At 48.7% G+C, this 57,671-nt stretch carries 60 protein-coding genes (1 of these 60 cut by a window edge); 8 read left to right on the forward strand and 52 right to left on the reverse strand.

Annotated elements, in window-relative coordinates; genetic code table 11:
* Positions 1-749 carry the 5' portion of an LCP family glycopolymer transferase gene (locus AM231_RS19515; RefSeq protein ID WP_054404100.1) on the reverse strand. Its footprint begins 178 nt before the window's first position, so only the first 749 of its 927 coding nucleotides appear in the window; its start codon is at positions 747-749; the stop codon falls past the left edge of the window.
* Positions 750-1,200: 451 nt separating this feature from the next.
* Positions 1,201-1,563: a hypothetical protein gene (locus AM231_RS19520; protein WP_082341749.1), complete on the reverse strand. Its 363-nt coding sequence runs from the start codon at positions 1,561-1,563 to the stop codon at positions 1,201-1,203.
* Between the two features lie 257 nt (positions 1,564-1,820).
* Between AM231_RS19520 and AM231_RS19525 the strand changes: the two genes are divergently transcribed.
* Positions 1,821-2,189, forward strand: a complete 369-nt coding sequence (locus AM231_RS19525) for a helix-turn-helix domain-containing protein (protein ID WP_053491656.1) — start codon at positions 1,821-1,823, stop codon at positions 2,187-2,189.
* A 518-nt stretch (positions 2,190-2,707) separates the two neighbouring features.
* Here AM231_RS19525 and gltB read toward each other — a convergent pair.
* From gltB to AM231_RS19540, 3 genes are all read right to left on the reverse strand, one after another.
* Entirely contained in the window at positions 2,708-7,303 is a 4,596-nt protein-coding gene (gene gltB, locus AM231_RS19530) for a glutamate synthase large subunit (RefSeq protein ID WP_054404101.1), read from the reverse strand.
* Between the two features lie 407 nt (positions 7,304-7,710).
* Positions 7,711-9,975, reverse strand: a complete 2,265-nt coding sequence (locus tag AM231_RS19535; RefSeq protein ID WP_054404102.1) for a YhgE/Pip domain-containing protein — start codon at positions 9,973-9,975, stop codon at positions 7,711-7,713.
* 213 nt (positions 9,976-10,188) lie between these two features.
* Entirely contained in the window at positions 10,189-10,770 is a 582-nt protein-coding gene (locus tag AM231_RS19540) for a TetR/AcrR family transcriptional regulator (protein WP_053491653.1), read from the reverse strand.
* A gap of 336 nt (positions 10,771-11,106) precedes the next feature.
* Between AM231_RS19540 and AM231_RS19545 the strand changes: the two genes are divergently transcribed.
* Positions 11,107-12,282: an MGDG synthase family glycosyltransferase gene (locus AM231_RS19545; protein WP_054404103.1), complete on the forward strand. Its 1,176-nt coding sequence runs from the start codon at positions 11,107-11,109 to the stop codon at positions 12,280-12,282.
* Between the two features lie 96 nt (positions 12,283-12,378).
* Here AM231_RS19545 and AM231_RS19550 read toward each other — a convergent pair whose 3' ends face one another.
* From AM231_RS19550 to thpR, 3 genes are all read right to left on the reverse strand, one after another.
* Entirely contained in the window at positions 12,379-13,062 is a 684-nt protein-coding gene (locus AM231_RS19550; RefSeq protein ID WP_054404104.1) for a metal-dependent hydrolase, read from the reverse strand.
* A 42-nt stretch (positions 13,063-13,104) separates the two neighbouring features.
* Positions 13,105-14,004, reverse strand: coding sequence for a cell wall hydrolase (locus AM231_RS19555; RefSeq protein WP_054404105.1), 900 nt, complete (start codon positions 14,002-14,004; stop codon positions 13,105-13,107).
* 106 nt (positions 14,005-14,110) lie between these two features.
* Positions 14,111-14,683 carry an RNA 2',3'-cyclic phosphodiesterase gene (gene thpR / locus AM231_RS19560; RefSeq protein WP_054404106.1) on the reverse strand — a complete coding sequence of 191 codons (573 nt, stop codon included), beginning with the start codon at positions 14,681-14,683 and terminating at the stop codon, positions 14,111-14,113.
* A gap of 300 nt (positions 14,684-14,983) precedes the next feature.
* On the opposite strand from thpR, the gene AM231_RS19565 reads away from it, so the two are divergent.
* On the forward strand, positions 14,984-15,937 hold the full coding sequence (locus tag AM231_RS19565; RefSeq protein WP_054404107.1) for a D-2-hydroxyacid dehydrogenase: 954 nt from the start codon (positions 14,984-14,986) through the stop codon (positions 15,935-15,937).
* 301 nt (positions 15,938-16,238) lie between these two features.
* Entirely contained in the window at positions 16,239-16,550 is a 312-nt protein-coding gene (locus AM231_RS19570) for an MGMT family protein (protein WP_054404108.1), read from the forward strand.
* Positions 16,551-16,676: 126 nt separating this feature from the next.
* Here AM231_RS19570 and AM231_RS19575 read toward each other — a convergent pair whose 3' ends face one another.
* The 35 genes from AM231_RS19575 to AM231_RS19730 form a co-directional block, all read right to left on the reverse strand.
* Complete coding sequence (locus AM231_RS19575; protein WP_054404278.1) at positions 16,677-17,654, reverse strand: TRM11 family SAM-dependent methyltransferase; 978 nt, start codon at positions 17,652-17,654, stop codon at positions 16,677-16,679.
* 53 nt (positions 17,655-17,707) lie between these two features.
* Complete coding sequence (locus AM231_RS19580; protein ID WP_054404109.1) at positions 17,708-18,937, reverse strand: MsnO8 family LLM class oxidoreductase; 1,230 nt, start codon at positions 18,935-18,937, stop codon at positions 17,708-17,710.
* 160 nt (positions 18,938-19,097) lie between these two features.
* Positions 19,098-20,513, reverse strand: a complete 1,416-nt coding sequence (locus tag AM231_RS19585) for a deoxyguanosinetriphosphate triphosphohydrolase family protein (RefSeq protein ID WP_054404110.1) — start codon at positions 20,511-20,513, stop codon at positions 19,098-19,100.
* A gap of 678 nt (positions 20,514-21,191) precedes the next feature.
* Entirely contained in the window at positions 21,192-21,974 is a 783-nt protein-coding gene (locus tag AM231_RS19590) for a glycoside hydrolase family 73 protein (protein ID WP_054404111.1), read from the reverse strand.
* Entirely contained in the window at positions 21,961-22,410 is a 450-nt protein-coding gene (locus AM231_RS19595; RefSeq protein WP_053491641.1) for a phage holin family protein, read from the reverse strand. Before AM231_RS19595 ends, AM231_RS19590 begins: the two co-directional genes overlap by 14 nt.
* 283 nt (positions 22,411-22,693) lie before the next feature.
* On the reverse strand, positions 22,694-22,831 hold the full coding sequence (locus AM231_RS28370; RefSeq protein WP_082341751.1) for an XkdX family protein: 138 nt from the start codon (positions 22,829-22,831) through the stop codon (positions 22,694-22,696).
* A 19-nt stretch (positions 22,832-22,850) separates the two neighbouring features.
* Positions 22,851-23,435, reverse strand: coding sequence for a hypothetical protein (locus AM231_RS19600; protein WP_054404112.1), 585 nt, complete (start codon positions 23,433-23,435; stop codon positions 22,851-22,853).
* An 11-nt stretch (positions 23,436-23,446) separates the two neighbouring features.
* A complete protein-coding gene (locus tag AM231_RS19605) occupies positions 23,447-26,083 on the reverse strand; it encodes a hypothetical protein (RefSeq protein WP_054404114.1) in 2,637 nt (878 codons plus the stop codon).
* Positions 26,084-26,629, reverse strand: a complete 546-nt coding sequence (locus tag AM231_RS19610) for a YmfQ family protein (protein WP_054404115.1) — start codon at positions 26,627-26,629, stop codon at positions 26,084-26,086.
* The gene (locus tag AM231_RS19615) at positions 26,626-27,684 is read right to left on the reverse strand and encodes a baseplate J/gp47 family protein (RefSeq protein WP_054404117.1); all 1,059 of its coding nucleotides are present in this window, start codon (positions 27,682-27,684) and stop codon (positions 26,626-26,628) included. The genes AM231_RS19610 and AM231_RS19615 overlap by 4 nt, the downstream gene beginning before the upstream one ends.
* Positions 27,677-28,090: a DUF2634 domain-containing protein gene (locus AM231_RS19620; protein WP_054404118.1), complete on the reverse strand. Its 414-nt coding sequence runs from the start codon at positions 28,088-28,090 to the stop codon at positions 27,677-27,679. The genes AM231_RS19615 and AM231_RS19620 overlap by 8 nt, the downstream gene beginning before the upstream one ends.
* On the reverse strand, positions 28,087-28,383 hold the full coding sequence (locus AM231_RS19625; RefSeq protein ID WP_054404120.1) for a DUF2577 domain-containing protein: 297 nt from the start codon (positions 28,381-28,383) through the stop codon (positions 28,087-28,089). Before AM231_RS19625 ends, AM231_RS19620 begins: the two co-directional genes overlap by 4 nt.
* A 6-nt stretch (positions 28,384-28,389) precedes the next feature.
* A complete protein-coding gene (locus AM231_RS19630; RefSeq protein WP_054404122.1) occupies positions 28,390-29,355 on the reverse strand; it encodes an XkdQ/YqbQ family protein in 966 nt (321 codons plus the stop codon).
* Between the two features lie 12 nt (positions 29,356-29,367).
* Positions 29,368-30,087, reverse strand: a complete 720-nt coding sequence (locus tag AM231_RS19635; protein WP_054404124.1) for a LysM peptidoglycan-binding domain-containing protein — start codon at positions 30,085-30,087, stop codon at positions 29,368-29,370.
* Position 30,088: 1 nt separating this feature from the next.
* A complete protein-coding gene (locus AM231_RS19640; protein ID WP_106406103.1) occupies positions 30,089-31,972 on the reverse strand; it encodes a phage tail family protein in 1,884 nt (627 codons plus the stop codon).
* A 194-nt stretch (positions 31,973-32,166) separates the two neighbouring features.
* Positions 32,167-32,589, reverse strand: a complete 423-nt coding sequence (locus tag AM231_RS19645; protein ID WP_054404126.1) for a phage tail assembly chaperone — start codon at positions 32,587-32,589, stop codon at positions 32,167-32,169.
* A 28-nt stretch (positions 32,590-32,617) separates the two neighbouring features.
* Positions 32,618-33,076, reverse strand: coding sequence for a phage tail tube protein (locus AM231_RS19650; RefSeq protein WP_053491630.1), 459 nt, complete (start codon positions 33,074-33,076; stop codon positions 32,618-32,620).
* Between the two features lies 1 nt (position 33,077).
* Complete coding sequence (locus tag AM231_RS19655; protein WP_054404128.1) at positions 33,078-34,397, reverse strand: phage tail sheath family protein; 1,320 nt, start codon at positions 34,395-34,397, stop codon at positions 33,078-33,080.
* Between the two features lies 1 nt (position 34,398).
* Positions 34,399-34,572, reverse strand: a complete 174-nt coding sequence (locus tag AM231_RS29205; RefSeq protein WP_165593442.1) for a hypothetical protein — start codon at positions 34,570-34,572, stop codon at positions 34,399-34,401.
* Positions 34,569-35,006, reverse strand: a complete 438-nt coding sequence (locus AM231_RS19660) for a phage tail terminator family protein (RefSeq protein WP_054404130.1) — start codon at positions 35,004-35,006, stop codon at positions 34,569-34,571. Before AM231_RS19660 ends, AM231_RS29205 begins: the two co-directional genes overlap by 4 nt.
* A gap of 130 nt (positions 35,007-35,136) precedes the next feature.
* Positions 35,137-36,228, reverse strand: coding sequence for a tail fiber protein (locus AM231_RS19665; protein ID WP_054404132.1), 1,092 nt, complete (start codon positions 36,226-36,228; stop codon positions 35,137-35,139).
* 1 nt (position 36,229) lies between these two features.
* Positions 36,230-36,781 (reverse strand): YmfQ family protein, encoded by a 552-nt coding sequence (locus AM231_RS19670; protein ID WP_082341752.1) that lies wholly within the window; start codon positions 36,779-36,781, stop codon positions 36,230-36,232.
* Between the two features lie 7 nt (positions 36,782-36,788).
* A complete protein-coding gene (locus AM231_RS19675) occupies positions 36,789-37,943 on the reverse strand; it encodes a baseplate J/gp47 family protein (protein ID WP_054404136.1) in 1,155 nt (384 codons plus the stop codon).
* A complete protein-coding gene (locus tag AM231_RS19680; protein WP_054404139.1) occupies positions 37,943-38,401 on the reverse strand; it encodes a DUF2634 domain-containing protein in 459 nt (152 codons plus the stop codon). The genes AM231_RS19675 and AM231_RS19680 overlap by 1 nt, the downstream gene beginning before the upstream one ends.
* Complete coding sequence (locus AM231_RS19685) at positions 38,394-38,783, reverse strand: hypothetical protein (RefSeq protein ID WP_054404140.1); 390 nt, start codon at positions 38,781-38,783, stop codon at positions 38,394-38,396. The genes AM231_RS19680 and AM231_RS19685 overlap by 8 nt, the downstream gene beginning before the upstream one ends.
* Entirely contained in the window at positions 38,776-39,753 is a 978-nt protein-coding gene (locus AM231_RS19690) for an XkdQ/YqbQ family protein (RefSeq protein WP_054404142.1), read from the reverse strand. The genes AM231_RS19685 and AM231_RS19690 overlap by 8 nt, the downstream gene beginning before the upstream one ends.
* Positions 39,750-40,394 (reverse strand): LysM peptidoglycan-binding domain-containing protein, encoded by a 645-nt coding sequence (locus AM231_RS19695; protein ID WP_054404144.1) that lies wholly within the window; start codon positions 40,392-40,394, stop codon positions 39,750-39,752. Before AM231_RS19695 ends, AM231_RS19690 begins: the two co-directional genes overlap by 4 nt.
* Before the next feature lie 66 nt (positions 40,395-40,460).
* Positions 40,461-42,209, reverse strand: a complete 1,749-nt coding sequence (locus AM231_RS19700; RefSeq protein WP_054404145.1) for a hypothetical protein — start codon at positions 42,207-42,209, stop codon at positions 40,461-40,463.
* Between the two features lie 16 nt (positions 42,210-42,225).
* Positions 42,226-42,369 (reverse strand): hypothetical protein, encoded by a 144-nt coding sequence (locus tag AM231_RS29690; protein WP_207383656.1) that lies wholly within the window; start codon positions 42,367-42,369, stop codon positions 42,226-42,228.
* A 14-nt stretch (positions 42,370-42,383) separates the two neighbouring features.
* Positions 42,384-42,818 (reverse strand): phage tail assembly chaperone, encoded by a 435-nt coding sequence (locus AM231_RS19705; protein ID WP_054404147.1) that lies wholly within the window; start codon positions 42,816-42,818, stop codon positions 42,384-42,386.
* Positions 42,819-42,955: 137 nt separating this feature from the next.
* Entirely contained in the window at positions 42,956-43,363 is a 408-nt protein-coding gene (locus tag AM231_RS19710) for a phage tail tube protein (protein ID WP_009594594.1), read from the reverse strand.
* A 71-nt stretch (positions 43,364-43,434) separates the two neighbouring features.
* Positions 43,435-44,901: a phage tail sheath family protein gene (locus AM231_RS19715; RefSeq protein ID WP_054404149.1), complete on the reverse strand. Its 1,467-nt coding sequence runs from the start codon at positions 44,899-44,901 to the stop codon at positions 43,435-43,437.
* 2 nt (positions 44,902-44,903) lie between these two features.
* Complete coding sequence (locus tag AM231_RS19720) at positions 44,904-45,113, reverse strand: YqzN/YkzM domain-containing protein (protein ID WP_054404151.1); 210 nt, start codon at positions 45,111-45,113, stop codon at positions 44,904-44,906.
* 10 nt (positions 45,114-45,123) lie between these two features.
* Positions 45,124-45,966 carry a hypothetical protein gene (locus AM231_RS19725; RefSeq protein WP_054404152.1) on the reverse strand — a complete coding sequence of 281 codons (843 nt, stop codon included), beginning with the start codon at positions 45,964-45,966 and terminating at the stop codon, positions 45,124-45,126.
* Between the two features lie 464 nt (positions 45,967-46,430).
* Positions 46,431-46,901 carry an ArpU family phage packaging/lysis transcriptional regulator gene (locus tag AM231_RS19730; protein WP_054404154.1) on the reverse strand — a complete coding sequence of 157 codons (471 nt, stop codon included), beginning with the start codon at positions 46,899-46,901 and terminating at the stop codon, positions 46,431-46,433.
* A 304-nt stretch (positions 46,902-47,205) separates the two neighbouring features.
* Between AM231_RS19730 and AM231_RS19735 the strand changes: the two genes are divergently transcribed.
* Both AM231_RS19735 and AM231_RS19740 read left to right on the forward strand, forming a co-directional pair.
* Complete coding sequence (locus AM231_RS19735) at positions 47,206-47,625, forward strand: helix-turn-helix domain-containing protein (protein WP_054404156.1); 420 nt, start codon at positions 47,206-47,208, stop codon at positions 47,623-47,625.
* A gap of 88 nt (positions 47,626-47,713) precedes the next feature.
* Complete coding sequence (locus tag AM231_RS19740; RefSeq protein WP_054404158.1) at positions 47,714-48,139, forward strand: ImmA/IrrE family metallo-endopeptidase; 426 nt, start codon at positions 47,714-47,716, stop codon at positions 48,137-48,139.
* A 72-nt stretch (positions 48,140-48,211) separates the two neighbouring features.
* Here AM231_RS19740 and AM231_RS19745 read toward each other — a convergent pair whose 3' ends face one another.
* The gene (locus AM231_RS19745; protein ID WP_242615245.1) at positions 48,212-48,994 is read right to left on the reverse strand and encodes a hypothetical protein; all 783 of its coding nucleotides are present in this window, start codon (positions 48,992-48,994) and stop codon (positions 48,212-48,214) included.
* A 173-nt stretch (positions 48,995-49,167) separates the two neighbouring features.
* On the opposite strand from AM231_RS19745, the gene AM231_RS29210 reads away from it, so the two are divergent.
* Positions 49,168-49,317, forward strand: coding sequence for a putative holin-like toxin (locus AM231_RS29210; protein ID WP_165593432.1), 150 nt, complete (start codon positions 49,168-49,170; stop codon positions 49,315-49,317).
* 239 nt (positions 49,318-49,556) lie between these two features.
* On the opposite strand, the gene AM231_RS19750 is transcribed toward AM231_RS29210, so the two are convergent.
* From AM231_RS19750 to AM231_RS19780, 7 genes are all read right to left on the reverse strand, one after another.
* Complete coding sequence (locus AM231_RS19750; RefSeq protein WP_054404160.1) at positions 49,557-50,336, reverse strand: AraC family transcriptional regulator; 780 nt, start codon at positions 50,334-50,336, stop codon at positions 49,557-49,559.
* Between the two features lie 6 nt (positions 50,337-50,342).
* Complete coding sequence (locus tag AM231_RS19755; protein WP_054404162.1) at positions 50,343-50,939, reverse strand: LysE family translocator; 597 nt, start codon at positions 50,937-50,939, stop codon at positions 50,343-50,345.
* A gap of 137 nt (positions 50,940-51,076) precedes the next feature.
* Positions 51,077-51,436 carry a DMT family transporter gene (locus tag AM231_RS19760; protein WP_054404163.1) on the reverse strand — a complete coding sequence of 120 codons (360 nt, stop codon included), beginning with the start codon at positions 51,434-51,436 and terminating at the stop codon, positions 51,077-51,079.
* 4 nt (positions 51,437-51,440) lie between these two features.
* Positions 51,441-52,010 (reverse strand): TetR/AcrR family transcriptional regulator, encoded by a 570-nt coding sequence (locus tag AM231_RS19765; RefSeq protein WP_054404165.1) that lies wholly within the window; start codon positions 52,008-52,010, stop codon positions 51,441-51,443.
* Positions 52,011-52,236: 226 nt separating this feature from the next.
* Entirely contained in the window at positions 52,237-53,043 is an 807-nt protein-coding gene (locus AM231_RS19770) for an energy-coupling factor transporter transmembrane component T family protein (RefSeq protein ID WP_054404166.1), read from the reverse strand.
* A complete protein-coding gene (locus AM231_RS19775; RefSeq protein WP_054404168.1) occupies positions 53,040-54,725 on the reverse strand; it encodes an ABC transporter ATP-binding protein in 1,686 nt (561 codons plus the stop codon). Before AM231_RS19775 ends, AM231_RS19770 begins: the two co-directional genes overlap by 4 nt.
* Positions 54,718-55,347 carry an ECF transporter S component gene (locus AM231_RS19780; RefSeq protein ID WP_054404281.1) on the reverse strand — a complete coding sequence of 210 codons (630 nt, stop codon included), beginning with the start codon at positions 55,345-55,347 and terminating at the stop codon, positions 54,718-54,720. Before AM231_RS19780 ends, AM231_RS19775 begins: the two co-directional genes overlap by 8 nt.
* 370 nt (positions 55,348-55,717) lie before the next feature.
* Here AM231_RS19780 and asd point away from each other — a divergent pair, with 370 nt between their 5' ends.
* Complete coding sequence (asd, locus tag AM231_RS19785; RefSeq protein WP_054404170.1) at positions 55,718-56,548, forward strand: archaetidylserine decarboxylase; 831 nt, start codon at positions 55,718-55,720, stop codon at positions 56,546-56,548.
* Between the two features lie 93 nt (positions 56,549-56,641).
* Here asd and AM231_RS19790 read toward each other — a convergent pair whose 3' ends face one another.
* On the reverse strand, positions 56,642-57,490 hold the full coding sequence (locus AM231_RS19790; RefSeq protein ID WP_054404171.1) for an SDR family oxidoreductase: 849 nt from the start codon (positions 57,488-57,490) through the stop codon (positions 56,642-56,644).
* Positions 57,491-57,671: the final 181 nt, after the last annotated feature.

The raw sequence follows: 57,671 nt of genomic DNA on the forward strand, positions 1-57,671 counted from the left end.
GTCTTTACGCTGCTTCCAATCTGATTGAGAAGGGTTTCCAGTTTAAACACAGTCGAAACTCTTAATGCTTTATCCAGAATCCCCTCCAGCACTTCTCTTTGTCTAACATTCCTTCCCAAATCGCCCTTTGGATCCTCAAACCGCATTCGTGAGAAGGCAAGTGCTTCGCTGCCATTCAGGTTCAACTGTCCCTGGTCAAAGTTATAACCACCATATTCAAACTTCATACGATTATTTACGGTAACTCCACCTAACGAATCTACAATGCTCGAGAAGCCCTCCATATCCACTTTAATGTAGTAATCGATGGGAAACTGCAGGAAATTCTCCACGGTACTGACTGACATCGGGATGCCTCCAAATGCGTAGGCGTGATTAATTTTATCCACGGTCCCATATCCGACAATATCAGTCCGTGTATCACGGGGAATATTAAACATGAGCACAGCCCCCTTCGTAGGGTTGACTGCCATGAGTATCATCACGTCGGAGCGGCCCCGATCATGGGGCCTTTGGTCTACACCCAAAACCAAAACAGTAAATGCATCTGTATCCTTCGTAATGTTCTCTCCCGTCTTGGTGCGCTCACCGCCATAAGTGAATGTCGGGGTTACAGGCGATGGCTGCCGCTCTTCATACATTTGTTCTGCCGTTGATTTAATAGATTGATACGTATACAACAGATAAGCCGAAGGCAGCAATATAAGAATCGCCAGCGGCCACAGGACCCATTTTAATTTCATCTTCATCCTTAAATGCCTCCATGGCATGGACCATATTCTGTCCGATTGTAGGGATAAGCAAATTTATGAACTGGATGTAACCAGCATAATGTAAGGTTAGAAATGACTAGATCTTTACGGCGGGATCATACGGGATTGCTTTTTATTTTTGACTATAATAAATCAATGATCTGGCTGGGACTCAAGTAATCAAAGGACAGGAGAAAGGTAATTAGCAGAAATAAATATCGAGGATATAGAGTATCGTTAATTAAAATTTGTCGATAAAATTATGGGATGAGAATTCCATATTTGATGAGGATTAACCTAACTTTTCTCTCAGGTATGTCCTACATCTTCTGTATGATTTAAGGTAAAAGAACTAATGACCAAGCAACATAAATATAGTAGAATATCAATTAAACCATTATAATGATTCAGTAAGATTACCTGTTTGGTGCAGGAAATCTATTACAATTTAGTTATAAAGGCTAATTTTCTGGGAATCATTATGACCAAACATCATGCGGTTCAGCATACCTACAATCCGAGTCTTTTTATCGCCATCTGTATGAAATTCCGTATGATACAGTTGACGGCCATAAAAGAGTCCTCTTGATTCAATGCGTCCTGTTACCTGGATATGATCTACATTATCATCAATTTCGTATCCCAAAACAACGTTGGAATGGATCGGTATTTCCCAAGGACACAGGAATACAAGACCACTAGGCAGCAGCTCTAGCGGCGTCACGGAATGACTTTTCCCATGAATGGTTAAATCTCCGATTTTCATGACTTTAATTCTTACCGTGATTTGATGTTGCCGTTCTTGTAACATTTGTGGTAACCCATCCGCTCCTTGTTAGTATTTTGTGGTATGGGACAACTTCGTGCTGGATAAAATGATACCAACCGTCACCAACCATGATTATCCAGATACAATATGTATCTGACTCATGTTAATAATACGATACATAGTGTATCTAGTCAATTAAAAAGTAGCCTTTTTATGTATATAATAAATCGGCAAATTTAACTTATGGATCTATCCAATAACTTCTATAGATACAAGCCACTCGAAAGGGGGATCAATGCGTGAACTACGGAGAACGAATATCAGAATTACGTGAACAGCATGGATGGACTCAGGAAGAACTCGCTACCTCTGTCGGTATTACACGTGCTGCCCTATCCCATTATGAAAAAAATCGCCGCAAGCCTGACTTCGAAACATTGACCCGCTTGGCAGATCTCTTCGATGTATCCATAGACTATCTGATCGGGAGAACGACACAGGAGAAAGTGGTGCTTGACCCGGAGGTACGGGCGTTTGTGGATGGTCTTGAGCTATCCGATGAGGATTTATTGGAGCGCTTTAACCTTACCGTGGATGGTCGTAAATTAACCGAAGATGAAGCTAAACGATTCATTGCATTTGTCCGCATGGAAAGGGCCATGAAATAATACGTCGTAACGATTAACCACAAATCCCCGACATGTGAATGTAAATTGCTGCACTCACGTATCGGGGATTGTTGTCGTTATGGTTGATTTTTATTTTTTCGCAGTGTCTCCATTTGCAGCCATTGATCAGGATGGATTCCTAATTGAGTCATAAGCTTGTTGATATCTAGGTTTGTCTTCTGTTGGTCAAGCCGATGCTCGGTGCTTCCGGAGCTTCTCTCCTTGTCCACACTCATTTCTACAATTACCTCGCTTATCTATAATTTCGTCTCCATCCCAGCTCCTTACAATTGGTGTAAATATAATCTATACAGGAAACTTTTTGAACAAGTTACTTATCAATATTATAACCAATGAATCCATACGATGCTGTCGTCTCATGGAACCATTGTCCAAAACATCCGGTTCTAATTTTGTCGAATTATATTTTGAAAGCGATACCAGAGAATCTATACAAAAAAACCACCTGGCATTCATTATAGAATACCAAGTGGTTACTGATAACCTGAGATCTGCTGCTAATTCCCTGTACGCGCCAATTCTTTCATATTGGCTTCAAATGCAGCGAGGAGCGCAGATTCACCCGCCAAGCCCTGGTCTTGCATCTTCTCAATATGCAGCAGCATGCGCTTATAGTCCCGGGGAATGATTCGTACAAATCGGCCAAGTGCCTGTTCCCAATTTCCTAGAATTTGTTGTGCCGGCACACTGCCGGTATAGTGCTCATGCCGCTCAATAAGCTGCTGCAGCAGTTCAGCTTCTCTTGCATCCTCTACACGTTCCAGCAGGACCATTTCCAAATTGCAGCGTTTCATAAAAGTACCTGCAGGATCATAAATGTATGCAACCCCGCCGGACATTCCGGCTGCAAAGTTTCGCCCGGTCTCCCCCAGAACGACTACACGACCGCCAGTCATATATTCGCAGCCATGATCGCCGACGCCTTCAACAACGATGTTCGCACCTGAATTGCGTACGGCGAAACGCTCTCCGGCAATTCCTCGTACGTAAGCTTCACCGCTTGTAGCACCATAGAATGCCGTATTGCCTGCAATGATATTCTCCTCGGCTTTAAAAGTCGCCATAGGTGAAGGCTTTACGATAATCTTCCCGCCTGAAAGTCCTTTGCCAATGTAATCATTGGCATCGCCTTCGATTCTCAGTGTCAATCCTTTTGGCACGAATGCACCAAAGCTGAGGCCTGATGAGCCCACGAAGTTAAACTGGATGGTATCTCCCGGCAGTCCGGCAGCACCGTAATTCCGTGTCACTTCACTTCCCAAAATGGTTCCGACCGCACGATCCACGTTCGTGATAGGGAAGGTGCCTGTTACCGCAGTTCCTGACTCCAATGCAGGTGCGGCACAGCTGAGGAGTGAACGCATATCCAGTGTTTCTTCCAAGCGATGATTCTGTCTTTGCAAGCGGTAACGTGTGCTGCCTTCCGGCAGTTCCGGCATATATAGCAATGCCGAAATATCCAGGCCTTTCTTTTTCCAATGATCATCGGCTTTAATAGCGTCAAGAACATCCGTCCGGCCAATCATCTCGCGGATGGTCCGGAATCCAAGCTCTGCCATCAGCTCACGCATATCTTGAGCGACAAAACGCATAAAGTTAGCGATATGCTCGGGATCTCCTGTAAAGTTCTTGCGCAGCTCCGGGTTCTGAGTAGCGACACCAACGGGACAGGTATCCATTTGGCAGACACGCATCATAATGCATCCGATGGCAACGAGCGGTGCTGTGGAAAAACCATATTCCTCGGCTCCAAGCATAGCGGCAATAACTACATCGCGTCCATTTAGCATTTTACCATCCGTTTCGAGCACAACGCGGTCACGCAGATTGTTCATGATAAGGGTTTGATGAGTCTCGGCTAGACCAAGCTCCCATGGCATACCCGCATGACGGATCGAGCCTTGCGGAGAAGCCCCCGTACCGCCATCGTAACCACTGATAAGAATAATATCGGCCCGGCCCTTCGCAACGCCTGCGGCGATCGTACCCACCCCTACCTCGGATACCAGCTTCACGTTAATATCGGCTCGTGGATTCGAGCTCTTCAAGTCGTAGATAAGTTCAGCCAGATCTTCAATGGAGTAGATGTCATGGTGCGGCGGCGGCGAGATCAGACCCACGCCAGGTGTCGAACCGCGAACTTCGGCTACCCATGGGTATACTTTACGGCCGGGCAGCTGCCCGCCTTCGCCTGGTTTCGCTCCCTGCGCCATTTTGATCTGAATTTCATCTGCATTCACCAGATAGTGGGAGGTAACACCGAATCGTCCCGAGGCCACCTGCTTGATTGCACTTCTGCGGGAGTCGCCGTTGACTTCGGGGATGTAACGAGCCGGGTCTTCTCCCCCTTCCCCTGTGTTGCTCTTACCCCCGATGCGGTTCATTCCGATTGCAATACTCTCATGCGCTTCCTTGCTGATGGAGCCAAACGACATCGCACCCGTTTTAAAGCGGCGCATAATGGAATCTACGGGCTCCACCTCATCCAGGGGAACCGGTTCGGAGACCGGCTTGAACTTCAACAGTGCGCGCAATGTCAAGTGCTGTTCGTTCTCTCCTTGCACGAGCTCGGTATATTTCTTGTACGCTGCATAGTCATTGGTCCGGACAGCCTGCTGCAGTAAATGGATCGTTCTCGGATTGAATAAATGCTGCTCCCCTTCCGCTCTCCATTGATACTCGCCTGCCGAGTCCAGCGTCTTGTCACTACCATCCTTATCCGAAAAAGCACGTTCGTGATGGGCAAGCGTTTCTTTGGTCACTTCCGCAAGACCGATGCCTCCAATCCGGGAAGGCGTCCATGTGAAATAACGATCCACGAAATCTTCCTTCAATCCAACAGCTTCGAATATTTGAGCGCCGCGGTAAGATTGAATCGTTGAAATCCCCATCTTCGATAAAACCTTCACAACACCCTTGTTCGCCGCCTTCATATAATTCTTAACAGCTTTCTCGTGTGAAATGCCCGGCATCATGCCTTCTTTAATCATGTCGTCCAGTGTTTCGAATGCAAGATATGGATTGATAGCACTCGCTCCGTAACCGAGCAGCAGGGCATAGTGATGGACTTCCCGTGGCTCGCCAGATTCAAGCAGGATCGCTACCTTGGTCCGGGTTTCCTGACGGATCAGATGATGATGAAGTGATGAAACGGCAAGCAGAGAAGGAATCGCGGCATTGTCCTTATCCAGCCCACGGTCGGACAAGATCAATAAATTATGACCCTTAGCAATGACTCGATCCGCAGCCTCACAGAGAGTGTCGATCGCTTTACGCAGTCCTTCAGCCCCCTCTGCTGCCGGGAAGAAGATCGGGATGGTCATGGACTTAAATCCTGGACGGTGAATATGACGCAGCTTCGCAAACTCTTCATTGGACAGGACCGGCGAATCCAGACGGATATGACGGCAGCTCTCCGGTTCCGGCTTCAACAGATTTCGCTCGGGACCGATCGTTGTGCCCATGGAAGTGACGAGCTCTTCCCGGATTGCGTCAATCGGCGGGTTGGTCACCTGGGCGAACATCTGCTTGAAGTAGTTGAATAATCGCTGCGGACGATCGGACAGCACCGCTAGCGGCGCGTCATATCCCATGGATGCGATGGCTTCAGCCCCTGTGAGAGCCATCGGCTCCAGCACTTTGCGCAGCTCCTCGTACGTGTAGCCGAAGGCCAACTGAAGCTGGCGCACATTCTCATGCTTCGGTTCTGGCAGTTCCGGTGCCTCAGGAAGATCATGAAGCTCCACCAGATGCTCTTCCAGCCATTCCTCGTATGGAAGTTCAGCAGCGATGCCAGCTTTGACTTCTTCGTCAGAGATGATTCTCCCTTCCTTTGTGTCGATGAGGAGCATGCGCCCCGGGCGCAAACGGTCCTTATACAGCACATCCTCTGGCGGAACATCCAGCACACCGGCTTCGGAGGACAGGATGATACGATCATCCTTAGTCACATAATAACGGGATGGCCGGAGACCGTTCCGGTCCAGGATAGCTCCGATCTGAATGCCATCTGTGAACGCCATCGCTGCGGGGCCGTCCCACGGCTCCATTAACGTACTATGGTATTCATAGAAAGCCTTCTTGGTCTTATCCATGTCCTCATGGTTATTCCAAGGCTCCGGGACCATCATCATGGCCACATGTGGCAGGGAGCGGCCACTGAGATACAGGAACTCAAACGTATTATCAAACATACCGGTATCGGAGCCATCCGGATTGATGACAGGTTTAATCTTCTCCAGATCGCTTCCAAACCGTTCATGCTCAAGCAGCGACTGGCGGGCATGCATCCAGTTTACATTCCCGCGCAGCGTGTTGATCTCGCCATTGTGAATCATGAAGCGGTAAGGATGCGCACGCTCCCAGCTCGGGAATGTGTTCGTACTGAAACGGGAATGGATCAGCGCGATCGCGGACTCCAGCTTCTCTTCCTGCAAATCCAGATAGAACTCCCCTACTTGCTCCGTAGTCAACATGCCCTTGTATACGATTTTCCGGCAGGATAGGCTGGATACATAGAAGCTGTCGCCTTCCGGATTTCCGCTGTAGCGAATAACCCGCTCTGCGCGGCGACGGATGACATACAGCTTGCGTTCGAACGAGAGTTCATCCAAAATGTCGCTACTTCGCTGGATAAACACTTGGCGAACATACGGTTTAGCCGCTCTTGCGGTTTGACCCAGCATTTCATCATGGGTCGGCACATCCCGAAAACCAAGCAGGGTTTGGCCTTCTTCCGCAATGATTGAGGCCAGCTCTGCTTCATGTTCCGCCCGGGTTACAGGATCATGTGAAAGAAACAGCATGCCGACACCATAATGTCCCTCTTTCGGAAGCTCAAAGCCCTGCTTTTCCGCCTCAGCGGTGAAGAATGCATGAGGAATCTGCAGCATGATCCCGGCACCGTCGCCGGAATTCGGCTCACTGCCCTGACCGCCACGATGCTCCATATTGGCAAGCATTCTCAAGGCACTGCTGACAATGTCATGTGATGGCTTACCCTTGATATGGGCGACAAATCCCATACCGCAAGCATCTTTTTCAAACCGCGGGTCATATAGGCCCTGTTTCTGGGGATAATCAGTATGTTTCATAAGATGCAACCTTTCTAACTTAGGATATAATGCGGCAGATCAAGGAAGAACGACATAAACAAAAATCTAGTATTCGTCCTCAAGCGGCAGAAGCGAGCCATCATCTGTATGATGCGTTTTAGTGCAAGTTAATGATCGAACATATTTTCTGTTTTTATACGGTAGGTTAATTGGTTTTTATATTTTATCACCGCCATATAAACGCATCCAATTCAAAGTTTTTATGAAATTGATAAGAATTGTTTTTATATGTAATTTGTATAAATAAACTTCCTGTCCATATTAATTTTATGTATTATAGTACAAATAATCATACAAATAGAACATTCCGAACAAGAAAAAAAGGACATTCCCCGAAGATCTCATTGATCTTTGGGAGAATGTCCTTTTGCTTAGCTATCCATCGTTTATGCAGTCACCGCTGTATCCACATCTGCTGACTTCTTATTTTTCGTAGTCAGGAAGTATACGGCAGTCAAAGCCAGGAACACGAGGCCGAATCCTGCCAATATACCCGCACTGGACCACATGCCATCGAAGCTTCCTGTGGAGATAACGTCCTTGTAACCTTTTACGCTGTATGTCATCGGTAATAGCGGGTTCAAGGCTTTCATCCAGTTCGGAATGAGTTCGAGTGGGAACGTACCTGCGCTTGTTGTCAATTGGAAGATCAGAATAACGATCACGACGAAGCGTCCCGGCTGATCCAGCCATGTGACAAACATTTGCACCAGGAACATAAACGACAAACTTGTGATGAAGGTGAAGAGATAGAAGAGCGGAACGCTCTGTACCTCAAGCTTCAATCCATACAACATAACCACTGCTGCCAGCAGAGATTGAATCAATCCCATGCCTGCAAAAGAAAGCGCACGACTGACAAACCGGTTCCATCCGGATGCATTCGGTACCGATGAATTGCGGATCGGTAAAATAATCGTAGTGATTAACGCGCCTACAAACAAACCAAGTGACAGGAAGTAAGGAGCGAAGCCTGTACCGTAGTTCGGCACCTCGTTCACTTTATGTTCTTCAACCTGTACCGGACCAGCGAACATACTGACCGTCTCGTCAGTTGTCTTAATATCGCCTGTCTTGCCGGCAGCCTCATTCAGCTTGCCTGCAAGCTCCCCGCTGCCTTCTTTCAATTCGCTCATTCCGTTTACCAGTTCGCCTGCACCGGAATCCAGCTGTTTGGAACCATCAGCAAGGGTCGTTACACCGCTACCCAACTTACCTGCTCCGCCTGCAAGCTGCTGTGTGCCCTGTGAAAGGGTTGCCGCACCGCTTGCCAGCTCCTTGCCGCCAGCTGCCGCTTCGCTCAGCTTTGTACCAAACAGCTTCATGCCGTCTGCTAATTGGCTTTGTCCTGCGTTCAGCTGTTTCGCACCGGCGAGCAGCTCTTGACCGCCTCCGGCAAGCTGTTTGCCGCCTTCAGCGAGCTGGCTAGCTCCCGCGCTCAGCTTGCCAGCACCTTCCTGCAGCTGCTGTGTGCCTTGATTCAGCTGAGCCGCGCCTTGGGCCAGCTGCTGCTGGCCAGCTTTCAACTCACTTGTGCCAGAGGCCACGGATTGGCTTGCCGCCAATAGCTTCTGCAGGTCCGGACTCTGTGCAAGTTCTGGATTGCTTTCAGCCAGCTGCTTCAATCCATCGGCAACTGCTTCGGCGCCTTGCTCCAGAGACGCGGTCGCTTCCAGCGATTGATTCAGCCCGGCTTTCAGGCTGCTGCTGCCTTCATGTGCGCTTTTCGCACCTTCGGCAAGCTGGGATGCTCCTGTCTGGTTCGCTTGCAAACCTTCATTGAGAGTGGTGCTGCCCGCTACCGCAGATTCAATCCCTGCTTGCAGCTTGGCACCGCCCTTGCTTGCTTCCTCAGCTCCTGCCTGCAGCTTGCTGTGACCTGCCTTAAGCTGATCCAAACCGGAAGCAAGGGTGCTGGCACCGGTGTTCAACTTGCCGGCACCATTATTCAAGTCCTGCACCCCTTGCGTCAAAGGAGCGAGTCCATCTTGCAGTGCTTGTGTGCCGCTGACCATTTTAGCCAGATTCTCTTTCAGTTTCACTGCACCATCGTCCAATTTCACGGCTCCTTCGGATAACTTCGTGGCGCCGTCCCCCGCTTCACTTAAGCCGTCGGACACTTTAGCTACTTGATCAAACAACGTTTCCGTATAGGCTTCCGTCACTTTGGCGGATACCTTGGATTGAATCTCCTTCACGGCGGTTCCACCGATCTGGGCGGCCAGGAAGTTATAACCTTCATTCGGCTCAAATATAATCTGTGCCGGTGCGGGATGTTCATCCATCAAGGTTGTTGCCTGCTGCGAGAAATTCTCGGGAATGCTGATCGTCATGTAATACTCATTATCTTTCATGCCTTGCTCTGCTTCATTTCGATCAACGAATTGCCAATTAAAATCCTTCCCTTTCTTCAACTCGGCGACCAAATCCTCGCCAGCCTGAAGCGTCTTGCCTTCAAAAACAGCGCCCTGGTCGTTATTAACGACCGCTACGGGCAAATCCTGCATCTTTCCATAGGGGTCCCAAAAGGCCCCGAGGAACATACCGCTGTACATGACCGGTATGAACAGCACCGCGATGATCGGAATCAATATTTTTTTGTTCCGAACGGCAGCGCCAAGATCTTTTGTAAATACTGATAATGACTTCATCCAGTCTCTCTCCTTTTATTCTCTAGATACAGCAGCTATTTAGCCGACATGCGTCTGCAGCAAAGGCAGAACACATTTTTTCCAACACAGTACATAATGACCATTCTGCTCATTCGGTCAGTTCAGACCAAAAAAAAGATCGCTGGCAAGGAAGACGATCCCTCAAGCCATGAGAGTACGTCTTCCTCAACACGAAGGAGGATAATGCATCACTTACGAAGAGGCCTTCAACCCGTCAGCCAAGAACACCATCATGTATTCCTTGATCTGTTCCTTGCTCAGCGGCTTGTGAAGCTGATTGAAGTCGGTCGTGAGCGCAACGTACAGCTTCAGCATCACAAATGATACCACTTGAGCGTCCAGCGGCTTGATCTCACCGGTCGATTTGGCTTGCTCCACAATTCCCTGGAGATACCCAACGATTCCGTTCTCCACTTTCGTCAATCCTTCGTGCGCCTTAGGTGTGCCAATATCCCGTACCTCCTGAGACAGCTTAATGAACAGCTCATGCTCACTACGGAATTCAAGCAGCGCGTCCAGCACCCGATAGAGATTGTCGAAGAAATCCCTGTCCGACCGGAGCTCCTGCTCCGCAAGACGCTTCATCTCCATAATGGCCGATAACAGAATCTCATCAAACAGTTCATCCTTATTGGTAAAGAACGTGTAGATCGTGCCTTTTCCAACATTCGCAATCTTCGCCACCTGTTCCATCGTCGTCGCTTTATATCCGAACAAAGCAAACGACTTGGAGGCAGCATCCAGCACCTGCTTCCGACGGTCCACAGCTGACATGCTTACCCCTCCTTCTATAATCTTCTTAAGATGGGCTATCCTTCACGAAACTGACCAAAATACAATTATGGTCATTCGGTCAAAAATTACTTTATCAGATTATCGAAAGCATTGCAATATTTTTCATTAAAAATTTTATATAAATTTCACTACAGGGTTCAAACGTTATGATAACGTCTAATGTAGAAAAGAGTCCTTCGCTTTTCGTCCGTAAAATAATTGAAATGCTTTTCCCTTTCGCGCGTATACTTATGATGCAAACTCTTTTTTTCGCGCCGCTCTTCAAAAAATGATTCCTGTTTTGTAAGATAGAGGGAGAAAGAAGTAGGTGAAACCATGCGATATACAAGAGTGCTCCTCTTCTCAGAGGGTTTCGGTACAGGGCATACGCAAGCAGCGTATGCCCTGGCTGAAGGTATACAGCGGATAAGTCCCGGCATCCATTGCCGCGTGATTGAGCTTGGCAATTTTTTAAACCCAACTGTGGGACCGTTAATCTTATCCGCCTATCGAAAAACCGTCAGCACCAGGCCGCGTCTTGTCGGCATGCTGTACCGTTCGCAATATAAGAAATCGTTAAACCGTCTAACACGGCTCGCGCTGCACCGTATTTTTTATGCGCAGGCCCAGCGAGTCATCGAACAGCTTAAACCGGATCTTATCATATGTACCCATCCTTTCCCAAACGCCGTGGTCTCCCGTCTGAAGCGTCAGGGACTCAATGTTCCGCTTTATACGCTTATCACGGATTATGATGCACATGGCACCTGGGTCAATCCGGAGGTTGATGAATATCTTGTCTCCACACCTCATGTGAAGAACATGCTAATGCTGCGGGACATCCCGCCGGAGTATATCCATGTAACCGGCATCCCGGTGCACCCTAAATTCTGGGAACGGGGCAGCCGTGAGGCGCTGCAGGCCGAGCTTCAGTTAAATAACATGCCGACGGTGCTAATCATGGGCGGCGGTTGGGGGCTCGTATTCAGTAAAGACCTGCTCAGCAAGCTGGCAGTAAGAGCCGGGGATATCCAATTGGTTTTCTGTATGGGACAGAATGAGAAGCTGGTTGCCAGCATGCGTGAAGACCCGGTCTTCCAGCATCCCAACATTCATGTTCTCGGTTATCGTGACGATATACATAAACTTATGGACGTATCGGATCTGCTCATTACGAAGCCTGGCGGAATGACATGCACGGAAGGAGCAGCAAAGGGAATCCCCATGCTGTTCTATGAACCTATTCCGGGACAGGAAGAAGTAAATTCTCATTTCTTTGTCAGTGAAGGTTATGCAGAAATCCTGGATTCGCCTTCCGTGATCGACAAATGGCTAAGCCTGCTGTCTGATCATTATGATCAGGTATTGAACAAGCGTGAACAACTCAGCAGCAGACGCTCCCCGCATCTGGATCCCAATCACTGTGCCAGCAAGGTGATGGAATTGCTGAGCCAAGGCCGCTTGCCTGAATACCACGAAGACCATATCAAGATTTTAGCGGACCAGCCCTAATATTCATTATGCGCCCATTCTTCAGCTATTGAACTTTAACCCAAAAAAGCTTCCCTGTCGTTTGTAACAGGGAAGCTTTTTCTTACCTTAAGTTCACTAGATTTCCAGACTTTCTCCTGCTTTCAACGGATGGCCCTGAACACCCATCTTGGACAATTCGTCACAGAAGGCCCCAGCATCCTGTTTAATGCCCGGGAAGGTGTCATAGTGCACAGGAATGACATGTTTCGTCCGAATCCACTGTGCGGCCAGCAGGGCGTCCTGCGGGCCCATCGTTAATGCATCACCAATCGGCAGCGCAGCCACATCGATGTTGTTCATCTCTCCGATCAGGCGCATATCACCGAACAAACCTGTATCACCTGCATGATAGAAGGTTTTGCCGCCCATTGTTAGAATGACGCCTCCAGGCTCTCCTGCGTAGATCCAAGTGTCTCCAACTGATATGGATGAGGAGTGGAACGCCGGGGTAAACTTCACCTTAAAACCATCAAACTGTGCGCTTCCCCCGATATTCATGCCATGCGATTTGACCCCTTGACTGCCGCAATAGACCGCCAGTTCATAAACCGCGATGATGGGACAATCATTCTGCCTGGCAATCTCGATGCAATCACCAAAGTGGTCGGAGTGCCCGTGCGTCAGCACCACAGCATCTACCTTTACGTCTTTGGGATCGATGCCAGAGTCCGGGTTCCCTGATAGCAACGGATCGATAATGACGCGAACGCCGCCTTCCTCCACCAATATGCTGGAATGGCCGTAATACGTTATATTCATGGTTAAACACACCTCCTACATACTAGTTTACCCACATGGGCACTACTTGTAAAAAGAGTGGTTCCCTATTTTTTTGACAAACGTTCTGGAATGATGAACTGTCAGATCCTGCGCAAGCTTAAGAGAAAGGAAGAAGTACGTATCGTCCTTTACCTCTTTTTGGCCATGAAGTGCCGCATTCACGGACTTGATCGTCTCTTCGTTCGGCTGGACACGTTTAAGACGCCCGTTCGCTACAGGACTAAATTGGTGCTTTTGATAAATAACATCGGTAATCGTATCGGGAAAATTAGCTGACCGTAGCCGGTTTATGACAACGTTAGCAACTGCTACTTTGCCTTCGTACGGTTCGCCTTCCGCCTCTGCCATGACAATCTTCTGGAGCAGAAGCAGCTCTTCAGCTGACAAATCATAAGTCCAGGTTGCCTTATCTTTCTGATCCTGGGTTAACGTATTTGTTCTCGTGAAGAATAGAGTTGTGGGGGGTGTTAGGCTCTTGGCCTGTGATTTTACGACATGTTTCCCCTTTTGTTTTGCCGGTTTCCCGTCTGCAGTTTGAGATTTGGCTTTTTTCTTTTTCTCTTCTGCAGCCTTCATTGTTTGCTGGGAGTATAATTTATGGGGATCAGCCAAACCGATGCCTTGATCGTTTGTGAACGCCCCATTCTTGCCGCCTGTCTTATTCCACTCCTGGAAAACAATTGAAGACAAATTGCTGACAGGTTCCCTATCCTGTGATGTACTTGCTTCTGTTTTGAACTGATCAGGAATCTGTTCAGGAGCTTGGGCAGCCATTACAAACTTCGGCATCTCCTGTTGTCCTTCTTCACCATTTGTTGTCTTTGCCTGCATCCCAAGCAAGCTTATAAGAGACAAACTCACAAAGAGCGCACCAATAAGCAGCGCAACCCAGCGATTTTGCCGTAGCACTTTCATAACCATATTTTTCCTCCTATGATGTCGAAACATTCCTACACTATGTAACCACATTTTTAGGCTTTGAAAACATGGTAATTTTATGAACATTTTATTTTTACTTTCAGAAAATCTAAGAAAGCCGCGCCACACCTACTTTTTCGTACATGGGGCTTGCATGTAAATTTGTTCGAAATAGAACAATCTCCTGCACTTTCCATTGGATAGGTTCGGGTCCACTTCCGATAACATCCAAAGAAAATTTTTGAATACCTTGAAATTTACGGCTAACGGTGATATGCGGACGATAAGGCCGCTCCTCTGGCACGAATCCGCAGGACTCCATCTTCCGGACTACCGATCGCTGAAGCTGTTCTAGTGCAGACAGTTCCCCGCCGACTCCTGCCCACAAAATTCTGGGTGAGGCCATTGCGCCGAATACACCCGCATCATGAAGACGGAGTTGGAATGGTTGATGCCTCTTCGCAACCTCCTGAAGCGCTGCTGTCAGCTCCTCTATGCGATGTGTGGGCGTATCGCCCAGAAACTGCACGGTAATATGATAATCCTGAGGATGAACCCATTTTCTGAAAGACACTTGCTCTGCCCACGCAGCCGTCCACTCCTGAATCCGTGAAGACACGTCGGCAGGCAAATGTACGGCAACAAATAAACGATCCATAGCTTCCTTCTCTGAAAGGCTCACTAAGACACTTCCTTCCCTTCCTAATTACCCAAGCAGCCCATTTACGGCTCCTATAAGCACCATGTTTTCGAGATCGTCTATAGTTTGAGCAAATTAACCTGAATTTACTATTCAGGGTGCATCTGTTCGCCTAAAAATATGATGAAGCTCCAATTTACCATAAATCAGACAAAAAAACATGTATAATTTTACCAAATGGTCATGTCACCTGTGCGCAAAGTTTTGATTTCTGATAATATGTTTCAAGAAGAATAACGCTTTTATTATGGCTGATGATCATATTTCTTAGGAGGTAGCACCATGCCGAAAATCGTTGCGATCCACGAATTAACTACCGAACAACAGCAAAAAATCAAGGAAATCGCCCCTGACTACGAGCTGTTGGTTTCAAAAGCCAAAGAGCTTACGCCCCAATCCATTCGAGAGGCCGAAATTCTGATCGGCTGGTCACGTTCCTTACAGGAGGACGTCTTGTCCAATGACAGTCAATTAAAGTGGATTCAAGCATGGTCCGCCGGTGTGGATAAAATGCCGCTGAACGAACTTGAAAATAAGGGAATCCAGCTTACCAACGCCAGTGGCGTACATAGCATTCCGATTACGGAGCATATTTTTGCAATGATTCTGGCCTTCACACGCAACCTGCATCTCGCCATTCGCCAGCAATCGAATAACAAATGGGATACTTCCGGTACCTTCACGGAACTGGCAGGAAAAACGATCGTCATTGTCGGCGTTGGTCAGATCGGCAGTCATGCTGTGAAGGTGGCCCAAGCATTCGGCATGCGAACCGTCGGCGCTCGCCATTCCGGTAAATCGGATCCTCATGTCGAAGTCATGTATAAAGTCGACCAGCTTGAAGAGGCCCTGTCAGAAGGCGATTATGTCGTGAACATACTACCCCTGACCAACGAGACCCGCGGCTTGTTTGACAAGGCAAAATTTGCAGCAATGAAGAACTCTGCTTTCTTCGTTAATGTGGGTCGGGGGCCGTCTGTGGTCACGGACGATCTGATTGAAGCGCTTCAATCAGGGGCTCTGGCAGGGGCCGGAATGGATGTGTTTGAAGAAGAACCGCTTCCATCGGACCACCCGCTATGGTCTATGGACAACGTCATCATGACCCCTCATATGGCCGGAGATACAGATCGTTACAGCGAACGTGTCATGGACATCTTCCTTGAGAATTTACAACATTATGTAAACCATGAGCCCCTGTCTCGAAATGTGATCGACTATAGTAAATCCTATTGATTAAGGAGTTGGGACCTGGTGCTAAGACTAAGTGTTAACACCTTGTTTCCGGGAGTTTGCGCAAAATAATTTTCAGTAGTCCTAACAGTTTAAAAAAATATGTCTATTGCATCGACGTACCTTATATAAGAAGAGAGACTGCAGTTAGGTGGCTGTGGCTGTCATTCACCGTATGTCGATTTCGAGGAAATCTTATGCTTGGATGTTTATATGCACTTTTAAAAAAAGGAACGTCCCGAGGCTTCCTGCCATCCGGGACGTTCCGATTTCTTTATTAATATTGAAGGAGGTTTAGAGAGCGATGCAGCCGTATACGAAACGAGTCATTGAAGTAATCCAGAGCATCCCGGAAGGATATGTAATGACGTATGGACAGGTGGCCGGATTAGCTGGCAGTCCCCGAGGTGCCCGGCAGGTGGTTAGAATACTTCACACTCTCAGTCACATTCACAAGCTGCCCTGGCACCGGGTTGTCAATGCCAAAGGAGAGATTGCCATCAAGGATGATGAATCCCGATTTATGCAGGAGCTATACCTTCAGGACGAAGGTGTTATCGTCAATCACAAAGGCATGATCGATTTGGAGAAATATCGTTATCATCCTCCCGAATAGAATCCGAAAGCGAATGGTTAACATAGCCATCGATTCATACTGCGATTAATTTATGCAGGCCATTTACTCATGTCACCATTTACTCGCGTAGTCATTTACTAACACAGCCATTCCTCGCATAGCCGTTTACTCGCACAGCCATATCTCCCTCACAAAGCTTCCCTTGCGCGTCGTTCCGTGACGAAGCAGCTTCCAGCCTGTACTCACGAGCTGCTCCCTTAATGGCTCCGTACTGACGATGACAGCACGATCTGACAGCCGGCGTAAGCTATGGAGCATCTGTGATTTTTCCTCCTCTGGGAAAACCGAACACAGATTATACGGCAGATCCAGGATTGCGGCATCATAATGCCCCTGCAATGAATTCATATCCTGGATCGCAACCAGGTTATCATCGTATCCGTAATGTCTGAGATTCACTCTTGCCCCCCGAATGGCGAGCGGGTTAATATCCCGTCCTTCGGCCGTGATCCCCATCGACAACGCCTCAATCAGTACATTCCCCATCCCGCAGCAGGGATCCAGAAGCGTAACTCCGTCCAGCCGTGGTACAGCCAGATTGACAAGTGCCCTGGCGACGCGGGAGCTGAGGCCTGTGGAATAATTTTGCGGTTTTTGCTTATGATCCATCCATGCCCGCTCAGGTTCATGCAGTATCCCCAGTCTCCAGATATTGCCTATGGACAGCATGCCGAGCGTGACATCCGGCGCTTTCATCTGAGCCTGTCCTGTTATGGCTTGGCCTACCATACGCTCATACCCGCGTAATTGCTCATAACTAAAACGATCCCCTGCCTTCAAACATACCACTTTGAAGGTTCTGTTCTTCAGATGAATAGAGCCTGCCTGCTCTGCCATTCGCTCTACAGATTCCCCTGTTAGCTTGACATCAAGGCAAGCCGTTAAGAATGGGCTTCGATCTGGATCAATCCAACGCTCACTCTCAAGCCAATTCTCTCCTTCAGGCTCATGACCAAACAGCTCCGTCAGCTCCATGGAGCAGAGGTCCTGCTCCGTTTCATGGCAGGCGTATGTGTACAGATAAGATGGCTTATTACTTACAAATCGCTCTCCAAATGCAATATCATATTCGTGTAAACTCATCATTTATTTCTTCTCTCTTCTATTATATATGTGCGCAGGTACAACCCTGTTATTTACTCTTGTTCCATTAACAGCCGATAGGATTCCAGCCGTGCTTGGTAATCGCTAACGGGCGTGACGATCAGAAATTCATCGCAGCCATATTGCTCTGCCAACTCCTGCAATCTGCTTCGCACGCTTGCAGGCGTACCGACGATGAGCTTCTTGGACGGGCCTGCAGAAGTGGAAGTTGAACCAATGGAAACCTCCTTAGAATCTCTAGTTCCTTCATCAGGCACTCCTTGAGAATGTCCATCTCCAACAGAAGTCGTGTCTTTTATGCCATTAGAGCGAGAAACATCGGAAGCCACCTGAGAACCTCGAGTTTCTTCACTAGGCTCTCTTTGAGAGTATCCGTCTCCAGCAGGAGTCGTGTCTCTTCTGCCGACAGATCGAGAAACACCGACTCTATGGACTCCTTCTTGTTCCTTAGGAACCAAGTCAAGGCTCTGGTCTTGGCCAACCGTTGTCTTGTCCATAGGTTCTGCGGCCACGGTGCGCTGCCCCGTCTGGGGAATGTCAGCAGCCAGCTTCTCCGCCTCTTCCTGCGTCATTGCACAGACCACGCTTACCGCCACCATCGCGCGCGGTTCTTGCAGATGAGCGCTTGGCTGAAAACCTTCCTTGTAAGACCGGAGAATCTCCGCACCGTCCGCATCGCTCATGAACTGGCCGAATACATAACCCATGCCGAATTCAGAGGCGTAGCCTACACCTTTCGTATTCGTGCCCAGCATCCACATTACCGGTTGAGTTGCGGGAACCGGCTTCGCAGCGACCGGCACATCTTCATAACGATACCGATCCTCAAGCAGCTCGGTCAAAGACCTGATTCGCTGCGGCAAATCAGCCACATGGCCCAGAAAATTACCGCTGAGTGCCATGCTCGTATGGGCGGAACCTCCGGGTGCCCGTCCAATCCCAAGATCGATGCGGCCGGGGTACAGCGCCGCCAGCATGCGAAAATTCTCCGCTACCTTCAGCGGGCTGTAGTGGGGCAGCAGCACGGCGCCGGAACCAAGCCGGATGCTCGTTGTCCTGGCTCCGATATGGGACAGCAGAATTTCCGGCGAGGCACAGGACAAGTGTTCCAGGTCATGATGCTCCGCTACCCAATAACGCCCGTAGCCCCATGCTTCCGCATGCTGGGCCAGCGTCACCGCCTGCTGTAAGGCTTCCTCGAACGAGCTCTCTCCTAAATGCGGAACCAAATCCAGCACGCTTAGCTTCAATTGATTGTTCATGAAATCCCCCCCTTTGACCTCCATCCCATCTTCCGATACAAGTGATATCAGGTTCAGTTGAGTCACTCTTGCTGAAGCAGCAATTGGCAATGGTTAAGTCAGTAGTAATAACAACAGCAACAACAAATACAGCCAAAATCCACAAGTTCTCTCGCTATTCCTAATCCAAATCGTAAATAGAGCCTACCTTTAGCCCATACAGCTCGTTATAAATTTTCTCGGCAAAAGCATCGGTCATCCCCGCGATATAATCAATCACCATATGCTCCCAAGTCCAGATCGGATGTGCCCGCTTCTGGTCTGATTCATAGCGCTGGAGCCAATCGGACGGAATTATCGCCTTGGATGCGTCCGGATCAAGAAAAGCATCCCATAGACGCTTGATGATCCATTCACTGCGTTTTTGCAGGCGCTGCACTCTCAGGTCGCGAATCATGGTCACCCAGGCAAAACTCTTCAGGACGCTGACCGTGCGCAGCATATCCTCGTCTTCCTCGCCGTCTTTGACAAACGTTACCTTTTTCCAATTTCCGTTTGAGATTACCCCCAAGCTACCCACAAACAAGCTGACCCAGTAGGCCTTGACCTCTCGCCGGGTACGGGAATAATCATTCTCGCAGGTCGGCATTTTTTCATTCCAGATCTTCAGGAACTCATCCAGCACCAACTCCACTTTTGGGTGAATTTGCTCCTTCGTCCAGCCTTCCCATACTTCGTCATCCAGCGTCATGATCTTCTGCACGATCAGTTTGTTAAGATGGCTGTCCCGCAGAAAATGCTCATGCACCTCGATCTTCCCGGCTTTAATGCCGTCTTCCAAATCATGCGCGGAATATGCGATGTCGTCACAGAGGTCCATAAGCTGCGCTTCCAGGGTTCTGTGCGTACCGGGAATCCCCCACTCCTTCCGAATCTGGGAGATGTAATCCCATTCATGACGGTACATTCCCTTGGGATTATCGAGGCCCGAGAATGGATATTTGTTAATGCCAAGCAGCACCGCATCCGATAAATTCAGCCCGTTGACATTCTCTCTTTTCTCCAAAAACATAATCAGCCGAAAATTATGCGCGTTCCCTTCAAAATGCTCATATTTACGCCGCATTGCCTGTTGTACCTTGGCCGCCTGCTCTGGTGTCGGCGTGCCCGGTTGGCGCGTCAGCTCTTCCTCGGTTTTCCGGTTTATATGCTTTTCCAAAATATCCTGCAGAACTTCTTCGCCCTTATGGCCAAATGGCGGGTGTCCAAAATCATGAGCGATCGCCGCGCACTCCACCACCTCGGGATCAATCATCAACCCTGCATTCTCCGCCTGCTCCGGCAGCACTTCAGGATAATGACGCGGCAGGCTGCGTGCAGCCTCGCGTGCGATCTGCGCTACCTCAAGCGAATGCGTCAAACGGGTCCGGTAGTAATCTCCCGTGCCAGCACCGAACACCTGTGATTTCCCCTGCAGTCTGCGGAACGTCGGCGAATGGATCAGACGCGAATAGTCCCGTTCATAGGCCGCGCGTGAAGCATCCGACTTCGTTTGCTCCGGATATTGGCGATGCTCTCTAAGCTCCTTCAGTTTCATTTACCCCACTCCTGTTTTATCTGTTTAGGATCGCTTCTATTTAGTTCATTCTTTAGATTATATGCCATCCGGCATCCGAAAGAAAAATGTCATAGCAAAGTAAATCCGTTCCTTCCTTGTATACCCGCTTTGACGCTTCCGCTATCCGGTTGCACACAACTTATGTCAGAATAAAAAGGTGAGGAGTAAGGAGAACAGGATCTATCTATTGGGGAGATACATTCAATTATCTACATGCGAGAGGACATCGTAATTAAACGATATATAATGCAGCTTTTTTGTAAGGGAATAGATTTTTGAGGGAACAGAATTGAATGGAAATAGATCTTCTTCTATGTACAAATAAATGTTATCAATTCTGAATGGATGCGATTCTCCATTCCGAACACTCATTGATTGGTGTGACGTAAATTTATCATTTGGGCGATTTCAAACCTATATATCTGTCAATAATCCCAATCTCATAACGACATTGCCGATACATAGCAATGATCAAACCATAGCAAAAACAAATAAAGCTGACCTCAGTTTGATTACCGATGCCAGCTTCCATATTGGGTATGGCTATACATGTATACTTAATCGGTTTGAACCGCTGCTTAGTTGCATTACAGCAGGATTGTCTCATTTTTACACACATAGTCCCCATATAACTTCGTAACTCTGCCTGCCCACTGTTCACTTATCCGCTTTAAAAAAGCCCAATCGATGCAGGACGGTCATGATTCTATAAAAATCGTAGCTGCCTGCAGGATCGTTCAATACTTTTGCCTCCTGTGCAGCGTGTATAGCAGGTTCAGCCCAAGCTGGAACTTTAGCAGGTTTCGACGCTTCGACAGCCGTAAGCCTAGCATTCATCTGCTTGATGGTACTGCCCTGCTCGTTTAGCAGCTTTAACGAAGAAGCATATTGCTCACTCAGCTGCCGCATCTGCTCCTGCGTTTTTTGCAGCTCCGTGGTTAATTGTTCGATTTTCATGCGTTCCTCCTCCTTTGGATTTGGCAGATCATATTGATATAGCGAGTGCTGTTCGATTAGAGAGATGAGTTTGCTCGGATATTTGGGATCTGTTGCGTAGCCTCCCCTCCAAATCTCGTTCGCTGCCGTTTTGTAATCCGCCCAGAGCACGCCATGGTACCGCATTGGCTTGTCTCGCGTTCCGTTCAGAATGAGCTTGGTATGATCCGTAACGGATTCATGCCAGCCGTTGTATTTACGAAACTGAGCGCTAACAGTATAGGGGGTTTGCCCCCGGTACTCCGTTGTCTGCATCGTTACGCTTCCCGCTGGACCGGTGCCTTTGATGCCGAACAAATTATTCGCTTTTTGCGTTAGCCCGCTCGTTCCCCAATTGGATTCCAGAATGGCCTGGGCGAGCGTAAGCGAAGCGGGCACTCCATACTGACGCATGTCCTGGGTCGCAATCGGCGCCAGCTTGGCTATAAATTCAAAGGGTTTCATCCTTGTTTTCCCCCTTTCGTGTAGTCTGTTTAGTCTCTTCGGATTTGATCTGAAATACTTGTACCACATTACGCAGGGATTGCGGGATCGGTACCCCCATTCGCCCGACATTCTCAATAATAGATAGCAGCTCATTCGCGAGGTAAAAGAAGATTACCGTATTCTGAAAATAATTCATCTCGCCCAGCACCCGATCCACCAGATGCATCAGCGCGATGATGAGAAAAATGGTCATTTTTCGTGCAATCCCTGTATACCCCATACGGCTGCGCAGCTCACCGTTCATCCAGGCCGCACCCCAACCGGTCAGCCAATCCACCACCACGAGCCACAACAACAGATGTAGCGGCAGCGTCCATCCACCCCAGACGTACCCTGTCACGGCCCCCGTCCCCGCCACCAGCATCTTAAACAGCTGACCGATGTGCTCATACATAATTGTTCCTCCTTTATAATGGTTTATAAGATGTGAAAAAGCCCTCGGGGAGCCGAGGGCTTGGGTTGCTGATATTCATAGTTGATCTAGGAAAAAATCCTTGTTAGCCTGTACGTCACTTCGCATGCGGATCATGCTTCCGATCGCTGTTGCCCACAGATTTTCCTGAACACTTATATATAAGGTTAAAATCCGTGGTCAAAGGCGCCCGCTCCGCTTCTCCAGCATGATTCCGCCTTCTTCGTTGAAGCCTCTTAGGTTGTGAGCAGATTCAATGAAGCGTTTAATATGTCTCGCCAGTGATGACTTCGTATTCTTCCGAAGTGATGACGCCAAACCCAACGTATTGTCTCAATTGAGGCTTCTGCGCCCATTTCTTCTCATAGTAGTACTTCAGACGTTCAAAATCGTTCTCAAACATCGTCACCCTCTCCTTTCGATCAGTTATTTTCAAGTGACAGCAGCCGCAATTCAAGCCCTACATTTTGGGCTCCCTGCGCCTCATTCTGTTGGCGTAACTCTAGTGCCTCAAGTTCACGTGTAACCATCTCGGCACCTATACGATCCAGTTCATTGGGTTCAGCAGGTTGAGATCTTGTCAGCTCCTCGATTTCTTCAGAGGTTAACCCTTCGATCCAAAAATCCGGCATCGGAATAGATTCCAGCGCTGGCATCTCACCACGCCCAACCTCCGAAAGAGCTTGCCACTTGGAGAATGCTTCTTGATATGAGTCCTGGGCTTCGCTTACGGCGGCCCGGTATGCACTCCAAGCTGCAAGATCGAAACACGGTCGGAACAAGCCAGGAGTTACAGGGATACCGACGATATAGCCGGTAATATTGGTTTCATATTCACGTGGTGATTCATCATCTGATTGTGTACCATCTCCTATTATGGTTAAAACTACTTCCGGTTTTCCGGGTTTCGAGTCGGAATAAAAAGGGACGATACCAGAAAAGGTATCGTCCACAAGCGCGTCCTCTAAATAGAGGCCCTCTGTATTTACTTTAGGTGCGGCTTTCATGTGATACCTCCTTATTGTTCGGCTAGGAATATAGTGTTGTCCAGACTAAGATATAAATTCCCAGGAACTTGATCGATAGTAACTATCCCACTCGGGTCTATATTGATAGTCCCTAATTGTGTTTGAGACGTCCCGCTAGCGTAAACTGCAACCACAACTCGGCGGCTTTCTGAAGGCCTGAATCCTTTAGGTAAACGGAAAAGTTCAGTTCCGTTTGCCATTATACCTGTAGCCATCCTGCCTTTAAAATATACAAAGCCTTCCCTGTCTTTTAAATAGCCAGGAGTCTGATAATAAGTTACCCACCCATTCATTAGCGTTGGCATAATCCATCCACGTGATAGCTCCTTATCTACTTTCTTATTCATCAGAACGGAAACCGCGGACGTATTGTGTTGTACGGCATCAGTCAACTCGCTGAAAAACGCCTTTTCGTTGATCCCGTATGACCCGCTGAATGGGACAGTAGGCGACTTGTCCAGCATTAGATAAGTGACCGAATAAACTGCGGACGAGTTGTAATCTTCCCTTGCTATCTTAACTCTTTCATTCCCATAAGAATCGTTATTATTTCTTTTCCAACTCGAGAACTCTCTAGAGTTCTCATAAACCTTGAGGATTTTCCCAATCTTATGCAGGGTTGGGTAATTAGCTGATCCTATCCACACGCCCGTTGATCCGACATATGGCTTAGAGCTATTATCCCGCAGCATAATCCCAGCACCAACCTCGATCTGATTCTCGCCTTCATGAAACGCCAGCATGCCTTCGAATACGATTGGCTCGATTGTTGGCGTTGTGAGCTGATAGACGAGCTGGTATGGAGTATAGGTTTTTCCTTGAGCATCTGTTCCAGCAAATTCCGTTGGTAACGTTGTCGTATAGTCAATTCCGTTCGTAAGAGGAATTGAGTCGCTTAAACGTGTAACTCGGATCCAAACTTTAGTTCCCGTTCCATTGTAGTGGTCTAATCGGGTTCCGCCGGTGATGCTCATTTTCCAGCCCATAAAATACGCTTTAATCTCGTCGGCTGTCGGCGTGTAGTTGTCGCCCCATCCACTATCGGCATTCGGTAGAGACAGATACAAATTTCCTCCGCCAATGCCGTTGTTTTGATCGGGTCCGACTAGTTGCCCATCGTTTTTGGTTTCAAGTATAACCCCATTGTATTTTGTAATCATTGCACTACGATTCACACTATCAGACGCTAAACCAATGCAGGAAATCCCTTTATAGTTAGCAGTCGAGGAACTGGCACTGTAGCTCCAACTCAACGAACCGTCCAACACAACCTTTTTCCACTTCGCCAGCTTAAAATACTGGCCGTCCTTCTCGAACACTTCATCAGCATTCGCACCTGTCAGCGGATCGGCGTATAAGTCCGTTTGAAATGCGAGCATGGAGTCCTCGCGTGGTTTGAACGTTTTAGCCTCGGCGCTGAGCGTGAGTATAGGGTTCGTGGCGAATATATCGTAAGCAGGTAGTGAATTTCTATCTGTCCCGTCAATTTCAGCTTGTAAATCGTAAGCGTATAAATGTATGCGAACTACCCCAGTTTGTGGCCCAGTAAATTGGACACTATAAGGGCTTTTCTCTACCGGATTCCTATCAACTTTTACAAGGTAATTCATGCTGCTGGCGATTGTCCCACTAATATCGTGAATCGCAATGTACTTACACTTTAAAGAGTCAAATGATAATGTGTACAAAATGCCGGACAACACAGGTATATCAATATAGACTACTTGCGCTGTAGTTGATGGACTAAACACTGTGTACGGTTCCTCGGTACGGAAAGAAAGGCGACTAGTCCATTCATAAAAAGGCGGCAACAAGTTCTCGCCGTACCGGATCGCATATGGATTCCGCACAGGCTGGACGCTATTAACGTACGGATACTTGTCGGCAATTTGCTCAGGAGTCATCGTGTTGAGTGCGGCGTATTCGGCGGCTGAGATTTCATAAAGTCTCATCGAATCGACATTTCCTGTAATACCCGGTGTATTAGCGTCAAAACGAGCGTAAATACGAATAGCGGATAATCCTACTAAGTCAGAAGGAGATAGCTTAGCGTATCGAGTTCTAAATTTTTGATCCGTCCCAGGAGATGATTCTGTAATCATCGTATATTCAGTTTTCGATAATCTTAATGTACATCTTGTAGCAGAGCCATTTTTCATATCTGCTAAAGCAATATAGTGTTTAAGGGGATCAATTGAAATATCTACAAATACCCCAAAAGCTAAGGTGGTGCTTGATGTCACTTTTATGCTAGTAGTCCCTGATGTACTAACCGTTGTATCGATGGTTGCAGTTGCACTCGGAGTAGTAACTCCAGAAAGAGAGTCACATGATCCAGCCCGCCCCAACAAATTAACCAACGTCCGCCCTTTTATCCCACTCAACTTAAAAGGCGCACTTCGCTCCGCATTCACAATTTGAAGCCCTGGCTGAAGCACAACTTCCTTACGTTCCACGGTATCCAGACGCTTTTCTAGTGCCCCAATAGCATCGCTTGTTCCACCTGCAAACCGATCTACGGCATCCGCATTCTGGTCAATATATTTCTCAAGATCAAAATACGTCGTTGACGGCGAGGTTCGGTCTATCTTATTCAACCCGAGATTCGGTGTAACCGGATTCGTCATTTATGCTCCTCCTCCCAACAATCTGTCTTGTGTTGTTGCTGATATTTCATCAAACGTCATGCCCTCCACTTCGGCTATCGTGAGATAACGAAGGGCGTAATCGATAGCTATATGCGCTGGCTTGATCTCCTCAATGGCAGATTTCAGATCCCCCAAATTCGGGGGAATACCAAACGTATCTCGAAAATGTATTGTCACTCTATACTCCGACGGCTGAACGGACACCTCAATACTGCCTCTATCGTAGGCTTGCGCTACGTTTTTGAGCATGCTGGCAGAAACTTTTCCGCTCCCCCGCATCTTCGAGATAATAACTGAGCGCCGCTGCTCGATCGGCTTGGATAGATTCACAGGAATATTCAGGTCCTGCTCATACCGAGATAGCGTCCATGTAGCGGTTTCCGGATAATACTGATCCAATTGATCATCCAGCTCCTGCGTGAGCTTATCCAGTTCAGGCCCTTCGGCATCGGCAATAGCTTTCATTTCTCTAATATCATGATAAAAGGACGGCAGGTAACCCAGCCAAGCTTCGGCTTTACTCATCGGACCGTCACCGTCCCTAGGACAGCCACCGCTTCAGGTGCGATCGGAATGCTGTCCGTACCGCCGTTCACGGTCAGTACCTCGTAGTCGATAACTGCTGGAATATCCAAGATCACGTTGGCAATCCGGTTATACCGGACCAATGGGTCGGACATAGCAAGGTCCCTGAGATACTGGCGAACACCTTGCTCAATGGAATTCTGTATTCCATCTATCCCGGCTCCTTCCAGCAGTGTAACCTGTACTTCAATCTTTATAGGGACTTCAACCGCCCCCACCACGGTTACAACCGAGCCTACTGGAGCAGTTCCTTCCCCCATGCCATCCATGGTGGGATCGATATACTGCTGCACCGATTCCACTACAGAAGACGTAGGCGATCGCATCTCATTGTCAAGGAGTACGACCTTCACTGTTCCCGGACCATCCCATAAAGGAAAAGCCTTGGCCTTACCAACCCCTGTTTTCTCCCTGGCCCACAGCTCATATTGATTTCGGTTCGCACTGGTCACGGGGCGGGAGATTTTCTCGCGATAACGCTCATATAACACTTCATCCGACTCGGTATCCTCACCAGGTACCCAGAGCTCCATTAGTTCCGCCTTAACCAACCCTTCGACGTATTCCAGCGGAAGCAGTGAACCAAATCGGCGATTGCCTTCTTTCCCGCTTGTTTCACATTCCAGAACATATTGCCCTGTATCCAGCCGGGTGATCACTTTGTAATTCAACGGATCCAATGAAAAACGGCTGCCCAATGGAACATCCACGGGAGAGCTGTTACTGCCTGAAAAATGTCCCAGAAGCTGCGCTTTTGTTGCCTTCTTTCGGATCAATCCCGACCAGGCAATACTTCGATCCAAAAATTCGCCCGTCGCCGTAGCCGCAAATTTCAGGTTCATGGAATACTCCATTTCAACGTACATTTGGGCAAGTTCAGCTGCAGAGGGTGCCAGCGCATCATAGATAATACTGCCTTCCCTTTTATCCATGCCATCCGGTACTCTGCCCAGCATTCGATCCAGAATTAACTCATATGTTTGTTCCTCAACCATCCTTCCTCACCTCCTCTGTCATATGGAAAGCCCCATATATGCTTCGAACGATATACTCGGCTAAAGCCTGTTCGCCTTTAAAAGTAATCTTCATATCATCTACCGATAAAATGCGGTCATCCTGCAGCAGTGCTTCCTTGATGTGCCGCTCAATTTCAGCGTAGGCCCATAAAGGATCACGCCCGATGACAGAATCCAGCTCTTGGCCATAGTTACTGCTGTAGATCAAATGCTCAAAACGACGAGTCTGAAGTATTTTTACAACAGCCTGTTTAACGGCCTCCAGACCATCAATGTAGCCGGCTATCGTTTTGTCTTTCAGATTTAGTTCATATGTCAAACTAGGCTGCTCCAGAGTCTCCATAATCTGACTGTCCGGTTGAAGCGTTCCACCTTGTGGGATCATGATGGCTTCACCAACCGATCCAGTATGAGATACGTCTGCCCGCCCTGGTAACGAAGGAGCAGCACCGTATCTCCTGCCTTAAGTCCCTTTCGGATTACATACTCTACACCCTCAATGTACAGCTTGTATTCCATCAACATTTCCCCCATAACTAAAAAATCCTCCGTAAGGCTAAAACGCTGATCTACGTTCACCTCAAGAGGATTTACAGATGTGACTGTGCCATACAGCACCGCCATGGGGTTTGTGCTTCCTACGGCGCTGAGACTGGCTTTTTTGATAATATCTAACATCACTGCTCACACCACCTTCATATTCAGCGACATCGTATGCGTACCGTCCGAAAATTTATGCGTGCACTCATCGATGAGATACGGCTTCAAGCCTTCTTCGGGAAGATTCACATAGATCGTATTTCCGGCACGAACCCGCAAATCCCCGATAGCATCTATCGACAGTGTCCTCTGCTCCCTGTTCTTCAGCTCCAGCAAGTTCTGCGCTAATTGCTTCAATTGAGCAGGATTCATGTTCTCGTCAGCGACCTCATACAGCTGGAGGAGCCCCCATTGGGCGATGTTCTCCCCATGCTGGTATAAGTAGACATCTCTCTTCCCGGTTTCCTTGTTGTCCCGCACGACTTTGATGCGGTTGTACGTCTCGTTGTCGATGCTTTTTTTATAAGAAAAATCCGTCATGAGGCTGTCTTCTCCTACCGCGAGCTTAAGCAGCATGTCATTAATGTTGGTTAACCTCAACTCACCGAAATGGTCATAAAACATAAAGTACTGCTTGGTCGCGATCAGCGTAGAATCTAAGGCCTTGCAAATAATATCGATCAGCTTCTTGTCTGCTTCCAGCATGGCAGGGATGGTATGGCCGGTATTGGCCAGCGTCCCGATTTTCAGATTGAAGTCCTTGGCAATCTTCTGGATGATATCCTCCACCTTGGCATTCGTGAACCGGTAAGTATCGTTGCTGGACAAGTAGCGCAGCTGATCATAAGCCATCACCTTGACCTGGGCGTCCATGCCCCACTCCTTGGAAAAAACATAGCCGTAAAATAGGTCCTTATTATCCTTGCGAAAGCGCACAATGTCGCCATTTTCCACTTCGAATTCCTTGCTCTGCACAAGACCATCATTAACGTAGTTGATATCCAGACTTGCCGGCTTTGCCTGACGGCTTGTTTTCCACGTGATGTCGGTTACGACCTGTCCCAGATCCCATACACTTCCGTTCTTGCGATCAATCATCAGTTCGATCATGGTTCCACCTCTTTAAGGAATCTTGAGAACCCGGCCGACGGCCAGCTTTCGGACCTCATGGTCCTTGATTCCATTCAGTTTTTGGATCTCTGTATGACGCGAACCGTTTCCGAGCAGCTTTTGAGCAATGCTCCACAGGGTATCACCTTTAGCAATCGTATAGGAGGTTGGCTTTTTTCGGTCATCCGGCCTGTCTTTGGACTTTACCGCAGCAGCCTTTTCGTCCTTAACTGGCACTACCTTTCGTGCTCCGTAGAACACATAGCGTTTAAGTGTGATCGAGAACTCGATATCCTCTGGCGATCCCGGCATCGTGTTCCAGTTGAAGCTCTCAATGGAGGCCGCCATATTGATCCCAAAAGACTTCATAGCTCCTGCTCCATTTTGGCCGTCTGTACCGCTCATCGGATCGGGAACTAGCCCCGTCATCACAAAACGCACAGGTCTCCGGCTCTCCATCCAACCTTTTATGGTATTTACATAATCAATCGGCAGCTTCAACTCCCCATCCGAGTCTAGATGAACAAAAGGATATACCCTGCCTGGAAAAAAGCTCTCAAACGAGATCTCCGTCAGCTTTGGATGCAGAATCGCATTCACTTCGCCAAGCCCCGCTACCGTATAGGATTTGCCCTCACCGCTATCCTTGACGTCAATGCGCTCAGGGTTCACTGGAAATCGAAAGACCTCCTCCTGGTTATTGAAGCTCAGAAAAAATCCATAATCACTCATGCTACAGATACACCCCCTCGGCACTGGACACAAACTGCTCCTCAAGCGTCCGGTTAATTCTCGACATGATCGTATCCAGATCAGCACCCGAATTAATATCTCCTGTCGTCATCTGCACGGTTGGCGTTAAAGTAATCATATTACTAATCGCATTCACTTCCGCCAAGTCGCGCATAACCTTCAGATCCTCGCTCGCCACGTCTACCGAGTTATCCACTTTACCAATGGAATCGATGCTGCCGCCCGCAGGGGCTACCGGAATTGGAGCTGTTGGCATTGTGGACACTGGTGGGGTTGAGGGTGTTTTTGGATAGGTAACATCGTATCCGGTTTTGCCGTTGTTAAACTCCTTCAGCAAGTCTTCGTTAGCGCTTGTGTCGATTTCGGGCATAAACTTTTTCTTCATCTCATCCATTGAAAAGTTTTCGATCGCTTCTTGGCCAACCTTCTTAGCCCCCGAATAATCGGCTTGGTACTCTATTAATGCAATCTGCTTCGCTTCAACGCCCAGGAGACCTGCAAAAAAGCCGCTGACTTTATTGATTGCATTCAATATGCCATTAATGATATTTATGACCGTATTGACCGTATTCTGCGCCACGTCCACGATAAAGCCAAATGCATTGCTGAATGCTTGCTTCAGTCCTTGACTGGCCGACATTAAAGTTAAAATAACGGTAACAATCACAATGATCAACGAAATGATCCTCATAAACGGATTCGCATTCATCACAGCCCACAATCCTTTAAATGCTGTGGACAGGAACTGAACTCCAGCTGAGAATAGCAACGAGATCACATTCCCAATTGCAAAAATGCTGAGCAACAATAAAATGCCTCCGATTAACGGAAACAGCACAAATCCAACGGATGAAATCGCATTTTTAACAAATTCCCAAGCTGGAGGCACAATCTCTGCAATCCATAAAAATAACTGGGCTACAAAAGATAAACCCATGGTAATAATTTGAATGAACAAATCAAAGGTCCCTGTCTCAAAAGCAGAATTAAGCATATCCAGTATGGGCGTAAGTGAAGCGAGTGCTCCACTCCCCATCTCGGCAAAAGAGCCATTAATATGTCCAATAAGCTCCTGCCATTTGTTTACCGGAGTATCCAGCATGGTGTTTAGACCTTCTTGAGTCATTCCTGACTTCTGAAGAAGCTGATCCATGGAACCCAAGAATGATTCGAAGTTGCCTTGGGATGCCTGGATTTCACTATTAAATGCATCCATTTGAATATCAGGAATATTGAAATCCTTCGCCAGGCTGTCCGTGTCACCCCTCATAGCACTCATAATGGCAGCTGTTGCATCAGAAGTGCTTTTTCCGCCCGGTGACAATTTGCTCAGGCGTGCTGCAAAGTTGTTGAGCTCCGCTATCTGATCAGAGTTTTTTGTCATTGACATAAATGTTAAAGCATTCTGCATTGTTTCTTTAACATCCATGCCCGCGTTAAGCGCGTCCTGTCTAAACTTCTCAAACATGGCGGCGCCCACCTCAGGATTGCCTACTCTAACTTTCATCAAATCTTTGAGAGATTCTTCTTCAGCTGCTGGCACAATTGTCATTTTCGCAACAAATTTTAGTGTACTTTGTATCTTCTTCAGCCCGGCAAACACTTTGCTTAAATGGTTTGCCTCCTGAGTACCTTCTTGAATGGTTTCATTCAAATTTTGCTGCTCAGCCGCAGCGTTTTGAATCTCAATACTCGTGTTATTAATATGATTCTGCATCATCACAACCTGCACGTTGACCTGGTTAAAATTATTCAAAATCTTTGTAAACCCAGATAGGGCCGGTGCTAAGTTAGGTTCAAACACTACAGGCTGAACCATAGTTTGACTTGGGACTAGTGCTGCAGCATTTCCTATTTCCGCCATTCCTTCACCCCCTTCTTCTACAACCTATCACCGCTTCCGTACCCGCTCACGCTTCTCCTTCTCCACCCGCATTGAGATCATGGCATAGATGGCGGCCCGTTCCCGGGCCGACATCGCCATAAGTTGGTGAGGAAGGATGTGCAGTTCATGGAGGGCGTAGTACGCATAGTTCGCATCACCGTCGCCCTCTTTGATTAGTTTTTTACTTCATCCACCAGCTCGTTCATATCTCGGTCAAAACCGTTTAGGGCTTGTACCTGCTCGCCAAGTGCGGCGAACTCACCGGGCAGCAGCATTTTGCGGAGCAGAGATTCTGCACCGAGTACGCCGTAGGATTTTTGCAGCTCGCTATTTTTCAAATCCGGGAAGATAACACTCGATACCATCAGCTTCGCCATATAGTCATTCGGGTCAATTTCTGGCGTGAATAAGCCATTCTTTCCCTTGACCTTGCGGGTAGCCGCTTTGCGGCACTCCTGATTCTCCTCCTCGGTGATGCTGCGCAGTTTCCAAGGCACAGGCCTTCCTTCAGCATCCTTGAAACGAACAGACACCACGAATTCCTCCGTGATCTCCGCAGATGACTGTCCAGCAAAAAACATACTAAAATCGCTCATATTCCTTCCTCCTCATATATGTTCAGTATTAGGCCAATGGGGTAAACGGTGTCTCAATCCGCACATTCTCAAACGTGAAGGCTACTTCTTCTTCCAGCGCCTCTGCTTCGGTGTCGAGGGAAGCCATGATTACACTATCCAGATTGACCCCTTCCAAAATCACCGTCTGACGTCCCGTGGCCGAACCCGGATCCTCATTACGCACCTCAATCATGAAGTAGACGTCTTTACCGGTCTGAATGTATTCCATCATCAACTCTCGGAAGAGCGTGGTTACATAGTAAATGGTCATCGTGCCGCTGCCCTTCCAGCCAATGGCCTTATGCTGTACAGCGCGTTGCCCCATCGTTTTCAGCTCTGCTTTTTCTTTTTCCACCGTGGCTTCCAGTGTTTTAATGTAGAACATTTCCTCCATACGTTCGCCAATTTTGACGAATGCCTTACCCTCTTGTCCGGAAATCGTGTCATTTGCCCGCAAAAATGCCATCTTAGACCACCTTCACTTTCATATATACTTTTTCAATTGCATCCACTGGCTGTACCTTGATATCCACAAACAGCACATCACCTTCTGTACCCGGCGTCACCACAATATCTCCGTTCGCATCGAAGTTTTGAATCGCCCCAATATTCTGCAGAGATGCAAAATACGCCGCACACTCTGCCCAGAATAGCGTCCGGCCATCTACATTGTTATCTACCTTGCCGATATAGGACTTCTCAAAAATCAGCTTCAAATCATTAGCGATGCCATCCAGCACGCGAACCACACGGTTTTTGGAAAAATGCCGCGCTTTGGCCGGCTCAATCGAGGTAAAGCTATTAATATCTTGCTCCACCACGGCCTTGCCTCCACTGTAGTTGAACAGAAACTCGCCTTTCGTGAGCGCCTCTTCAATCTCGGTGTGGCTCAGGCGAACATCGGTATCCACCGCTTCATCGTAAGCCGCATACGTAAGGGATTCGTTAACAGCGGCCGCAGCCGTAGCGCCAGTTACCCAAGCAACTGCCTTCACCTTGTCCACAACGGTGCCGTCGGTGAGAACGACGCCATTTTTCACACTAATAACTCCTTCATAATCCGCAGCGGAATAATCAGACAGCACAGCTTGTACCTTCTTACCTTCTTGCTCACGAAGGCGCTTGACGAATGCTGTATATAGGGACTTAAGCGTTGGGTCAGCCGACAACAGACCTACGGTCTGGAAATCCTGAACCTCAAGCGCAGCAAGGAAATCTACATGCTCTTGGTTCGTTACAGTGCCATTGGCACCGCCTGTCAGAGCGAATCCTGCTGTTGCTGCTAAATCACCCGTATCCGGCGCGAAGGTTACATACAAATTCGGTTCCAGTTCTGCTGCACTACCTACAAGCTGCTTGTCTACGATTTTTCCGCTCAACAGGGTGCTAACCACGAATTTACCGGGATCATCCACCGCGTTCTCAACAACGATCTGGAGATCGTTACCACGTTCGCCGCCGTAAAGAGCAGTTACTTTCAGTCCGGCAACAGAACCTGCAGCTTGCGTGCCGCTATTTAAACGATACAGCAGTAGTGTTCCTACACGCTTAAGCACTTCTTTTACTGCGAGCAGTTTTGGCGATGTGACATCATAACCCAGCACCTCAACCAGATTGGTGCCTGGTTTGATCGTCAGAATTCTATTTGGCTCGCCCCATGAAAGAGATAAGCCCAGCGCCGCAGTCCCCCTTTCACCTACGCGCCCGATCGGCTGCTCTTGCGATGAAATTTGGGTGTATACCCCTGGTCTTACTTTATTGGGTGTTGTCCATGTTCCTCCGGCCATTTTAGATGACCTCCTTTTTCAAAAATGTGGTGAGTTGCTCTTTCGCTTGTTGAACGGTGTACGTTTTGCCCTCTTCGAGAATGGCGCTCAGCACATCCTTCTCACGATTACTGAATTGATTGGATTGTGCCAGCTGTTGCTTGTTGAATGCCGGTGCTGTTTCTTTTTTACTCATTTCAATTCGCCTCCCTGTTTCAATGTCTTCATCTTCATATCTGTTTCTTCTTGATCCGTTGTCATCTGAATGATATACTCTGCGCGAAAATATCCCTCTCCTGTTTCCCCTTCACTCCCCGTTGGCCGCTCCCACGCCACTGATGAGGCGCGGCAAGGCCGGCCATCAACCTCTAGTGAAGTCAACGATTCAAGCATCTCGTCCATGATCGTCGCCACTGGCTTCCCCTCCACTGTCACGTAAGAGATGCGGAAACGAAAACGAGCCGCATATCGATTGGTCGATATCGGCTCGAGTTCGGCTAGGGTTAGCTCGGTATGGAAGTATGGGGGTGGTGGTGCTGTATCATCCTTCTCTCTGGAACAGAGAAGGATGTCAGGGAAGGAACTTGTGAGCTTGGCTGTTAGAGCATAGTTAATTTGTAGGATTGTCATGAGTGTTCCTTTCTGTATTTGGTAGAATCTTCCCAAAGAGAACTGTTAACGCTTTAGTGTAGATATATTGAGAGAACAGATGCTCATATTGGAGCGTAAATTGATTGCTAGTTATAAAATAAAAGTCGACTTATGAATAAACCTGACCTCCACTACTTCGAAATATTCTATTTGTGCCTGTAAGATTAGGTGAACTGTCAAATAAAATAGCCGAACTCACACTATATACAGCATAATTTCCTGAACCCGTGCAGCTATCAGCTCTCAAGGTGCCTCCACCTCTAAGCCATATTGCATAATTACTTATATTTGAGAAGTTACAACTTGAAAGAATAACAATAGGAGTATTATCCATCATAATACCGTAGCTTCCTCCAATGCGAGTAACATAGCTAATCCCTATATTAAAACAATTCTGTATTTCAATACCATAAATTGCATTTGAAGAAATGCTAACTTTGTTAATACCCACATTAGATGTACAAGAACTTATATTAATGGTTGAGCTTATCGAGACATTAGTTTCGTATCCATAAATGTATATACTTCCACCATGCTTATTTACAATTTTAAAACCTGGATAAGTCCCAGAATCAGGTTTTATTGTTACATCATACGCCCTAAATGCGGGTAAACTATCAATAGCTGCCTGTATCGTTGGAAACATTTTTCCAGGGCCAACTGTCAATGTCCGTTCTCCACTTGTTCCATCAAAGTTGTCTGGAGGTTTAACATAGCTTCCTATATTTGAGGAAGTCACTATATTAGCTGAACCTACCTTTGGTGTACCCGAGAATACAGGTGAATTGAGATTAGCCTTGTTTATTTTCAGATTAGACAATTCCTGTTGAATTTCACTTCGTGTTGAGGCTAGTTCACTTCGCGTTGATGCTATCTCACTTCGAGTTGTTTCTATTTCACTTCGTGTTGAAGCTATTTTTGTATCTGTATACTTTGTTGCGTCATTAACTGATTTCGGCGTTGCTGCTTCCGTTACCGAATTGCTATTTAATGCATTGGACAACTGCACGATCCCCTTTTGAGTCAATGATGCAGCGGGTATATCTACATCGATATTCTTCAGGTCCTCCCGGACCTTCCCAACAGCCTCATCAACCTTATCCCAGTTTTCATTCAGCATGGTCTCAATGTTAAAGGTCTCGTTGCCATCCACCATTGGGTCTTTCTTCAATAGTCCTAAATTCGGTGTGTTACTAGACAACTCAAACACCTCCTGCAAATTTGTTTAATGGCGTTTGGCCCATGTCTAACAGGGTCATCACGTCATGAATATCGCGTATCAACAAGTAGTTGAACGCATATGACACTACCAAATGCGCCGGCTTGATCTCTTCGATCGCCGCCTTCAAATCCTCCAGATTCGGCGGGATGCCGAGTGTATCCACAAATTTAACGGTAAAGCCCCACTCCTCGGGCTGGAAGGATACCTCGACCTTGCCGCCGTCATAGGCTTCGGCCACATTTTTTACGAGCGCACCTGAGAAGGTTCCCGCTCCGCGTAGCTTAGACTCAAGCACAGCCCGCCGCTGCTCGATCGGCTTGTTCCGGTCTGTCGGAATACCGAGCTCCATTTCCCAGCGTTCCAGGCCCCAGGTTGCTGTGCGGACATAGAACTGGTCTGCGGCTGAGTTCAGCGCTTGGTAGAGCGCGTCCAGCTCGCTGCCCTTGGCATCCATATCGGCTTGCATGACACGGGAGGTCTCGTAATAGGCCGGAAGATAAGAAAACAGCTCGCGACCACGCAAGCTGTTCATTCTCACATTATTCACTTACGCTCACCGTCCCGAGCACCGCTACCTGACCGGAGCCAATTTCGATATTTTGCTGCTCGGTATGACCGTTAATCGTCAAATCCGTATAGTCGATGATAATCGGAATATCCAGCAGTACGGCGGCAATTCTCGTGTAACGAACCAAAGGATCTTTCCTATTAAAAGCAATCTGCTGTAAATAACTCCGAACGCCCTCCTCAATAAGCTTCCGAATTTCATCCATCGTTGAAGGCTGCTCCTGTGTACGCTGTACTTTGACGGAGATATTAATCGGAACTTCCAACGCGGGCATCACAGTGATAACCGGACCCGCCGGGGCAACGCCTTCACCCTGTCCATCCTGGGTTGGGTCAATATGCAACTGCACGGCATCCACGATATCCTGGCTTGCTGCACGCTTGTCCGTATCCAAAAGATACAGACCAACCGTACCGGGTCCTTGCCATAACGGTGCAACTTCCACGCCGCCAACGCCGGCGATTTCATTGGCCCACTGCCTGTACTGCGCTTTGTTGCCGCTCGTTCCCTGACTTCGAACTTTAGCGTAAAAACGCTCCAACAGCGACTGATTGCTCTCGGTATTGCTCCCGCTCCGTGTAGGCTCAGGATTCGTAACCGAGGTCACGCCGCTGATTGAAGTCATCAAGAGCTGAATAACGTCTGCGGGAACATTGCCGCTGCTCCCGGGTACAACCGCCCGAATCGGTGCCATGCCGGTACCCAAGTCACTGAGCGTAACGCCTGAGGTGGTTACATACTCCACTGAGGACTCCCCGGAGCCCTCATCAGCTGGCGTAGCGACATAGGTTTTAGCAGGGACGATTGTCCCCGGTTTCCCTGTAAACACTACACTGCCGGAAGAAGCGACCGCTTCCCGCCTAGTGATACCATGCTCTGCTGTCCTCAGATCGAGCTCGGCAGAGCGGATATCCGGATGATCACTTGCTACGGTACTCGCAAAGCCTCGGCGCAGTAGCTCCTGTGCCCACAATGCAGCTTCAGACAGCATAAATGCGACCGGCGCCTGCGCATCCCAAATAAAAGAGCCCTCTGACTTGTCGATGTCCGAAGGCACTTTGTTCAGCATGCGGTTCATGATGTTCTCTTCCGTCTGATCCAACAAATATAACGGCAAGTCTGCCATCAGATCACCACGCTTTCTATAATTTCCGTTTCATCCCGAACGTTCGTAATGCGGCAGCTGAAACGGCAAGCTTCTCCTTCCCAGGCAAAAAGGAATTGATCCACACTATCTGTCCGCGCGTCTGCAAGCAGCATCTCGGTTACCATACGCTGAATCTCGCTCTCTTGCAGAGAACGGTCGTAGCCTTTGCCGATCAGCTCTTCCAGCTCGCTGCCATAATCATGCGTGTAGATCAGATGACGGTAACGCGGCGTGCGGATCGCTTTTTCACACCAGATTACCCAGGCTTCCTTCTCGTCCGCTACTGTAATTTTCCGGGTCGGAGACATGACGAACTCACCGGCTTCAAAATCATATCGCCAGCTCCGTCCAAAAACAGCTCCGACTCCTTCCAGCACCTTCGGATCCGTTGCATCCGTCCAGATCATGTCATCGCCTTCCGGGAATAAATTAGCCACCACTGCTCACCACCTTACATACGACAACCACGTCATTACCGCCGTTGACCCGAACCGCGAGCACGCGGTCTCCCGGTTTCAGACCTTTTCCCAGCTCAAGACGGGTATCCTCGATTTCGTTCTCTTCCATATCAAATACCATATTCTGCTGCTGCCCCCCCAAAGTGACGATGCCCTTGGCAGTATAACGAGGGATGGACAACAATCCCGGGAGCTCCGCGACCATATAGTCCGGCATTTCATGCTTGAAATCATCCAGTTTCAGCCCCGTTGAGGTTATCGTGCCAAGCACAGCCCCTATTCCGCTTACGGCTTGCCGCGTTTGCTTATTTAATGAGGCATATAGGGAGGACGCCAGTTGTCCATAGGGGTCTTTATTCAAGATAAAACCTCCTTTTCACATCGTCATAGCTCCCCAGCTCCAGCATCATGCTTCCCGGACTTCCCAGCTCCCGGCTGACGGAAATCACGAGCAGCTTCATGGAGCCCAGCATGACCGCATCTCCGGCACGGATCGTATTGACATCGGGTGCATTAACGGAAATCGTTTCCTGAATTCCTCTCAGTTTGCTCTTTGCCAGCTGGCGGGCAGCCGCAGGCGACTTCACTTCATCATCCTGAATAATAGCCTGGAGCTGGCCATATTTGGCGATATCCTTCTCCTCGATAGCCATTACCTTGGAAGGGACTTCTTGCCCAGTCTCGCTTGCGGCTGTCGCTAGCACCTTGACCTTAGTTGCCGCCCCCTCCAGCGTCCGCGTTTGCGTGGTATCCGTGAGAGCCTCCAGGATATACACATCTTGATTCGTTCCCAGCTCATACAGCTCAAGCCCCGAAGAGATCATCCGCGGGTGATACAGCTTGCCGCCGGCTTTGGCCGTCTCCCGCAAATCAGCGAACATACTGGCATAGATCGACTGCGTCCGGTAAACGGAACGCCCCAACTGCTTCTCAGTATCCGGTAAAACTGCGATTTTCAGATTCCAATCGGCCGCGTACTTTTTGAATCTCTGGGTAGCGGTTTGCTTCGCCGGAAACAGATATTCATCCTCTGATTTGTCCAGATATACCGTCCGGTCGTACAGCGTGAGCGTCATTCGCTTCAACCCATTATTGGAAGTTTCCACTTCCCACACAACCGCCGGATGCAGCAGAGGAACATAATTCTTCTTGCCATAAGGAATCCCGCTGATCCGGATTGACATGCCCGGCGAGATTGGAGGCATATCGGGCGTAACGACCAGGTTGACGGTTCCTTGATAAGCAACTTGCTCAAGCGAATCCCGTAAGTTGATAGCTTCCACCAATGGGGACAAATCATATTGATCCTGTAAAATCACCTTGTAACTCATGACAGCACCAGCTTTTGTCCAGGCTTGATGGCGTTCGGATCTTTACCAATCATCTTCTGGTTCAACTTGTAGATCTGGTTCCATTTTGAGCTGTCTCCAAGCTCCAACTTAGCGATTTTGGAAAGCGAGTCCCCTGCCTTGACGGTATACGTCTTGTTCTTTTCCTTCATGTCTACCCGAGACTTTTTATTTGTCCCCGTGGCCCCGCTACTGCCAGCCGTTTTGGTCACCTTCATTTCGCTCCATGTCCGAAGCGTGATATCAAAATATACATCTCCGATCTCACCGCCTCGGAACGTGGACTGATGGGAGGCGACATACACCGGCACGTTCACTGCAGTCTCAGTAATGACGAATTGCAGCGGCGTTTTATATGCCAAAAACTCATTAAGTTTATTCATCGCGGTTTGTGGATTGAGATGATCTCGCTTCTCGCCCTTGCAGAAAGACTCATCGTACTCTTGTGGAAAAAAGGAAGAAAACGATATTTCCTTGATCCGATGACCTTGCGGAAAATCAAACTCCCCGTAGTTGAGAATCGTTGTTGTCTCCAGTCCCTTTTGGCGTGAAATGGTCACTTCTTCGGGATTGACCGGAAATAGGAAGGTCATGCCTTTTCCGTTCATCAACATAAACTCCATCCTGGACTCCTCCTTTCTGTATGGATGACTTCCAATCAGCTTCATAGCTGCAATTAGCCTTGACTTTTAATATGCCATAGGAGACGGTTTACGGTTCTGCGCCGCTTTGGTCATTTCAGCTCTCAGCCGCTGTCCGATCAGAAGGATCAATCCTTCCACATCGACCGGGTGCTCCTCATTCACCGTAACCTGAACAGCACCCGAAGGGAGATTATAATTGACGGTTGTCTCTGTCTTGAAATCCTTAAAATATCCTGAGAACATACTCATCTGCTCTGGACTAATTTGAACAGGTTGCGGGGAAGTATTTTCTGCCATAGCTTGGTTACGTGCTGTACTTGCAGGGGGACCAAAAGTTCCACTGCTTGAAGAATGGCTAGGTGGAACATAAGAGCCATATAAAGCCGGATCAGGCAGTAGTGGCTTGCTGAATTGAACCGATGATGGTTTGCGAATGATAGGGTCCGGAATTGCAGCTATTGTTGGGCTGGATGGTGGTGATTTCGGTACATCTTTCTGTTGGGCAGCTTCCTTGTCTTTTTTCCCGAAAGAAAATGTATTGGAAAACCATTTCGACATCTTTTCTTTGGTTTCTGTGAATTTCTCACCAATACCGGTTATCGCGCCACCCAACTTCTCACCAGCAAAGCTTCCGATGGTTCCACCGATCGTTGATCCAACCAAAGTCCCTGCAACTGGGATCACAGAGCCGAAAAATCCACCTATCGCCGCCCCTACGCTCCCACCGACAGCAGAGCCGATTGCCTGATTACGCTCTTTTCCGGGTTCGGCCGAGGCGATATCGGTTACATCAGCTATATATCCCAAAGGGCCAAGGGCCCTTTTACCAAAGCTTTTCATCAAGCCCGAGCCTAGACCTCTTTTACGTGCTGCAGCCGAAAGATTTGAGACTGGACTACTTGAAGGAGCTGCGTGTGCTGCTTTATTTCCACTATCCAGATCTTTTGCCATGCTAGCAGTTGCACCACCACCTACATCTTTAGAGCTTGATACAATACCGCTGTCACTTCCCTTAAACAGCGCACTTCCGCTTTTCCACAAGTCTCTAGCTCCACCCAGAATGCCTGCCCCTGCATTACCGACTGTTTCCATTAAATCACCAGCTGCAGCAATTGTTCTCCAAGACTTCCCTCTTCTCTGCCTCTTCCCTCGTTCAGTCCTGGTTTCTGTCATCGTATCCGAATTGGAGTTCCCTTTTTTCGTATCTGTCTTTGGATTTCCTAGCCACGTATCACCAACCTTTCGCGTTTTGTCTGGTAGCTCACCAAGACTTTTCACACCTCCACCAAAGGTTTTGAAAGCACTAAAAACATCAACTACCTTATCAAACCCCGATTTCGGCGTTTGCTCACCACCCCCACCGCTAAAATCAAGCGATCCAAGCGTACTCGTAAGCTGATACAATGCGTCCGTATTCGCCTGCAGCGCCTGGGTCAGGGGGGAGAAATCGAGCCCAAATGCCTGCATATCCACCTTTACACTAGTCTCGATCTGCTTCTGCACGCTCAGGTTCAGGTTCGTATCGATCTGTTTCTGAACGTCCAGCCTCACATTCGCGGATGCTTGGATGACTTGGGACTTTATACGCTGCATTTTGTCCAGCAGGTTGTCCAACCCTTTCGAGGCGCTGTCCTTCAGCACGATTTCAGGGGCCATGCGGGTGCGGCCAATTCGGAGAACGCGGCCCTGGATCCGCTCAAAATAACGCTCCATCGCCCGCAGTTCACGGTTTGCCTTGATCACGTTCTTTGGATCAATCACCAGATTCATGCGATAGTTCATAGCTTCAGCCATTTATTTCACCTCCAGTTCACTTCAAACTCTGACCAGCCAAACCCTCCATCTCCTCTTGGGAGAAAGCGAGCAGCAGCAAACGCTCGCCTCTCGGGAGCCGCCAAAAATCTCCGGGACGAAGGTGATGCCGAACCCACAGATGGTACAGCATCGTCGTCATTCCCCCGGAGCCGATCAGTTTTTTAGGTCAGCAATCTCGACCCCGAAACCGGACAACTCCAGCACTTTATCGCCTACGGCATCCAGTTCTCCGGCCAGCAGCATGCGGCGAACCGCCTGCTCTCCGCCTGACAGCTTCAAGCGGCTTGTAATTCGAGGATCGCCCCACCCGCTGAGCGTTAAGCCTTTTACCGACAGACTGCTGGTAGCTTCAGAAATGAGCAGCGCGTTGAAGGTTTCCGTATCCACCTTCTCATCCACAACCCCCTTCACCGTCCGCCGAACAGTACAGCGCTCGCGAATGCTGTCCACCTTGTTTGAAGTCAGGCCTTGCAGAACCATCTGCATATCCAGCCGCTTAATGCGCACGGTTTCCTCCGGCAGCTTCTCCGCTGCCTCAAACAAACTATCCAAAATTTGCTCTTCACTCATATTCTCGTTTAAGCTCATGCTTCTCTCTCCCTTGTCATTAAATGTATAACTGCCTTATCAATGAGAAAAAGACCAGCAGGTAAACGTTCGCCCGAATCAGCTGTTCCTTGCCGGGCGAACGCCCGGCTTTATCCTACATTTGGTCAGAAACCTCCTTAATCTCCCTGAATCGGATCCAGCAGCTCGTACCCTTCAAAGGTAAATGAAGTTTCTTCCTGCACTTCCTCGCCAGCGGTCCAGTTGGCCAACTGGATTTTGTCCGGCATGCAGCGGATCAGACGAACGCGCTCATGTCCATAGGATTCAGGATCGTCCAGCTTGGAGATGATATCGAATTTAGTGAAGCCGCGGGAGATCATATCGGAAGTGACCTTGTACCCGCTCATCGTGCCGGTTCCTTTTTTGCTGCCGTTCTTATGCACCGTCCAGTCATTGCCGACCAGCTTCAGCTCGCGCTTCTCCAATTCCACGCTGGCTTCCAGCTTGTTAATATGCGTCTGCCATACCCCGTCAATATACGCCTGGCCGTATGTCCCCATAATGACTCTTGAAGCATCCAACATGTAAATTCCTCCTTGGTTTACTTAAGTTTTGTATAAAAAGCGTCTATCGACGCACTTAATCAACGTTCTTGTTATTGCACGTAAAATGTACCGAACAACTGCTCCATCACATCGGTCAGCTTCACATTCCACTGCAGGAAGACCTGATCCGGCTCTGGTGTGTTCACAGCAGAATCACCATAGTAAGCCGGATCGAGAATGACATCGTAACCATCCGGTTCGATGACATTGCTCAGCGACAACGATGCAAGATATTCCTTCACAGCGCCGATCAATGCAAGTCGGCCTTCCTCCGTATTGTTCACCTTGCCGATGTAGGTCTGCTCTGCGGCTAGCTGCAAATCTGCATGAATGGCATCCATAACGCGGATGGAACGGATTTTCTTCCAGGCATTGTTCTGACCTTCTGCCGGAACCACCAATGTGTTAATGCCACGCAGTGCCTTCACTTGACGTCCATCGTAGAAGAGTACGAAGACGCCATTGCGCACAGCCTGCTCCTGTTCGGAGCGGGTCCAGCGGCGGGTCACATCTTCGAAAGGTGTTACCGCGTAGGTAGCGGATTGGTTCAGACGCTGACCGGCAATAAGCCCGGCGACGTAAGCAGCCGTCTGCGCAGAACTGTAGTTCACACCAGACAGACGTACACCTGTCCCCACATTAATAATCCCTTCATGGTTCAACGCAAGCGACCGGGCAGCAGCCAGCTTGGCTGCATCCTTGGAGGCATCGTCCGCTGCACTTCCACCGAATACGGCCATCACGCCGCGTCCTTCCTGGCGCAGACGCTTTAACCAAGCCGCAAAGCTCTGCAGCAGAGCCATATCCGCAGCATAATCCAGGGCTAGTACGTTAAACTCCTGACCTTCGACTGCATCCTGCATTTCGATGTAATCTGCATTCGTCAAGCCGCCGTTACCGCTCTTGCCTCCGGTCAGCACGACACCATTCACATCAGCGGGAATACCGGCTTCATCTAATGCAGTAGCCGTTACCCATTGGTTCTCCTCATCTTCATTGATCTGCGCTGCAATCGAGGCAGCAGTTCCGTCCAAGCTTGTATAAGTACCAAGCAGTTTGGCACCTTCATAGAGTCGAAGCTCACGTGCCCCCGAATTAGTCAGTGACGGCTGAACCGTAACAGAGAAGCCGTTACCTCTGCTGCCCGGATATTTAGCCTCCAACTTCAGCACGTCCGAAGGGGTATCTTCTGCATCTTGCAGCGTAATGGCAGCTGCTCCCGCCGTATTATCAGCCAAACGGTAAGCCAGCAGCTTCTTAGGTCCGCCAAGCAATGCCAGATAGAGCGTGTCGTAAGCGGTAGCCCCGTCCTGGCTATCTGCAGAATACAGCTCGGAAATCGCATATTCGCTTCCGATTTCCACGAATTCGCGTACAGGTCCCCAATTGGCTTTGACCGGCACAACCACCGTTCCGCGGGAGCCGCCCTGAATAGCCGAAGCGGCTGCTGCCTTAAAATTCATATACAACCCCGGCAATACCGGTTTATTCGTACTTTCCCATGTTCCGCCTGCCATGATTAAACCACCTTCGCTTTCATAAATTGTTGGATTCTTTCCTTAACTTCGGTTACTGTGAATAGCTCAGCATCTGCCCCATACATGGCGCCTGCTAGCACTTCCGCCCGAACCTCGAACAGTTCCTCGGCGTGAGTTTTGAGCTCCGTCAACGGATAGCGCGGAGAATTGTTCTTGCTTGCTTCGTTCTTGGGTGTTTTTTTCACAGCCATTGTGGCCACCTCACTTTAAAATAGGATGAATGTTAACGCGCCTGATTAAGGCGGCTTCTTCCGGCGAACGCATTTTCCGCTGCGCCAAGGTCAGCTTTAGCTGCCCGTCCAGAATGGGGTCGGCCTGCATATCGGAGGAAATTTCCGCCACGGATAAATAGCGGCGTTCCTGCGAATCCAGCACGAGCTGAACCTGAGTGCCGAGCTCTTCCACCAGCCTTGCAGCCATAAGCTGCTCGTCCGCAGAATCCAGAGAGGCAATATGCCCGGTAAAGGTTTTGCGAACCTCGAACATCGAAGCTCCCGCCATCTTGGTCTCACAGTTCGTCATCCGCCATAATACAGCGTGGTCTTCCCGTCCTGCCGGCCATGCCGTATGATAGATGCTCCAAGAATCGCCCAGTACGTCTCCTGTCCAGTCTGTTAAAGTCTGCAGCCATTCGTCCGGTACTCCGTTGGAACCAGCTCCGGATGCCTGCGGCTGATAGACGCCGAATCGCATGAGCCGGATTATTTTGCCTGAAACACTATCTAACTTATCTGCCTCCGGAACACCTAAATAATGAAGCTTGAAGGCATTCCCATCGGTTCCGCTAACCCGCTTGCGATGAAGACCGGTGATTAGAAGTTCGGCCCAGCGATCCAGCAGCTTCAAGTCGGAACGATCCGCGTACAGCCTCAACCGCACCACCTGCCGGTACCCTGCCCAAGAGGATTTCCATACATCTTCTCCCAGGGCGATAACGCCATATAGAGGCTCGTTCTCCCCATCTGGCGGCGGATGTACATCATACAGGTGATCTTCAAGTTCTGGGATAAGGTCAGCAATGGCTTGCTTAACCGCGCTTCTCATTCTTCAGACAGCCGAGCGGCTTTCGATCTTCCATAATACGAGAGATGAAAGGCGGTCACATGCTTGTCCAACACGGCCCCCCTCCTTTCTGTTATATAAGGTTCGGAAACGAAGCAATCGAAGCCTTAGCCGCAGCAAAAAACCGGTCCTTCTCAAGGCCGGCTCGCATATTCCACTATGGGTGTTCGGTAGCTCTTGTTTTCCTTCATTTCCGATAATACAATCTTACACCCCTAAATCGGATACGCTGACGCCTTATGGGATGGATATGGCGGAACTTTAAGTGGAATGTCGGCGGAAAATAGTAAGAACCTATGTTCGCATGTTTTGCGATAATACTATTTCCCTAGTCCCTCACCGGCTGTACTTCGTCCGTAACAGAATACAAAAAAAACCGGGAGTTCTCTACTGAGAGAACCCCCGGTTCCAGGCTTGATTAGAATCCACATCCAAGCATATCTGCGTTATATTCTTTTTGCGGCTTTCTCCAATTCCTGCAGCTTCAGTAGCCCCCGATCTGCGAACGCCAAGGCCAGTTTATAGAAAGCCCGGCTGCGGATCTTCGTATACGTATCCTTACTGACCGGCGGCTCCAGGATATGGTTGTACACCTTGTAATCAAATACGTCGTCCTGCTTCATATATCGTTCCCGGATTAGAGTCTGCTCCCGTTCACCAAGCCGTTCCACGATCGATTCGATCGTCTCGCAATACTGCTTTCGCGCTGCGGGCATATCTACATTATATATGGCAACCTTAGCCGTTTGATCTGAGGTTACGTTGGTCGGTCCGTGGAAACGTTCCGTGTAGGAAGCGGTCACGCTCACCTCCTTAATTTCGAATGTGATAGTTTTATAGATACGATATTTCTCGAATATCGCTTCAACGGCACCTTGGGTCTTTCGGCGATCCAGCTCTGGTAACAATGGATTCATTCTGATACACTCCCTTAGTTAAATGTCATGTTCGGATTCAATTTGCCATTTGGCAGAGGGCTCTTTCATCTATCGTTCGCATTTTGTTCGTATTTTTCATTAATATACCACTATTTGGAGACCAGCGTAAACCCGCAAAATGATCTACTATTCACTAGAATAGGGATCAATCCTCCTGTTTTCTTACCTTTTGGCAATGATTCTCTATTTTGTTTTACCTGTTGGCAAAGAATGCGGATATGTTTATACTATACATAAGTGTTTGATATGAAGTAGATGGAATATGGTGAGGAGTGGCCGTAACGTGGATCACATATTTGGATCATACTTAAAAGAGATTAGGGAGAATAAAGGCTGGAGTATCAATCAGTTGGCACAAGCTGCAGATATTAGCGGTTCACAGATTTCTCGGATTGAGAATGGTCTGAGAGGCATCCCCAAGCCGCTAACGCTTCGCAAAATCGCCGAGGCGCTTGATGTTCCTTATGAAGAGTTGATGAATAAAGCTGGTTACTTGCAGCAGGATGCTGCGAAGCATGAGGACATCTCGGTGCCCGCTTGGGCAACCTCTAGAGATAAGCGTGACTTCAAAAAAATGCTCGAGGATGATGGTGAGCTCATGTTTGACGGGATTCCTCTAAATGAAGAAGACAAACAGCGCATTAAGGATGTGCTTACAGGGCTCTTCTGGGAAGCTAAGCAGATGAACAAGCGCAAGAAGTAAAGGGGAAGATACAAACAATACTACACGATAAGGAGATACATACCGATTATAACGATTCAACCAAAATTCATATTGCAGGTGAACTGGCATGGATGATTCTCTACAATCTTTAATCCGTCAGCTGATCAAAAAACATCATACCAGCTGCCCTTTTGAAATTGCGGCATCCCTAGGCATACATATTCGATTTGCAGATTTAGGTCAAACCACCAAGGGGCTTTATTTCCGCAAACTACGGCGGAGATTTATCGTCATCCATAATCAGCTGCCTCCCCCATGGCAGCGCTTCGTGTGTGCCCATGAGCTGGGGCATGACCGACTCCATAAGGGGATCAGCCGTTTTTTTCTAGAAGAGCATTCCTATTTCAGCCCAGGCAAACTGGAACGGCAAGCGAACCGCTTTGCCATTGCTCTATTAACCGCAGGCCTCACTCCAGGGCAGGGAGAGTCCTTACACGAGTTTTATCTCAGAGCCGGCATTCCACAAGAAATGCTATATTTTTTTGATTTTTAAACGAACGTACGTTCCTGATTGGTCACAAAAAGAACCCACCTGCCGGCATTCACCAGAGGTGGGTTCTCCTGCTTATAGCGGTTCAAAAAGTGCAACCTGCCGTTTGCCTACTTTGAAATGCTGTACTCTTTTAAACTGGTCATGCTTCAATTTCTGCCCTTTGTCGGAAATAACAGCAACGACCGAACGGGCGGGATCCAGGATCGGATGTAACGCATCCAGCAAAGCCTGCACAGGCTCCTTGCTTTCACCGCCCCAGCTTACCAAGTCGCCATAAGGAAGATCGGTCATGACGATGTGGGTTCCTTTACAGGAATTCAGGCTCACATGGGGGTCGGTAATATCACCTTGAAAACATTCCATCTCTTTCACAGATGATTGACGGTTCAGCTCTCTGAACCGCACAGCGCTCTGCAATGCCTCCTCATGAGAGGGCTTATGATACAACTCCAACAGTTCCTTCAGCTGTTCAGCGCGCTGTTCTAACCCTTCTTCACGAAGCAGTGACAGATTCTTCCCGGCAATATTAAGCACTTCTGCATCAATGTCGGAGCCAACCACTCGGCGAATGCGCAGACCGTGCAGCAAGCCAGTCACCGTCAGCAGATAACCCCCGCCACAGCAGGGATCATATAAGGTATAGGGTCCCTCTACCCCTTTTTCCTCTAATATATGAAAGCATCGCTGCACAATCTCACTGGCAAGTCTGACAGGAAACGAGGTTGTTCCCTTCGCATTGTACAGTACCCGGCCGCTGGCAAAATCCTCGTAGCTGCGCTGGGCTGATTCATAGATATATTCCATTCGAATGATTCCTTCCATCCGGCTCATGCCTAAGTGATTTCTTATCGTCACACTTTTCATCCATCTAAGATAAAGATAACAAAGCTGAATAAAGCTCCAAAACCTCTCCCAATCAGCCCATAAAAAGCCCCTGAATGCATGGCTTGTATGCTATAATTTAGGAACTACAATCTATCGGCTAGTAAGGGCGGTCGGCTAATCTCCCGAAGATGGGAGGTGATGCCATGGAAGTATACCAAACATTGACGCTTATGATTTCGTTCGCGACGCTGGTTGTGTTAATACTTTCGTTCCATAAGAAAACCGTCTATCGACGTACATTCACAGAAGACAGACCGCGTTTTGAGGATGTTTTTCTTGCGATTATCGAATGAGTTCAGCTTCGCTGAAAACTTATAAATTCTATAATCTTAATAAGAAATAGACCGCCCTTGGTCAGGATAACGGTCTATTTCCGATCGAATTTCCTATAGTAAGGCCGCTCTTATAGCGGTACGTTTGTACCCGGGGATCGTGTTCGCGCACGGTCCCTTTTACATTCTATACACATTATAACGGAGTTTATTCACCATTGCCAAGCATGACTTTAAATAACACCTATGCTTTGGCTACTTTATTTATGCAGATGGGACAAATAATCAAACGCCGTAGTGCCGTATACATTCTTGAAGTGCCGATTCAGATGGGCAAGATCCGTGAAGCCGCATTGGGTCACGGCCTGATACACATCTCGGCTGTCCTCAATCAGATGCTTGGCGCGCTCCAATTTGCAGTTGAGATAATATTGATAAGGCGACAGCCCCGTATTTGCTTTAAAGGTACGAATAAATTGATACTTTGACATCCCGAACTCTCCGCTTAATTCATCGAGACGGAGTACATGATCCAGGCGGTCCTGCATCAAATCTTTGGCCTTCCTGGTAAAATAACTGTCCTTCCTGCCACCGGGATTCAGAATATCATGATTGAAATGATCCGCCAGACCTAACAGCAGTTCGCTGCTTCTTGCTTCCGGCTGACCGGTGAAGATCGATTTTGTTACATTCAGGATGCTCTGCCGCAGTCCCGCATGATATACAACCGGGGATTGGAACCGGACAATATCCTTTTTCTGAATCAACTCCAGAAATAGCTCGGGATGAATGTAAATCATCACATAATCGATCCCCGTTCGTTCCTGGGACCAGCCATCATGATTTTGCTCCGGATGGAACAGCATGACCCCGCTTTGGTAAGAAGCCTGCTGGCTGCCATCAAGCGAGTACTTCTGAATCCCGCGCAGCGTGACGCCGAGTGCATACTCCTCATGATTATGCTTTTTATATTTGAAATCCGTCAGGCTTGCGGACAGCGCCGTAATGCCTACTGCTTTTTTATAGATAAACTGCTCCATCTTCCATCACCCCTTTATGAGCTCAGGTATGCCGGATACGACGATTGCCGAGTACAGCAGAAACAAAGCCAGGATTGTATTGGTCGTTCTCCGATATTTTTGCATAATTCCTTGAAAAAGACTACCACACACGGCCCAGGTCATATACGCGGACAGTCCAATTAACGATACCACAACAACGAATGCCGATATGACAGACCCTGCCGTATAATAAGGCATCACGTAGCTGGGAATGACCGTCAGTGTGAATAATACCACCTTTGGATTGAGAAACTGCATCAGAAAGCCGGACGCGAAAGACGCGGTTTGATTAGAACCGGACCGGGATACGTCCATCGTATACACTTGATATGTAAGGTATAGCATGAACAAGCAGCCCACGATACGCAAAATCCACAGAATGATTGGCATGCTAGAGGACAGCAGCTGGCCTAATACAACCGAAGCGGCGATTAATAAGAAAAAAGCGACGGAAGCTCCGGCTATATATCGCAGGGTCTTCTTCATACCTGAGTGCTGGACCGACGACAGAATAACGATATTGGACGGCCCCGGCGAGAAAGTGACAACAAAACAATAAATTAAGAACGAATATAGATTCATGATGATAGCTCCTGACAAAGGGATTTTCCTTTGCATTATAGAACCGAATGCGAGGCGGGGCATAGTACATTATTGCAGCAAAAAAAGAGCCGTACCTCGTACAGCTCTTGGCAAAATCCAATGATTAATTATCGAGTTTAGTTGCCAGATTGGTAAGTCTTCGGCTGTTCCTTCGCATGCGCACTGCCGGATAAATTCAGCAGAACCACACCAGCGATAATCAGCAGGATCGAGACAATTTTTAGCCCATTAATCTGCTCCGCAAAGAACATATAACCGATCAGCGTAATGATCATAATGCCAAGACCTGACCAAATCGCATAGGCCACGGAGATTTCAATCTGCTTCAAGCTCAATGTCAGGAAGCTCAAGCTGCATATATAGAAAACCACCAGCAGTATGCTCGGCAGCAGCTTGCTGAATCCTTCCGACATCTTCATACTCAGCGTGCCCGCCACTTCAAACAAGATAGCCAAACATAAATAGATCCAATGCATAATTTTACATCTCCTCCCGTTTCTTGGCGGCAATCCCGAACAGCATGATGTCCATAATCGATTGCAGCAGCTCTCCCAGCGGCAGTTGATGCTTCACCGCCGCTCTTGAATCGTAAATCTGATAGAGCGATCCAAGGTACAGATCAATGAACAGCGGCATGTGAATATGCTTGATGCTTCCCTCTGCCATGCCCTGTTCCATTAATTCCGTGACGATGCCCCATTCCTCTCTGAAAAAAGTGTCCAGCTTCTCCCACTGCGCATAGTGCGACCGTTTCAGATCCGGCAGCATGCCCAAATCCATCTTCTCCATTTCCTGAGGCAGGCATATCAGTATCCGATGAATTTTATCCAAGGTGGTAAGCGACTCATCTGCTGCAATTTCGCGCTCTCGCTGCTGGATGTGCCGGATCATGCCATTAATGATATGTTCAACAATCTCTTCCTTGGAGGAAAAATGCTTATAAATCGTCCGTTTGCTAATAGCAAGGCCACGGGCCAGATCACTCACCGTAAACGTGAATCCCTGCTGCTGAATTAATCGTATCGTTTCATTTAATATTCGCTCGCGCAAGAGACCATACTCCCCTTTTGGTACCGGAAATACTTTAACAGTACCAATAGTATTGTACCTTTCTATTGCCTAAGAGTCCAGCCATGATCATTAGGCAACAACATATACGCAATGTGATTGTCACCTGAAACCATCCATCTATTTTCCTAAAATAAAAGAGCCTGCTTACAAGCCGTAAGCAGGCTCTCATCAATGATGACAACACAAGCGACTAATCTATTCACTTCTAATCAAACCGCACATCTCCAATGCCAAACCAGGGAAAATATCCGGCGGCAATGTAAGCACAACAGGCGGCAGCTGCTAATAACCCGATGACGAGCAGGTCATAACGCGAATAACGGAATGGATAATAATACGTACGGCTCTTCGCCCCATCCCCGTCAAATTGCTTGGCCTCCATCGCCGCAGCCACCCGATGGGCCCGGCGAATGCTCTGCGCCAGCAGCGGTACCACATACAGACCTGCCCGGCTCACGATTCCGCGGATGCCTCGAATCGGAAGGACTCCCCGTACCTTCAACGCTTGGCGGCGAATCACATATTCCTCCCACACCATAGGCAGCAGCCGGATGGAAGCCATGAAGCTGTAGGCATACTTGGGCGCAAGTCTCAGCTTCTGCATCAGACTGTAGAATAGATCCACCGAGGAGGTTGTCGTCACAAGCAGCAGCCCCTCGGAAGCAAAGGCGATGCCTTTAAACCCCAGATGCAGCCCGCGATAGAAGCTTTCTTCCGATACCCGAAACAGCCCCCACTCCCACCAGATCGTATCTCCCTTACCGAACAGCATCATGGAAGAGGAAGACGATATGAAGGCAAGCAGAAAAGGAATGAGAAACAGCAGCATCTTCCACGGCTTTACCCCGCTTAGCACCAACAGACAGACCGTGAACACGAAAGCCTGATACATAACAAAATCAAGATTATGGGTGAGCACCGTCATAAAGAAAAGTCCAATGATCAGGCCCAGCTTCACAACCGGATTTGCCCGGTGCAGCCAAGTAATCCGCACGGGATTCCATATATTCATGAACTCACCCCCGTATGGTGATGGTGGGCTGCGGATATGACACTGGGAGTATCGGCAGCGCCGTTCACTCCTGCAACCGTATGACGTTTGGATTCCGTCCCGCCTGACCAACGCGGGGAAGGCATGCTCGAGGTCAACTGCCCCTCCCGGATTTCCCATATATGTGTCGCTGCCCGCTGCGCAATCTCCATCTCATGGGTCACCATGAGGATGGCAGTTCCTGTGCAGCGCAGCTGCTCGCACATTTCCAGAATCGCGAACGTATTCCGTGCATCCTGTCCGAAGGTCGGCTCATCCAGCAGCAGAACCGCCGGCTGCCTTGCCATGGCCGTGGCTACGCTCAGTCGGCGTTTCTGCCCTGTGGATAGCTGGTACGGATGCCTGCCGTCCATCCCCTTCAGTCCGAAGCGTTCAAGACAGCGGTCGGCCTGCATCTGCGCTTCCTCTGGCGGCATTTGATCCACCAGCAGTGAATATACCACTTCATCGCCAATGCGCTCCGTCAGGAATTGAAGCTCCGGATTCTGAAACACGAATCCGATCTGCCGCAGCTTGCGCTCTCTCTCCTTACGCACTTTCCTGCGCTTGCCCTGGATGACCTTCTCTCCGCACAGCTCATAGGTTCCTTCGGCCCGCAGCAGTCCCATCAAGCTTAGCAGCAGCGAGCTTTTGCCGGCGCCGTTCGGCCCGATCACCGCTATGAAATCACCGGGATACACCTCGGCCGATGGAAGGGAGATGACCGGCTTGTTCCATCTCATTCCCCTGAATGCGCCCAAGCGGATGACAGGTTCCCTATGTAACACGTCCGGCAAGGTACCCCCATCCCCAGGCAGCCGATTCCCGGCGACTTGATCCTTACCATCAATCGGAGCGAATAACTCCTTGCCTGCCGGGGATCGCGCATAATCTTTCCACACGCCGGGGTACCAGATGCCATAGGATTTGAGCTCCTGTTCATAATCAGCGAATATGACAGCTGGCGGACCATCACCCAGGATCTCGCCTTCCGGGCTGAACAGAACGACACGGTCCACGTAGTGGGCCATTTCCTCAATTCGATGCTCAACGATAATCAGCGTACGCCCTTCTGATACGGCTTTCACCGCCGACCAGATTTGCTCCCGACCTTCGGGATCAAGCAGTGCTGACGGTTCATCAAGGAACAATACCTCCGGCTCCAGCAGCAGAGCAGATGCCAATGCCAGTCTTTGCTTCATCCCTTGAGACAAATGAGTGATTGGCATATGAAGCTCATCCAGATCAAGACCAACCTCCTCCAGAGCCGCCTGCATTCGCTCCCTCATCTCTTCGCGAGGGACACTTAGATTCTCCAGCACAAAGGCAAGCTCTTCGTCCACATACGGCATGCAGAACTGGGTATCCGGGTCTTGAAATACATACCCCCAGGAGTCCGGTACCCTCTGTACCTCACATTTCATCGGCACTTCCGTTGCCCGGGGAATCATCCCGCTAAGCACCTGGAGCAGCGTCGATTTGCCGCATCCGCTTGGACCAAGCAGCAGTACCTTCTCTCCACGAGCTGCCGAGAAGGAGAGATCCTTAAACATCAATCGATCCTCACCCGGATACTTCAGGCGCAATCCCTCTACACACACAGCCTGCTCAAGCGAAGTCTCAGCAGACTGAGCCGGGGTCAGGCCAACAACGGCATTAGACATGTCTCGGATCTTCCAATGCTTCGTAATCCTTCCTCGATGCAGGCCGCAGCAGTGAAGTCACACCTGTTCGATCCAATGCTTTGGCTAACAGCAGCATCAGAAGGCCAGCAATGATAGCCCCGCTGAATATCCGCATGCCATATTTGGCGAAAAACATCCATGCCTGCAGATCATCCGTATAACTGTAATAGAAGTCCATGATCATCGAGCCAACGGCCGAACCGGCTCCTGCAAATGCCAAAGTCCACGCCGAGGTGCTCCGATAACGGAAAGCCGCAAATACCAATTCGGCGCCCAGCCCTTGAATGACACCATACAGCAGCAGCGTCAATCCCCAGCCGCTACCAAACAGCACTTCCACATGCGCTGCCGCTACTTCCGCAATAATCGCGACTCCCGGCTTGCGGATCAGCAGATAAGCAAGCGTAGCCGCAGCAAACCACATGCCATACAACAGCTCATCCGCTTCAAAAAACAGCGGTTTTAACAGATTGTAGACCGAGCCCCAGAAGTGATAGATTACACCCAGCACAAGAGATACCAATACCGTCACCAAAATATCGCTTAACCTTAGCCCTTTTCGGGGCTGTACCCCAAGCTTCTCTTGCATTGATGTTCCCAAACCATTCATTCCCCTCTCCACCACTATTTTTTTGTAAACCACAACAAAAAACCGCCTGGTAAACGCGCAGACGGAAAAATAGGCCCTGTCGGTGGCAGGGTCGGATATTCTCTACGCTGGCATTACCCAGTTCAGATTAACGGTCAACAGCGGATAGCAGCTGCAATCTCAGCCTGATTCACTCAAGCACCCGTATTCCCTATTCGGTTTTATGTTAATCTTAAAATACACATACATTCCAGAATAAGCAAGGGCCTTTTTTCAAAAATGGCTATTTATTGATTTCCGGCCCATTCTATGTCAATATCAAAGTGGTTGTCTTTTCGACCATTATTCTATTGTTAACACGTATGCACAAAAGGAGACTGACATGGCTAAACAATTGCTGCGTCTGATGACCGAGCTGTCCTCCCGAAAGTGGCTGTCCCAGATTATGGGGCGCTTCTCCCACAGCCGGCTGAGCCGTCATCTGATACCTGCATTTATACGAATCTATCAAATTCCGGCCCAGGAAGCGGAGAAAGAAGTTCATGAATACCGATCACTGAACGAGTTCTTCTCCCGCCGGTTAAAAATAGGCCTGCGTACCATCGATGACACTGCGGATGCCATGGTAAGCCCTGTCGATGCAACGTTATCGTTTATGGGGACCATCCATGCCGGCACCATTTTGAGTGTTAAGGGGCAGGATTATACCCTGAGCGAGCTGCTCGCCAATTCGCCCAGAATGGAGAATTATCTAAACGGCTATGCGTTTGTATTATATTTAAGCCCGACGGACTACCATCGCATTCATTCGCCTGTAACCGGTGTTCAAGCAGAAAGCGAGCATCTAAAGGGCCGGGTATATCCCGTGAACGATTTTGCGATGACCCATATCCGAAATGTACTCAGCCGTAATGAGCGGCTCATTACGTATATTGCGCATGAGTTCGGCGAAGTCGCTGTCGTGAAGGTCGGAGCCATGAATGTAAGCAGTATCCGTTATGCTGATGAGAGCGTAAAAAAATACCAGATCGGCGGCGAGCTCGCCTATTTTGAGTTTGGCTCAACCGTTGTGCTCCTGACGGAGAATGACACGTTTACGCCGCGTGGAGATCTGAAGCCCGGTTCCAAAGTAAAAATGGGAGAATTGCTGGGTTTGCTTCATCCGCGTACGGACAAGGGACAGCAGCCGCATACCCATCACACCCAGGATTAAGGGTTATAGCCACTGTAAATTCTCGTACATCGTGAGCACGATGCGTGGTTCGGGGCATACTTAGATGGCTGTCGGCCACATGAATAGGAAGGGTTACCCCCTGCCGAGCATCCGGTAGATGATCCGCTGAAACAGCCGGTTCGGCAGTACGCCTTTGATCCAAGCAGTTAGCCGCGTGCCTCGGGGCAGTGTGTAGCGGAACCTGGGTTTGGACATGGACGCAATACTTGCCACAAGACGGGCTACCTCCTGCGGATCCCCACTATTCTTGGCTGTCCGTCTAGAATACTCGAGTACGCCCTTCAGCAAGCTGCTGTAGGGTGAGCTTTCCGCGGTCTCCAAACCTCCAAAACTCTTGTCCCAGATGGGCGTGCCATAAGCTCCGGGTTGAATCAGCACAACATTTATACCAAAAGGCATCAGCTCCATAGACAAGCTTTCACCTAATCCTTCGATCGCGAATTTGGATGCCGCATAAGGACCGTAACCCGGAAACCCGATGACACCGCTAATACTGCTCATAATGATGATCTTGGATTTTTCAGTCTGCCTTAAGAGCGGCAGCATATGCTGTGTCACAGATACCGTCCCGAAAAAGTTCGTTTCCATCTGCCTTCTCCAGCCGCTGAGCGGCACCTCCTCTACCATCCCGCCTACAGCCTCACCAGCATTATTCACCAGTACATCCAAACGGCCAAATCGCTGTCCTATATCCACAGCAGTTGCCTTCACTTGCTCCTCATCGCATATATCCAATTGGAACAGATGAATGCGCTCGGCGATGCCTGCCTCTTCCGCCTTGGCCAGCAAATCTGCAGCCGCCTCAGGTCTGCGGAAACCAGCTGCCACCTGATAGCCTGCCGCAGCCAGTTCCAGACTGATGAGCAGCCCGAATCCGCTGGATGCACCTGTTACCAACGCCGTTTTCTCTGCTCCCCTCATGAGCGGGCCCCCCCATGCCTTGCCTCTTTAATTCTCTTCATCAGAACCTCACCCTTCCGTCCTTGCTGGATGACTTAACAGGCCAAAAGTGGCTTATGTATAATCCCAATATATCAGAAGTTTGCAATACAAACAGACTCTTTTTCCAATGGAACCCATTAAAAAAAAGAGAGCCAGTTAG

Origin of the sequence: Paenibacillus solani, from assembly GCF_001277345.1 — a bacterium.
Taxonomy (GTDB): domain Bacteria; phylum Bacillota; class Bacilli; order Paenibacillales; family Paenibacillaceae; genus Paenibacillus_AQ; species Paenibacillus_AQ solani.

Coding starts and splice junctions, on each gene's coding strand:
- AM231_RS19520 (WP_082341749.1), bottom strand. CDS start 1,563: ATGTTACAAGAACGGCAACATCAAATCACGGTAAGAATTAAAGTCATG.
- gltB (WP_054404101.1), bottom strand. CDS start 7,303: ATGAAACATACTGATTATCCCCAGAAACAGGGCCTATATGACCCGCGG.
- AM231_RS19535 (WP_054404102.1), bottom strand. CDS start 9,975: ATGAAGTCATTATCAGTATTTACAAAAGATCTTGGCGCTGCCGTTCGG.
- AM231_RS19540 (WP_053491653.1), bottom strand. CDS start 10,770: ATGTCAGCTGTGGACCGTCGGAAGCAGGTGCTGGATGCTGCCTCCAAG.
- AM231_RS19545 (WP_054404103.1), top strand. CDS start 11,107: ATGCGATATACAAGAGTGCTCCTCTTCTCAGAGGGTTTCGGTACAGGG.
- AM231_RS19550 (WP_054404104.1), bottom strand. CDS start 13,062: ATGAATATAACGTATTACGGCCATTCCAGCATATTGGTGGAGGAAGGC.
- AM231_RS19555 (WP_054404105.1), bottom strand. CDS start 14,004: ATGGTTATGAAAGTGCTACGGCAAAATCGCTGGGTTGCGCTGCTTATT.
- AM231_RS19565 (WP_054404107.1), top strand. CDS start 14,984: ATGCCGAAAATCGTTGCGATCCACGAATTAACTACCGAACAACAGCAA.
- AM231_RS19570 (WP_054404108.1), top strand. CDS start 16,239: ATGCAGCCGTATACGAAACGAGTCATTGAAGTAATCCAGAGCATCCCG.
- AM231_RS19575 (WP_054404278.1), bottom strand. CDS start 17,654: ATGAGTTTACACGAATATGATATTGCATTTGGAGAGCGATTTGTAAGT.
- AM231_RS19580 (WP_054404109.1), bottom strand. CDS start 18,937: ATGAACAATCAATTGAAGCTAAGCGTGCTGGATTTGGTTCCGCATTTA.
- AM231_RS19585 (WP_054404110.1), bottom strand. CDS start 20,513: ATGAAACTGAAGGAGCTTAGAGAGCATCGCCAATATCCGGAGCAAACG.
- AM231_RS19590 (WP_054404111.1), bottom strand. CDS start 21,974: ATGAAACCCTTTGAATTTATAGCCAAGCTGGCGCCGATTGCGACCCAG.
- AM231_RS19595 (WP_053491641.1), bottom strand. CDS start 22,410: ATGTATGAGCACATCGGTCAGCTGTTTAAGATGCTGGTGGCGGGGACG.
- AM231_RS28370 (WP_082341751.1), bottom strand. CDS start 22,831: ATGTTTGAGAACGATTTTGAACGTCTGAAGTACTACTATGAGAAGAAA.
- AM231_RS19600 (WP_054404112.1), bottom strand. CDS start 23,435: ATGAAAGCCGCACCTAAAGTAAATACAGAGGGCCTCTATTTAGAGGAC.
- AM231_RS19605 (WP_054404114.1), bottom strand. CDS start 26,083: ATGACGAATCCGGTTACACCGAATCTCGGGTTGAATAAGATAGACCGA.
- AM231_RS19610 (WP_054404115.1), bottom strand. CDS start 26,629: ATGAGTAAAGCCGAAGCTTGGCTGGGTTACCTGCCGTCCTTTTATCAT.
- AM231_RS19615 (WP_054404117.1), bottom strand. CDS start 27,684: ATGGTTGAGGAACAAACATATGAGTTAATTCTGGATCGAATGCTGGGC.
- AM231_RS19620 (WP_054404118.1), bottom strand. CDS start 28,090: ATGATCCCACAAGGTGGAACGCTTCAACCGGACAGTCAGATTATGGAG.
- AM231_RS19625 (WP_054404120.1), bottom strand. CDS start 28,383: ATGTTAGATATTATCAAAAAAGCCAGTCTCAGCGCCGTAGGAAGCACA.
- AM231_RS19630 (WP_054404122.1), bottom strand. CDS start 29,355: ATGATCGAACTGATGATTGATCGCAAGAACGGAAGTGTATGGGATCTG.
- AM231_RS19635 (WP_054404124.1), bottom strand. CDS start 30,087: ATGAGTGATTATGGATTTTTTCTGAGCTTCAATAACCAGGAGGAGGTC.
- AM231_RS19640 (WP_106406103.1), bottom strand. CDS start 31,972: ATGGCGGAAATAGGAAATGCTGCAGCACTAGTCCCAAGTCAAACTATG.
- AM231_RS19645 (WP_054404126.1), bottom strand. CDS start 32,589: ATGAGCGATTTTAGTATGTTTTTTGCTGGACAGTCATCTGCGGAGATC.
- AM231_RS19650 (WP_053491630.1), bottom strand. CDS start 33,076: ATGGCATTTTTGCGGGCAAATGACACGATTTCCGGACAAGAGGGTAAG.
- AM231_RS19655 (WP_054404128.1), bottom strand. CDS start 34,397: ATGGCCGGAGGAACATGGACAACACCCAATAAAGTAAGACCAGGGGTA.
- AM231_RS29205 (WP_165593442.1), bottom strand. CDS start 34,572: ATGAGTAAAAAAGAAACAGCACCGGCATTCAACAAGCAACAGCTGGCA.
- AM231_RS19660 (WP_054404130.1), bottom strand. CDS start 35,006: ATGACAATCCTACAAATTAACTATGCTCTAACAGCCAAGCTCACAAGT.
- AM231_RS19670 (WP_082341752.1), bottom strand. CDS start 36,781: ATGAACAGCTTGCGTGGTCGCGAGCTGTTTTCTTATCTTCCGGCCTAT.
- AM231_RS19675 (WP_054404136.1), bottom strand. CDS start 37,943: ATGGCAGACTTGCCGTTATATTTGTTGGATCAGACGGAAGAGAACATC.
- AM231_RS19690 (WP_054404142.1), bottom strand. CDS start 39,753: ATGAGTTACAAGGTGATTTTACAGGATCAATATGATTTGTCCCCATTG.
- AM231_RS19695 (WP_054404144.1), bottom strand. CDS start 40,394: ATGGAGTTTATGTTGATGAACGGAAAAGGCATGACCTTCCTATTTCCG.
- AM231_RS19700 (WP_054404145.1), bottom strand. CDS start 42,209: ATGGCTGAAGCTATGAACTATCGCATGAATCTGGTGATTGATCCAAAG.
- AM231_RS29690 (WP_207383656.1), bottom strand. CDS start 42,369: ATGACGACGATGCTGTACCATCTGTGGGTTCGGCATCACCTTCGTCCC.
- AM231_RS19705 (WP_054404147.1), bottom strand. CDS start 42,818: ATGAGCTTAAACGAGAATATGAGTGAAGAGCAAATTTTGGATAGTTTG.
- AM231_RS19710 (WP_009594594.1), bottom strand. CDS start 43,363: ATGTTGGATGCTTCAAGAGTCATTATGGGGACATACGGCCAGGCGTAT.
- AM231_RS19715 (WP_054404149.1), bottom strand. CDS start 44,901: ATGGCAGGCGGAACATGGGAAAGTACGAATAAACCGGTATTGCCGGGG.
- AM231_RS19720 (WP_054404151.1), bottom strand. CDS start 45,113: ATGGCTGTGAAAAAAACACCCAAGAACGAAGCAAGCAAGAACAATTCT.
- AM231_RS19725 (WP_054404152.1), bottom strand. CDS start 45,966: ATGAGAAGCGCGGTTAAGCAAGCCATTGCTGACCTTATCCCAGAACTT.
- AM231_RS19730 (WP_054404154.1), bottom strand. CDS start 46,901: ATGAATCCATTGTTACCAGAGCTGGATCGCCGAAAGACCCAAGGTGCC.
- AM231_RS19740 (WP_054404158.1), top strand. CDS start 47,714: ATGGATGATTCTCTACAATCTTTAATCCGTCAGCTGATCAAAAAACAT.
- AM231_RS29210 (WP_165593432.1), top strand. CDS start 49,168: ATGGAAGTATACCAAACATTGACGCTTATGATTTCGTTCGCGACGCTG.
- AM231_RS19750 (WP_054404160.1), bottom strand. CDS start 50,336: ATGGAGCAGTTTATCTATAAAAAAGCAGTAGGCATTACGGCGCTGTCC.
- AM231_RS19755 (WP_054404162.1), bottom strand. CDS start 50,939: ATGAATCTATATTCGTTCTTAATTTATTGTTTTGTTGTCACTTTCTCG.
- AM231_RS19760 (WP_054404163.1), bottom strand. CDS start 51,436: ATGCATTGGATCTATTTATGTTTGGCTATCTTGTTTGAAGTGGCGGGC.
- AM231_RS19770 (WP_054404166.1), bottom strand. CDS start 53,043: ATGAATATATGGAATCCCGTGCGGATTACTTGGCTGCACCGGGCAAAT.
- AM231_RS19775 (WP_054404168.1), bottom strand. CDS start 54,725: ATGTCTAATGCCGTTGTTGGCCTGACCCCGGCTCAGTCTGCTGAGACT.
- asd (WP_054404170.1), top strand. CDS start 55,718: ATGGCTAAACAATTGCTGCGTCTGATGACCGAGCTGTCCTCCCGAAAG.
- AM231_RS19790 (WP_054404171.1), bottom strand. CDS start 57,490: ATGAGGGGAGCAGAGAAAACGGCGTTGGTAACAGGTGCATCCAGCGGA.